This is a genomic window from Salmonirosea aquatica (genome assembly GCF_009296315.1).
Lineage (GTDB): Bacteria > Bacteroidota > Bacteroidia > Cytophagales > Spirosomataceae > Salmonirosea > Salmonirosea aquatica.
The window spans coordinates 2,072,837-2,130,507 of record NZ_WHLY01000002.1 but is presented as its reverse complement, the minus strand read 5'-3'; the positions used below and the strand labels follow the sequence as shown (position 1 = coordinate 2,130,507).

Genomic DNA, 57,671 nt, shown 5'->3' with positions numbered 1-57,671 from the left:
CCGATAGTTTCGGTACGGGTTTCGAAAATGCCTCCTGGGGCGATGCGGCCACGGTATCCACCAAAGAGAGCAAGGATGGTAGTGCTTCGCTGGCCAAAACCTACCAGAAAGGCAACTGGCACTTGGCCGGACTGTCCAACTGGTCGCAGGCCATTGCCTACTCGCCCGACTACACCTACATCACCGGCTGGATCAAAGGTGCCTCGGCGGATTACACGCTGTACGTGACCACTGATGCCGGCAAGGCCGGGTTCGGCGACTTCGTGGATGCCAACCGGATCAATGTGAAGGCCGGGGTATGGAACTACTTCAAAATCAAGCTTTCCGATATGGATTTCTGGCTGCCCGGCAAGAAGCTGACGCAAGTTGGTTTCCGAATTCAGGGACCCGACAAGCAGGATGAAACGTTTTATTTCGATGATATTCTCTTAGTCAAATAAAGGTACCTATTTATCCCCACAGTCGTCCAACGGGAAGGCTGTGGGGATTTTTTCTAAAGAGCAATCTTAGTTTTACCGGATTACGGTCCATCCTTTTGCATGAACAGGCTTTCTTTATTCATCACCTCGCTGAGTCTGGCATTCAATTTACTATCCGTTCCAGCAATAGCAACGACGCGCTCCCGATTGATTGATTCCAAAGCTACCCCCGAAACCAAAGCCCTGTACCATAATCTTGGCAAGCTTGCCCGCAAGCATATTCTTTTCGGACACCAGCACGCCACCGAGTACGGCCACGGTTGGTACGGAGAAGCTGCCCGCTCCGATGTCAAGTCCGTGACGGGCTCGCATCCGGCGGTGGTTGGGGTCGATTTCAGTGGCTTGTCGGGCCGCCCGCCCGAAGCGATTGAGCGCGCCAAAGAGTCGCTGCGCCGACAGATTGCCGATACCTATGATCGGGGTGGGGTAACGACCGTAGCCTGGCATTTTTCCAATCCGGTGACGCCCCAAACGGGCTTTTACTGGAAAGATTCCCTTTCGGCTCCGGCGGTGGCCAATCTCATTCCGGGCGGCTCGCACCATGAGGAATACAAAAACATTTTACAAACGATTGGCAGTCTGGCTAATTCAATTCGGGGCAACGATGGCAAGCAGGTACCCCTGCTCTTCCGTCCCTACCACGAACTGGACGGCGGCTGGTTCTGGTGGGGAAAGCCGCACTGTACCGCCGAGGAATTTACGTCACTTTGGCGGTTCACCGTCTCCTATTTGCGGGATAGCCTGGACGTGCATAATTTCATTTATGTATTTTCACCGGATGCGCTTTTCAAAACCGAAGCCGAGTACCTGGAAAGGTACCCCGGTGATGCCTGGGTGGATATGGTAGGGATGGACGACTACGCTGACTTTGGCCGCAATGGCCGCTACAATCTGCCAGCTGGAATTGCCAAGTTGAAAATCGTTTCGGACTACGCCCGCAAGGCCGGAAAACTGGCGGCATTTACCGAAACGGGCCTGGAATCGATCCCCGATACAACTTGGTGGACGGGCTCCTTGCTCAAAGCCCTGAAAGCGGAGAAAATGAAACTCGCCTACGTGCTGGTATGGCGCAACGATGCGCGCAGCGCCACGCACTTCTACGCCCCCTACCCGGGACATACCAGTGTTCCCGACTTTTTGGATTTTTACAAAGATCCTTATACGGTTTTTGAAGCCGATCTGCCCCGCCTGTACCAGCGCCGGAAATTCCTGTTTTTTTGAAACTTCACCCGGTCGATACTTGATTCATACAGTAGCAACCCTGAGAAATTTGCTTATCTGATACCAGGACTTGTTGCCTGGTCTATCAATCAAAATAACTCGGTTTATTCAATTATTACTTATGATGAAATTTCTGAAAATAAAGCGGTTAGCCTGGGTAGCTAGTTTAGCTTTTGCTATTCCTTTCACGGCGCTGGCACAAAAAACGGATCTGGGTATTTTTACCGGACACGGCGATATCGGGGACGTTCTGAAACCCGGTTCGGCAACCTACAATTCCCAGAAACGGCAGTACGAAATGGCCGGGTCAGGCTACAACGTGTGGTTCGACCACGACGAGTTCCATTATTTGTGGAAGCAGATGAAGGGCGATTTCATCCTCTACACCCGCGCGGCACTGGTGGGCGAAGGCGTCGATCCGCACCGCAAGGTAGGTTGGATGGTTCGGAGTAGCCTGGATGGCAAATCGGCCCATATCAATGCCGTGGTGCACGGCGACGGCCTCACCTCGCTGCAATTCCGGCGCACTACTGGTGCGAATACCGAAGAGATCAAGGCTAAAATGACCCACGCCGACGTGATCCAGCTCGAACGTAAAGGCAACACCTACACCATGCGGGTCGCCAAATTCGGCGAACCTTTCGTGACCGAGCAGGTGGCTGATCTGGATTTGGGCGAAGAGGTATATGTGGGCCTGTTCATTGGCTCGCATAACAAGGACGTACTGGAGCGGGGTACCTTCCGCGATGTCCGCATCAGCGTGCCCGCGCCCGAAAGCCTGGTACCCTACCGCCAGTACCTGGCCAGTAACCTGGAAATTCTGGACGTAACGACGGGCGACCGCAAGGTCGTTTTTACGCATCCCAAATCCATTCAGGCCCCTAACTGGACGCCCGATGGCAAAACTTTATTGTACAACAGCGACGGACTGATGTACACCTTCGACCTGGCCAAAGGTCAGACTTCGGTGCTGAATACGGGCGAGATAAAAAACAACAATAATGACCACGTACTTTCTTTTGACGGAAAAATGCTGGGCCTGAGCAGCGGCGTGAAAGAACTGGGCGGCTCCATTATTTACACCGTACCAGCCAAAGGAGGTACCCCCAAACAGATTACGCCCCGGGGGCCGTCGTACCTGCACGGCTGGTCGCCGGACAAGAAGACGCTGGTGTTTACGGGACAGCGCGATGGCGATTTTGATATCTATGGGGTACCCTCGGCCGGTGGTCCCGAAGTGCGGCTAACCGAAGCCAAAGGGCTGGATGACGGCCCCGAGTACACGCCTGATGGAAAGTACATCTATTTCAACTCCGCCCGCGACGGAAATATGCGCCTCTACCGCATGAAGCCCGACGGTAGCGAGCAGGTACCTCTGACGGATGATAAATTTTACGACTGGTTTCCGCACATCTCCCCCGATGGCAAGTGGATCGTGTTCATTTCGTTCCTGAAAGAGGAAGTGAAAGCTGACGACCATCCTTTCTACAAGCATGTGTACCTGCGGCTGTTGCCCATTTCGGGCGAAGGCGAACCCAAGGTAATTGCCTACATTTATGGCGGGCAGGGTACCATCAACACGCCCTCCTGGTCGCCGGATAGCAAGAAGGTAGCTTTTGTCAGTAACACGATGGAGGAAAGCCTGAGCCCGGTGGAGAAGTAGCGATTGAAAACAATCCACGCTGCATCTTCTCATAATTCATATCTCATAACTCATATCTTAATGCGTTTCCTTACTTCACTCGGTAGCTTGCTGATCGTCTTGTTCCTCACGGGATGGCATCCCCGCGAGAACGCCGGGGTATTGATTTTTTTCAAAAATACCACCGATCAGCCTGCCGCCTCGCTCGCCGCCAGCCAACTTCTGAGCCTTGTCGGGCAGAACGGCATGGATGCCGACACCACGAGCAACTCGGCCTACATCACCGAAGATTCGCTCAAAAAATACAGTGCTCTCATTTTTCTGCAAACCTCGTCCGATGTGCTGGAAACAGCCCAACAGAACGATGTGGAGCGATTCGTGCAGGCGGGGGGTACCCTGGGGGTGGTGAATGCCGCAGGTTTTACGACGTATCAATGGCCCTGGTACAATGACCTGCTGGCGGGGGGCGACAAACCGGCTAACCCGAACAAATCCGTTTATTGGACGAAGACCTACGACGGAGGACGCGCTTTCTACGCCGCCACCGGCAACCTGGCCGACCAGACGCTGGCGAAGCAGATTATGGATGGGATCAAAACGAACCTGGGGAATCCGGCCCTGAATTACCGTGAGGCTCACACCGCCCGCGCTCCTCAGGAAAATCGCTTTACGACCACCGTACTCGACTCCTACATGGAAGAGCCCATCGAGATGGAAATCATGGCCGACAACCGGGTTATTTTTATCGAGCGCCGGGGCAACGTCAAACTTTACGATCCGGCTACGAAATCCACCAAAGTCATCAATAAACTACCCGTTCACCTGACCGGAAACTACGAGGATGGTTTGTTGGGTATGGAGCTGGACCCCAAATTCGAGACCAACCACTATGTGTACCTCTACTATTCGCCCGTGGGCGACAAGGCGGTGCAGAACCTATCGCGGTTTGTGTTCACGGGCGACAGCCTGCAAATGAGTTCGGAAAAAATTGTGATGCAGGTACCCGTGCAGCGTGAAACCTGCTGCCACTCGGCGGGCAATGTGTACTTCGGTCCCGACGGGCTGCTGTACCTCTCCACCGGCGACAATACCAGCTCCAAGGAATCCGACGGTTTCTCACCCCTCGACGAGCGGCCGGGCCGGAGTCCTTTTGATTCTCAGAAATCGTCCGGTAACACGCATGACCTGCGTGGTAAAATTCTGCGGGTAGCTTTACAGGATGATGGGACTTATACAATTCCTGACGGCAACCTGTTTCCCAAAGATGGCTCGGCGGGGCGTCCAGAAATCTACGTGATGGGCGCGCGCAATCCTTATCGTATTACGGTAGACAAGCGAGGGTACCTCTACTGGGGCGACGTGGGGCCCGACGGTGGCGTGGCCAACGAACGCGGCCCCAAGAGTCAGGACGAATGGAATCAGGCCCGTAAGGCGGGTAATTACGGCTGGCCCTACTTCGTGGGCGACAACAAAGCCTACGCCGATTTTGACTTTGAAACCAACAAGGTAGGTACCCGCTTCGACCCCGAACGCCCGGTCAACGAGTCGCCCAATAACTATGGCTCCAAGGTACTCCCTCCGGCGCAGAAGGCTATGATCTGGTACGACTACGGCCAGTCGGCCGAGTTTCCGATGCTGGGTGTCGGCTCGCGCTCGGCCATGGGCGGGCCCTTTTATTACCGCGACGACTATAAGAAATCGGACGTCCGGTTTCCGGCTTATTACGATAAAAAAATGTTCATCTACGAATGGGCACGCAGCTGGATTAAGGTACTGACCTTCAACGAGGCGGGCGATTTACAGAAAATCGAGCCTTTCCTACCCACTACCTTTTTCTCCAAGCCCATCGACATGAAGTTTGGCCCGGATGGAGCCATGTATGTGTTGGCTTACGGGGCCAACTACTTCGCCCGCAACCCCGACTCGCAGTTGGTGCGTATCGAGTTTTCGGAAGGAAACCGCAGACCCGTGGCCAAAATCACCGCCAGCAAAACCGTCGGGGCAGCACCCTTGATAACCCAGCTTTCGGCGGGAGAATCATTCGATTATGACCGGGGAGATAAGATTTCGTACGCCTGGGAATCGGGTAATGGGAAAAAATCGAACGACGTGACCCCTACCTTCACCTACAACAAAGCAGGTACCTACCGTCCCAAACTCACTGTGACGGATGCCGAAGGCCAAACCGCCACCACCGAACTGGAAATCAAGGTAGGGAATGAAACGCCGCAGGTGGACATCGCCCTGCGCGGCAACAAAACGTTCTACTTCGACAAGGTACCCCTGAATTATGCCGTGAGCGTCCGTGATAAAGAGGATGGTACCCTGAACAAGGGCATTGCTCCCAAGCAGGTGAAATTTGCCATCGACTACCTCGCCGAAGGGAAAGACCTGGCCTTGCTGACCAATCCCGAAAGCATGGGCGATGTGGGAGCCAGGTACATGCAGGGCAAAACGTTAGTGACCAAAAGCGACTGTGGATCGTGCCACGCGATGAACACCAAATCCATCGGTCCCAGCCTGACGGAAGTGGCCAAACGCTACGCTCCGGCCGGGGAAGCGGCCGTGCCGATGCTGGCCAAAAAAATCATTGCGGGCGGAAATGGTAACTGGGGCAAAAACGTGATGTCGGCGCACCCGCAGCATTCTGAAGCCGAAGCGGGCGAAATGGTGCGGTACATTCTGTCGCTGGAAGGGGAAAGCAACGTCCTGCCCTTGCAGGGATCTTATACTTTCAACCCATCGGCGGGTAGCAATGAAATGGGCAACTACGTCCTATCGGCCAGCTACACGGATAAGGGTAGCCCGGTGACGGGCCCGCTAACGGGGCGTAAGCTTATCATTCTGCGCAATCCGCGCGTCGAGGCCGAAACCTTTGCGATGTCGGCCAATGTAGATCGCAAGCACCAGGATGGTAGTAATCAAACCTGGGTGGGTGACATCAAGGACGGCTCCTATATCGGCTTCCGGGATATTGACTTAACGGGGGTTAACCGACTGAACTTCAACGCAGCGGCCATGCCCGATCGGGGCGGACGGATTGATATACTTAGCGGATCGCCCAGCGGCGAGCTACTGGGTACGGTTACGGTGCCACGCCCGGCGGCTACTCATTCAGGTGAACAAAAAGGTCCCAAATGGCAAACCGTTTCGGCTCCGCTCACAAACGCAAACGGTCCGACCGATCTGTACTTTGTGTTCCGAAACGATGAAGTGAAGGATAAAAATCTGATGATCCTGGATTGGATCCAATTTTCGAAGTAGGGGATTTCCTGAACAAATTTTTGGATGGGCTAACTTGTAGATAACAAGTTAGCCCATTTCTTTTTAGCGCACCCGTTCATCGTCTTTATAGTACCCTGCTTCGCGGGCACCGTTGGCACGGGTTAGTACGCCGTAACCTTCGCGGACGCCCTTCCTGAAGGTACCCGAGAAGCGTTCGCCATCGGCATAGTAGTAGGTACCCTTGCCCTGAGGAACATTGTTCAGGAAGTACCCCACATACTTATCACCATTGGTGAAATAGTAGGTACCCTGTCCCGAGCGCTGGTCTTCGCGGAAATCGCCTTTGTAGCGCACTGCGCCACCAGGATAGAACTGCACCCCAAAGCCGTGTTTTTTGCCATTCATAAAATTCCCTTCGTACCGCTCCTGGTTTTCACGAATCAGGATACCCGGGCCATTCAGGCAGTCGCCGGAAGCGCAACCGTCGGGAGCATGGTAGGTAATATCTGTTTCGATCGTTTCCTCCCGAGGGGCGGGTTTTACGGCGGGACGTCGCTCGGCGGGCCGGTACACGCTACCCTCGTTGCGAGGGGCAGAATCCGTAACGACCGGGGCGGGACCGGGTGAGCCATTTTTATTCCACAAGGGGTACATTTTTTCGGCCTCGTTCCATCCCCGGCTGATCCAGTCGACGCGGATCTGCCGTCCCGGATGCGAGTCGGTGTTTTCTTCGCTGGAAAGGGTACGGATTGCAATCAGGGACTCAGGCAGCGAAGCGCCCAACTGGTGCAGCACAAAACCCGAAAAACGGTCGGCTTCCAGTTCCTTCTCGGGACGGCTGCCCATGCCGTCGATGGTGTGGCCCTGCAAATGGTGACCGATCTCGTGCGCCACGATGCTGATCGCCGACCAGTCGGTATTGGTCAGGTTCTCGACCTGCTTTATGAAATTGCCATCGTAAATGATAAACCGCTTGCCATCGACGACCGTAGCAAAGCAGTTTTCGGTATTGGGGCACTCCACGACCACAAAATTCCGCTGCAAACCCACGGGTTGCAGGATGCGCTCCACTACGCGCTCAGCGTGGCGATTGGAAGTGAAAGACAGGTAATTGCAAATTTCCTGCGGCGAGCTGAGCCGGCCATTGCTGACGTAGTTGCACACAAAAGTTTCGGCATTGGCATCGGTAGACTGCGCGAGGGTAGGGGTATACAGGGCAAATCCAAGGCACAGCATCGAACCGAAAATCTTCAGGCTGGGAGAGTTCATGGGCTAAGAGCAAATAGAAGAAAGGCTGTCGTATTCGTATTTCGTAAATAATAACGGGAAAAGGCCTGATGTCTTGCGTAGGATTTTCGCAAAAATAAAATTCTTCGGGATGTTACCATTTTCGGGGGTAGGTGCGACTAAGGGAGAAATGTCAACCTTAACCTTATTGCAAATGAAAGTCAATGGTCATCACGGGATGCACAGTTTCCCCGGTAAAAATGTACTGAATACGCTGGAATCGTTCGAGCAGGAAAGCTACGGACGGTTCGGAAGGATGTTTCGGGAGCACCCAACTCTGGCTCCTCTGTACACGAATCCACTGGAGCTGGCCAAACTAGGTGCCATAAATGGCCCGATGGATGGGGGTACCACGCCTGAGTTTACCAATGCGGTTCCATTGGGGATGATCTTTTTTGGACAATTCATCGACCACGACCTTACTCTGGATGCCTCCACTAACTTCACATCGATCAACAATCCGACCGATGTGGAGAACGTACGTACGGCGAGCCTGGATCTGGATTGTGTATTCGGGGGGGACCGGAGGATGAGCCTTTTCTGTACGACAAGCCAGCGCGTGGCCTCTATTTGTTAACGGGCAAATCGAATAACAACCAGGGGACAGGTACCACGCTGGAAAAACATGACCTACCCCGAACCGGCCCCGGCACGGCTATCATCGGCGATCCGCGCAACGACGAAAACCGGGTGCTTTCGCAATTACAGCTAGCGTTTATCCGGTTCTACAATGCTTTGTACCAGGACTTGAAAACAAAATATGAGGCCGCTGGTATCGCCAAAATACCCGCTGAACTTTACGAGGAAGCCCGCCGGCTCACCACCTGGCACTACCAGTGGATCGTGGTCAACGAGTTCCTGCCTTTGCTGTGTGGTCGTAAAGTAGTGCAGAATATTATGGGCAACGGTCGTCAGTTCTATAAGCCGTGCATCCGGCCCTACATCCCCGTAGAGTTTTCGGTAGCGGCATACCGCTTCGGCCATTCCATGATCGCCCAGAAGGTGAAACTACAAACGGGCGGCACCGAGCACTCGATCTTTTCATCACAATTCGGGCAGGGCTTTGCCAAAATAACCAGCCAAAATCAAATCGTAGATTGGGACGTGTTTTTCGATTTCGACGGTACCTACCAGCGGGCTGAGACGTTGAACACCAAGCTGGCCAGTGTCTTGCTGGAACTTCCTTTTGTGAATTCTACCAATCCCGGCGATAAGTCGCTGGCTACCCGCAATCTGCGACGTGCCCAAAGCTTCCTGCTGCCCTCCGGCGAAAACGTAGCCCGCTGCATGGGAAGAAGCGACAGCGAAATGACGACCGTTACCGACCTGATCCATAATTTGGCCTCAACCAACTCCGTCGATTTGTCGGCAGGTACCCCCTTGTGGTTTTATATTCTGGCCGAGGCCGAAGCCATTGGCCGTATGGAAGACGATGGGAGCAGTAAGCCCGGCGAAGGACTGGGACCCGTAGGGGCCACAATTGTGGCTGAGGTAATCATCGGGCTGCTGGAACTGGACGTGCATTCCTTCTTGGGCAGCAACCGCGACTGGACCCCTGCCCTAGGTACGGCAGGTGCTTTTACCATGAAAGATTTGCTCCAGAAATCGTTGACGGCGATTGAGTTGTAAAAACATACCTCACTGGTTTAAACCCTGCCCGGCGATATTTCGGGTGGGGTTTTTTGTGAGCTTTGGAAATTGCTTGCCCGAATTGTTTCTTATATTTACCCAGAGTTGTTTTTTCAAAAAGTGTTTATTTACACCGACCTGCAGTACTTTATGCGTATCCATACTCTTTTTTTATATACCGGATTGCTGACGGTTTTTCTTTTCGCCCGGTCATCGGCATGCGCTCAAACGCCCGAACTAAAAGGATTTATAAATGGGCTGGGTAACACACCCATTGTATTTAGTTATGAATTCAATGGCGAGCGGCGAAGCGACACGGTCTATGCTACCAACGACCGTTTCATCTACCAGCCGCAACCTAGTGATGATGGAAGAATCAGTCTCAGGATTGCTAGGCCCAGCTATACTTCTTTCTGGTACCAGCCGGGTCATCTTGATGTTTCGGGCTCAATGGAAAAGCCCCATCAACTCGTTTTCAAGGGAGGAGAGGAAAATGAGCTGAACACGGAATACGAACAGACTATCAACTGGGCTTTTGATGATAGGATGCAGGGGAAATCAGCAACTGAAAGGCAGTCGCTTGAAAAAGAGAAACAAAAAGAAACGCTACAATTTATTGGAAAGCATCCAGGTAATCAAACCAGTGCCTACCTCCTATACTGGCAAGCGTTAACTAACGAAGCCGCTACCGAAGCTCACGAAACACTATGGACCAAACTTTCTCCCGAAGTGCGGGGTAGCTTTTGTGGTAAAAAAGCAGGCGAACGCATTGAGATTATCAAAAATCAACCCAGGCCGGGGTTACTCTCTCCTAACTTTGTAATTCCCGACACAGCGGGCCTTGCTGTAGCCCTCGCCGAGTATCGGGGAAGGTACGTGCTGCTGGACTTTTGGGGGCACTGGTGCGCCCCCTGCATCAAGGCCATACCCAAGCTTAAAGTACTTCGGGAAACTTATGGTGATAAGCTGGCGATTATAGGGATCGCGGCGGAGTTCGCATCCGATAAGGAAATTTGGCGGCAAACTATCGATAAGTATAGCATGGATTGGATCCAGCTTTCTGAACTGACAGGCGATCGAGGTACCGTAATTGACCGCTACAACGTAACTGCCTTTCCCACCTACCTTTTAATGGATAAGCAGGGGATGATTTTGGAACGCACCTCAGAACTGGGTGGAATTGAGAAACGGTTGAGTACTTTGGGAGAGTTATAAGTCAGGCTGCTTTTTCTTGATTTTCCTATACAACTCCTTGCATTTTTCACGTTTTGGAGACAAATTTGCGGCCCAATCCCAGAACAATAGCTGACTTGAAAGCCAATACCCAACCTACCACCAAGATAATCAGCAGTTTACTGGCAGCTTTGATGTTGCTGGTGGCTGTGGCGGGTAAGTCGTGGTCGGTGGCTGCACTGCCCGTCGAGAAGGATAAGTCGGAGCAATCATCTAAAAAAGCCGCCGATGGGTCGTCAGCGGATGACACCACAACGGTAAGCGAACTCTCGCTCCACGCGGTAGTCACGCCCGCCCTGTCATTTGACTTCACGCAGTCGCTATTTGTATTGCCGCACGCTTTCCTGTATCATTTTCAGGAAAAAGCAGCCATTCCTCTGGCAGCGCGCACTTCCTTTTACTATTTCTCCTATTTCCGTCACGTTTTCGGGCATCATATTGCGCCCAACGGGCCCTAGTCTTCAATTGGGAAAAGGTGAATTGTGACTGAGTGAATATTTTCTTCAAACTGAGCCATTCACTATTCTTTTCCTAGGAAAAATCCTGCTGTTTTTTTAAACGATCGCTGTTTTGACTACAAAATAGTCATTCGTGATACTCATTCATGAGGCTGGCACTTCGCCGGACGGCATGCACTCAATTACTCATTTAAAATTTATAATTAATACTCATGCGTAACAAAAGCGGAATAATCGCCTTATCGATTGTAATAGGGTTGATCAGCATCTATTACTTATCGTTCACGTTTGTGGCGCGGAAGTACAAATCCGACGCCGAAGCCTACGCCACCGATGCCAAGGGCAAGGTGGACTATACCAAAAAACAAAGCTACATCGATTCGCTCTGGCGTGAGGATGTCTACATTGGCCACACCCTACAGGAAGTAATGGAGCGCGAACTCAGCCTGGGCCTTGACTTGCAGGGCGGTATGCACGTGGTGCTGGAAGTGGCTCCCGCCGACATCATCAAAGGCTTAGCAGGTGGCAATGCCCGCAGCGCGCAGTTTCAGCAAGCCATAAAAAATGCTAATGAAGCTCAGAAAAGCAGCCAAAGCAGCTATGTAAGCCTATTTGTGAATGCCTACAAGGGGCTGGCACCCAATACGAGTCTGGCGAGTGTATTTGCCAATAGCGCCAACCGCAGCAAGATCAATAGTACCTCCTCCGACACGGAGGTCATTCGTCTGTTGAACGAGGAAGTGGAAAACGCCATCGACCGGGCCTACAAGATCATTCAGGCGCGGGTAGACAAATTTGGGGTAACCAATCCTAACCTGCAGCGCCTGCCTGGCAAGAACCAGATTTTGGTCGAGCTGCCCGGCGTCGACAACCCCGAGCGGGTACGCCGCCTGTTGTCGGGTGCAGCCAAGCTGGAATTTGCCGAAGTCTACAATATCAATGAAATCAATGCCGGGCTGGATCAGTTAGGCCAGTACCTTACCCGCGAGGAGGCCGCCGCCAAAGCTGCGCGCCCTGCCACCAGCACTACTGCAACCGATACGACCAAGAAATCGACGTCAAGCAATCTGGAAGATCTTCTGGCCCAGCGTGGCGACTCGGCAGCCGCCGATACTTCGGCGCTGGCGGCCCAAACCGCGGCTTTGACTAATCTTTTTGTGCCGCTGCCGCAAGGATTGGGTGTGTACATGAAAGACACGGGTCGTGCCGGAGAAATCCTCCGCCGCCCCGAGGTACGCTCGTTCTTCCCCTCTGACCTTGTTTTCATGTGGGATCGTCAGGGCATCGACGCTACGAACGGACAGCAGATTCTGCCGCTGTATTTTATCAAGAAGCCCAACGGACAGGCTCCGCTGGAAGGGGATGTGATCGTGGACGCTACCAATGACTACGACGAGCGGGGCCGCCCCGAGGTGAGCATGCGCATGAACGGCGAAGGTGCTCGTAAATGGCGTACGCTGACTGCCAACAACGTAGGTCGCCAGGTGGCCATTATTCTGGACAACCAGGTATATACCGCCCCTAATGTCAACGGCGAAATTCCCAACGGAAATTCCAGTATCTCGGGTAGCTTCACCGTAGACGAAACCAAGGATATGGCCAACGTACTGAAAGCCGGTAAACTGCCCGCTCCTACCAATATCGTGGAAGAGGCCGTGGTAGGTTCCACGCTGGGTTCCGAGGCCGTTACGGCGGGGGTACTGTCCTCACTGGTAGGTTTGATCGTGGTACTCGTGTTCATGGTAGCTTACTACAGCCGCGCGGGCTGGATCGCCGACGTGGCACTGTTTGTCAACTTGTTCTTCCTGATGGGCGTGATGGCCTCACTCGGCGCAGTACTGACACTGTCGGGTATTGCGGGTATCGTACTGACCATCGGTATGTCGGTGGATGCGAACGTACTTATTTACGAGGGAATCAAGATAGAACTGGAAAATGGGAAACCATTCGCCGTCGCCGTACGGGATGGTTTCAAAAGCGCACTTTCGGCCATTATCGACTCCAACGTCACGACCCTGCTGACGGGTGTAATCCTGTTCATCTTCGGTACGGGACTGGTACTGGGTTTTGCTACGACGCTGGTGATTGGTTTGATTACGTCGCTATTCGCGGCCATTTTCATCACACGATTATTGCTGGAAGCGACCATCAAGCAGGGTAAGACACTCAAATTTTACTCCGGCCTGACTAAAAACTGGTTCAAGGACACTAACTTCGATTTTGTGACCCAACGCAAGCGATTCTACTATGTTTCTTCGGCCATTATCATCATCGGTATAGCGTCGTTTATCTTCAAAGGGTTTGGTCTGGGAATCGACTTCAAGGGAGGACGTTCCTACACCGTACGTTTTGAGAAAAACGTGGGTACCGATGAGGTACGTAAGGCCATGACCGAAGCTTTGGGTACTTCGCCCGAAGTAAAAACCTTCGGTGGTTTCGACCAGGTCAAGATTACGACTGCTTATTTGATCGACGACACTTCACCCGAAGCAGACAAAAACGCCGAGGCCAAGATCATGGAGGGTGTATCGAAAGTACCTGGCAACAGCAAGGCTGAAATCGTGAGTTCAGCTAAGGTAGGTCCGACGATCGCTTATGACACTATGATTTCGGCCATCTGGGCCATTCTGCTGGCCGTGGCTGTCAACTTTGGCTATATCTTCATCCGATTCCGGCGGCTGGCATTCAGCTATGGTGCGGTAGCGGCCCTCTTCCACGACGTAATCGTGCTACTGGCCATCTTCTCGCTGTTCAACGGCTGGCTGCCTTTCTCGCTGGACATCGATCAGGCCTTTATCGGTTCGGTACTGACGATCATGGGCTATTCCATGAACGATACGGTGGTAATCTTCGACCGTATTAGAGAGTACCTCAACGACAAGAACACCCGTAAGGAGAGTATTCCTTCCATTATTAACAATGCTCTCAACAGTACCCTAAGCCGTACGGCCGTAACGGGTATCTCCACCATACTGGTATTGGTGGTGTTGCTGATTTTTGGCGGAGAGGTGATCCGGGGATTCACTTTCTCGATGTTGATCGGAGTAATCGTAGGTACCTATTCTTCGCTCTTCGTGGCTGCGCCGATTGTGGTAGACACCCTACAGCGCGATTTGTTGAAACATCCTATTGCCGATGAACCCGCTCCTGTAGTGAAAAAGACCAGAGCAGCGAAAGCCTGATGTTACCGTATGAAAAAGGGGGAAGGTCACTGGCTTTCCCCCTTTTTCTTTGGCAAATTTTCCATTATAGCCAAATTTAGTTTAGTTTCGCAAACCGACGTCAACCCTCATTATACATACCTACCCTACCTATGGCTAACCAACTTTGGATTACCAAGCCCTTAGATAAGCTAATGGCAGAATCAAGCGGCGAAGGCAACCAGCTGAAACGTACCCTAAGTGCGACCAGTCTGGTAGCGCTGGGCATCGGCGCTATTATTGGCGCGGGGCTTTTTTCCCTGACCGGTATTGCCGCTGCCGAACACGCGGGGCCTGCTGTAACGATATCCTTCGTGCTGGCGGCCTTTGGTTGTGCCTTTGCGGGGCTCTGTTACGCCGAGTTTGCTTCCATGATTCCTATTGCGGGCAGTGCTTACACGTATTCCTACGCCACGATGGGCGAGTTTGCCGCCTGGATTATCGGTTGGGATTTGGTATTGGAATATGCCTTGGGAGCGGCTACCGTGGCCGTAAGCTGGTCGAGGTACCTGCTCGAATTCCTGGGCGGATTTGGTATCCACCTTCCGGTCGAGCTGGTATGTTCGCCCTTTGAGGAAGTGATGTTAAGCGATGGTACCCTCGTTACAGGTGGACTTATCAACCTACCTGCCATCCTGGTGGTGTGCCTGCTTTCGCTGCTGCTGATCCGGGGTACGGAAGGTTCGGCCCTGATGAATAATATTCTGGTATCGCTGAAACTGCTGGTGGTGGTCATGTTCATTGCCCTGGGCTGGAGCCACATCGATCCGGCCAATTATACCCCCTACATTCCCGCCAATACAGGTGAATACGACCATTTCGGCTGGACGGGCATTGCTACTGGAGCGGCCGTGGTATTCTTTGCCTTCATTGGCTTCGACGCCGTCTCCACGGCGGCGCAGGAAGCCAAGAATCCGCAACGCGATATGCCGATCGGGATTCTGGGTTCGCTGATAATTTGTACAATCCTGTACGTACTCTTCGCCCACGTAATGACGGGGCTGGTCAACTATACCGTATTCGAGGGAGATGCCAAGCCCGCGGCCACGGCTTTTGCCGTGACGGGCTATGATTTTTTACAAAATGCGCTGATTCTGGCTATTCTGGCGGGTTATACGTCGGTGATGCTGGTGATGCTTTTGGGGCAGAGCCGGGTATTCTACACCATGAGTAAGGATGGGCTGCTCCCGCCGTTTTTCAGCAGTGTGCATAAGAAATTCCAAACGCCCTGGAAAACCAATCTGTTCTTCATGGTTTTCGTGAGCCTCTTTGCGGGTTTTGTCCCTGTAAGCGATCTGGGTCATATGGTGAGCATAGGTACCCTGTTTGCATTCTGCCTGGTGTGCGCCGGCGTATGGCTGATGCGGGTCAGGATGCCGCATATTCACCGGGCTTTCAAGACACCCCTCGTCCCTTTTGTGCCAATTATGGGCATTGTGGTGTGTCTATATCTGATGTATTCCCTACCCATCGAAAGCTGGTACCGGTTGGCAATCTGGCTAATCATCGGCCTGGCCATTTATTTCTTCTACGGCCAGAAACACAGTGGCATGAATCCCGATAATTCCGAGGAGTAGCCTTGCGAGGGTTTTCTACAGAGTCCGTGCGTTTTACACACACGGACTCTTTTTGTTTATTTGTGAAATTTTATAGTAGTTTAGCATTTTACAGCCAAAGATTATTTTATCAAAAGTATGTAGCCCCATTTTCATCAGATCCTTTTTATGAAAAAACGTTATTTCCTTCTTACCCTGCTTTCTATGGTGCTGGCCAGCGCACCGCTCTTTGCCCAAAATACTGAAGAAGGTCTGGACCAAAAGATCAACGCCTGGGTGCAGCCCGCTACCGACTTCATCAGTAGCATCGTTTTTTATCCGATTCAGCTGGGTGCGGAGGCTACCACAAGTATGCCATTGGTAGTCATCTTTCTGCTTTTTTCGGCTCTTTTCTTTACCATTTTTTTCAAATTTATCAACATACGGGGTTTTGGTACGGCCATCAAAACCGTACGTGGTACCTACAGCGACCCTAATGATGCGGGTGAGGTATCCCACTTTCAGGCGTTGACGGCCGCGGTATCCGGCACGGTGGGACTTGGCAATATCGCCGGGGTGGCCATCGCTATTTCGCTGGGCGGACCGGGCGCTACCTTATGGATGATTCTGGCGGGTTTGTTGGGTATGTCGTCCAAATTTGTGGAGTGTACGCTCGGCGTTCGCTATCGCGAAATTGGCTCGGATGGGAAAGTGTATGGTGGGCCCATGTACTACCTTACCAAGGGGTTGGCAGATAAAGGTATGGTAGGGACTGGTAAGGTACTGGCCGTTTTTTTCGCCATTATGTGCGTAGGGGGTTCATTCGGGGAGGCAATATGTTCCAGGCCAATCAGGCCGCCAAGCAATTTCTGGATATGACAGGGGCTACCTCTACCTCGGCAGGTACCATTTTCGGTGTGTTTATGGCCAGCATGGTGGCGCTGGTCATCATCGGGGGATTAAGCGGATTGGCGCCGTAACGGAACGGATCGTTCCGTTCATGTGCGGTATTTATATCCTGGCCGCTTTGGTTGTCATCATCGTTCATGCAGCCAGTCTGCCCGAAACGATTGGAAAGATATTTGGTGAGGCCTTCAACCCGATTGCCGTGGCTGGAGGTTTTGTAGGGGTACTGGTGCAGGGATTCCGCCGGGCGGCTTTCTCCAATGAAGCAGGGGTAGGTTCGGCGGCCATTGCGCACTCTGCCGTGCGGACTGATTATCCGGCCAGTGAGGGAATCGTAGCGCTTTTAGAGCCTTTTATTGATACGGTGGTAATCTGTACGATGACGGCCATCGTGGTTGTCATTACAGGCGACTACGATAACGCCGGGGCTATGGGTGGCGTCGAGATGACCTCCCAGTCGTTTGCTACGGTACTGCCGTGGTTTCCTTACGTTCTGACCGTTACGGTAGTACTCTTTGCCTTTTCAACTATGATTTCCTGGTCTTACTATGGGTTGCAGGCATGGCTGTTTTTATTCGGCAAAACCAAACTCAATGACATTCTGTATAAAGTCCTGTTCTGCTGTTTTGTAGTAGTGGGAGCGGCGGCCAGTCTGGGAGCGGTAACTGATTTTTCCGACGCCATGATCTTTGCCATGTCGGTACCCAACCTCATCGGGCTATTCTTCCTGCTTCCAGTGGTCAAGAAAGAGGTCGAGAAATACTACGCCTACATCAAAGGGGGTGAGTGGAGACAGTACCATCCCGGTACGAAGGAATAAGACAGGATTTCATCAGGGGCCGAATGGAGCCCCTGATGAAATATGTATAGAATTAACAAAAGCAGACCTCAGGCTTTCGCCCACAGGCTGTCCGTAAAGAAATGTTGGCTGTCGAAGAAATTCTTTTCGACAAGAAAGCCACTTTCAGCGGCTAGTCCGGTAATCTCATCCAAGGTATATTTCTTGGAAAGTTCAGTACGGATGAGTTCATTTTCCCGAAAGTGAAAAGTCGCATCCAAAGCTTTGATGGAAACCTGCTGCTCTTCCAAACTCACCAGCATACTCCTTACTTCGCCGTTGTAGGGATTATAGAAGCTGTAAAAATCAAATTGTTCTAGCACAAAATCGGCGTCCAGTTCACGGTTCATGCGGGTAAGCAGGTTCATGTTGAAACTACGGGTGGTACCCTGGGCATCGTCATAAGCCTGGCTGATGACCCGGGGATTTTTACGCAAATCAAACCCTGTTAATAACCGACCGTTCGGCTGCATGATACCTTCCAGCATGCGGAGCAACTCGATGGCCCCCTCTTTTTCGTAATTCCCGATGTTACCGCCCATGAACAGGTAGAGGTTGGGCCTGCCTTCGGAGTTGAGCGCACTCAACACCTTAAAATAATCACCGATCAGCGGCCTCACATCCAGATCGGGCAGGCTTTCCGCCAGCTTTTTTTCGAGTTGCTGCATGGCCTCGCCGGAAATGTCGATGGGCATGTAGGTAAAATCGACCGCTTTCTGAACCAGAAATTTTAGTAATTCCTTGGTTTTCAGCCCATCGCCTGCTCCTAACTCAATGATGTTGAAGGGCTCCCGGTAGGGGAGAGCGGCCGCAATGGCAGCGGGCTGACTGGTCATGATTTCCATTTCGGCGCGCGTGAGGTAGTACTCCGGCAGCTGCATGATTTCCTGGAAAATCCGGCTTCCTTCGTCGTCGTAGAAATACTTGGAGGATAGCGTTTTCTGTTCGGCCGAAAGCCCTGACAGCACATCTTCGGCGAAAGGAGTCAGTATGGTAGGAAGTGAAAGGCGTAAAGTGGACAAGGTATGGCAGATGTTAGATGTTGAATGGTTGACTTTTGAATGGAGCGGTTTTTCGTCGTGCCTGAGCTTCTTGGCTCCTAGTTCACTAGCCGCAGGCCCGTACACTGCCATTGCAGATGCGGATGAAAAAAATTGCGGTAGGTAGGCCGGCTGTGGCCCGGCGACGTAGCGGTGGAGCCACCGCGCAGCACCATTTGATTGATCATGAATTTACCGTTGTATTCGCCGATGGCACCCGGTGCTTTGCTGAAGCGTGGGTAGGGTAGGTAGGCACTGTGCGTCCATTCCCAGCGCTGTCCCCACGAAAACTGCGGCGAAGCCGCTTCCCACTCAAATTCAGTGGGCAGACGCATGCCTTTCCAGGCGGCAAAGGCGGCAGCTTCGTAGAAATTGATGTGACACAGTACCGAGTCGGGATTTACCCGTTGTAAGCCACCCAGCGTATACTGATGCCAGGTACCCTCGATCTGGTGCCAATAAAGGGGGGCCTGGGCGGCGTACTGTTGCACCCACTGCCAGCCTTCATCCAGCCACAGGTCGAAATCACCATAGCCACCCGCCTCAATGAATTCGATATATTCACCGTTCGTGACGAGTGATTTACTGATTTCAAAAGCCTCAAGGTACACCTGATGCCGACCCAGCTCGTTGTCGTAGCAAAAGTCGCCTTTCTCGAACCCGATGCCGTAAATTCCAGCTTCTACGGAGGCCCAGCCTGACTCTGTATTGGCTACCTCGGTCAGGGAAAAACCTTCCTGATATACTGGAAAGATAGGATTGTGGCCAAAAATGTACTTCAGATCCGTGATCAGCAATTCCTGATGCTGCTGCTCGTGGTTGAGACCCAGAATGATCAGCTCTTCCAGCTCGGCGGAGGTACCTTCGGCCAGTAGTTGCCGCATGGCTTCATTGACATAGCTCCGATACCGGTACACTTCTTCCACACCAGGCCGGGTGATATTACCCCGGTCAGTGCGTACCACGCGGCTACCCATGTGGTTGTAATAGCTATTGAACAAATAGCTGAAATCCGGGTGATAACGCTCGTAATCCGGGCGGAATTTCACCAGAATAAATTCCTCGAAAAACCAGCTGGTGTGGGCCAGATGCCACTTGGGCGGACTCACGAAATCGACGGGCTGCGGAATGTAGTCTTCCAGTTGCAGGGGGGCGCACAGGTCTTCGGTATATTGGCGTACTACTTCGTAGCTGGCGGCCAGGTCGTGGTGTTGGGTAGTTTCGGGAAAAGGAAGCAGGGTATCGGTATGCATAGGGTCCGGAAAATGAATTTGATCAACCAGGCAGGGTAACAAATCCGTGCCAGTTCATTAAAACCATTTTGGGCCGCAAGTGGTTCGAAAAAAGGCACTCCCTTGGCGGTGAAAGGGCCGTCGTCCGGAAGGTACCCTACCGCAGCTTTAGCGTGACCAAAGCCATGATGGCGAGCATGATGCCGACGATCCAGAAGCGGGTGACGATCTTGGATTCGTGATATCCTTTTTTCTGGAAGTGATGGTGCAGCGGCGACATCAACAAGATGCGCTGACCCTCGCCGTAGCGTTTTTTGGTGTATTTGAAATAACTAACCTGCATAATGACCGAGACCAGTTCGGCCAGAAAAACCCCGCACAGAATAGGAATCAGCAGCTCTTTCCGAATGGCCAGTGAAATGACCGCAATCACGCCACCCAGCATCAGGCTACCCGTGTCGCCCATGAATACCTGCGCCGGGTAGGCATTGTACCACAGAAACCCCACGCAGGCTCCCACGAAGGCCGCACAGAAGACCACCAGCTCGCCCGAATTGGGAATGTACATGATGTTGAGGTACTGCGCGAACTTGACGTTACCCGACAGGTAGGCCAAAACCCCCAGCGTGAGGGCGATGATCCCCGAGGTACCCGCGGCGAGGCCATCGATTCCGTCGGTGATATTGGCGCCATTGGATACGGCCGTGATGATAAAAATAGCGAGCAGCGTATACACAATCCAGGTATACTCCTCGGGTAACCAGCCAAACAACAACGCGCTGTAATCGAACTCATTGTTTTTCAGGAAAGGTACCGTGGTGATGGTGGGATTGATAAAATCGCGGTAGCGCTGCACCTCGCCGAGGGTGGAGCTCAGGAGGGGTTGATCGTAAATCCGGATTTTAACGTGCTGGTTGAACGAAAGGGTCAATCCCACGATCAGACCCAGACCTACCTGCCCGATCACCTTGAACCGACCGTGCAGACCCTCCTTGTTCTTTTTGAATTTCTTGATGTAATCATCCACAAAGCCGATCATCCCCGTCCAGATTACCGTAATGATGAGCAGCACGATGTACACATTGGTCAGATTGGCGAAAAGCAGTACCGGAATGAGCAGCGAGGCGATGATAATGAAGCCGCCCATAGTAGGGGTACCCGCCTTTTCCATCTGGCCTTCCAGACCCAGATCCCGGATGCTCTCGCCTACCTGTTTATAACGAAGCAAATCGATGATTTTTCGGCCATATACCGCAGCAATCACAAGGGACAAAATGGTGCAGCTGAGGGCCCGAAAAGACAGGTACTGGAATACACCGGCACCGGGAAAATCAAATTGCTTGTCAAGATATTCGAACAAATAGTAAAGCATAGGTGGGGGAACTGATGAACGTGCCGCTAAAAGTAGCGTAAAATTGCTGGTTTTTTTAAGAAGGAAAAAAGCGGATGCAGGGGTAATCCCGAAATTATTTCCCCATAGCTGCAAAAGCTTCGCGCAACACCGCCCGATCGTCGAAGTCGAATTTTACGCCCTTGATTTCCTGATAAGTCTCGTGGCCTTTGCCCGCGATCAGCACGATGTCGCCCGGCTGGGCTTCGGCGCAAGCCTGATAAATGGCCTCCCGCCGGTTGGCCACCACGGCTACGCGCTTATGGTCGACCAGGGGTACCCCCGCCAACATTTGATCCAAAATAACCTGGGGTTCCTCAAAACGGGGATTGTCGGAAGTGAGGATCACGCGGTCGCTGAGTTTACTGGCGATCGCCGCCATCTTGGGGCGCTTTTCGGCGTCGCGGTTGCCCCCACAGCCTACCACCGTGATGATTTGCTCATTGCCCTGCCGCAGATGGGTGATCGTTTCCAGGACATTCAGCAGCGCGTCGGGGGTATGGGCGTAGTCCACGATACCCACCACCTTTTGCGCCGAAGGTACCTGCTCGAAACGTCCGGGCGGGCTTTGCAACTCCGATAGCACCGCCAGGGCTTCTTCGGAGGCTTCGCCCAATAGGACGGCGGCACCGTAGACCGCCAGCAGATTGTAAGCGTTGAACCGGCCGATCAACCGGAACCACACTTCCTGTCCATTGAGCTCCATATGCATGCCGTAGAGCGTTTCGGAGAGTAGCTTGCCTTTGAAGGTAGCCATCGTTTGCAGCGAGTAAGTCTCTACTTGGGCGGCGGTGTTCTGCACCATCACTGCACCACGCCGGTCGTCGATATTGACCAGCGCGAAAGCCTTTTTGGGCAGCTGGTCGAAAAACCCTTTCTTGGCCTTGATATAGTTGTCGAAAGTCCCGTGGAAATCGAGGTGATCGTGGGTAATATTGGTAAAGATGCCTCCACAAAACGTCAGCCCGGCCACGCGCTGCTGCGCCACGGCGTGCGAGCTCACTTCCATAAATACGTGCGAGCATTTCTGTCTCTGCATATCGGCCAGCAGAGCATTGAGCGTGATCGCATCGGGGGTAGTATGAGCGGTAGGAATTACTTCCTCCTCAATCTGATTCTGCACCGTAGAAATCAGCCCGCAGCGGTAGCCCAGCGCCCGGAACATCCGGAAGAGCAAGGTAGCCACGGAAGTTTTGCCATTGGTACCTGTAACGCCGATGAGGTTGAATGCCCGGGAAGGGTACCCATAGAAAGCCGAAGCCAGCAGCCCCATGGCCCTCGCCGAATCAGGTACCTGTATGTAGGTCACCTCGGGAGTGAGTTGGGCAGGCAGTGTTTCACAAAGAATCACATTCGCGCCGAGGGCAATTGCTTTTTCAATAAACGAATGGCCATCGGCCTGGGTACCCCGCACGGCCACGAACAGGGTATCTTCCTGTGCTTTCCGCGAATCGAGGGTAATGTCTGCTACCGGCCGGCTCGTTAAGCCGATCACATGGGCTTCAGGAATTTCTGATAATAGACTATCTAATTGCTTAGGGGGATGCGTCGATTCCATTTTTTACTGTAAACTGAGCATAATATTTTTCGGTCCCGCAACCTTCGACCCCGGTTCCAGGGACTGCGTCACTACCTTGCCCGCTCCTTTGAAACTTACCCGGAATCCTTTGTTTTCCATGATAAAAAGGGCATCGCGCAGCGGCATGCCGCGCAGGTCGGGTACATCCGATTTGTCGATAGAGCGGGCTTGCCATGTCGTTTTTCCTTTAGCGCCCGTGCTTCCCTGCACCCATTCGGTACCTTCGGGTACCTTTTCGGTGGGTGAGCCGAGGTTGAGCGCCGTGGCCACGACCTGCACCTCGCTGGCTCTACCCGCCCACTGCACCTGTACCGCACCACTGTCGGAAGGCGGCGGCGTCGGGGCGTGGAGGCTCATGTCGTAGGCGTAGATACGATCAGCCACCTGCTTGAACACCGGGGCGGCCACGGTACCGGCATAGAGGTCCGATCCTCCCCCTAACGAATTATCGACCAGTACAATACAGCTGTACTTAGGCCGATCGGCGGGGAAGAACCCTACGAAAGAGGTACGCAAGCCCTTGCTTTTCTGGTAGGTACCATTCACGATTTTCTGGGCGGTGCCCGTTTTTCCGGCTACGCGGTAGGGGCTTTTTTTCAGAAGGGGAGCGGTACCACGCTGCACGACGCCTTCCAGCATATCTTTCAGTAGGCGGGCGGTACGCTCCGAACAAATCGGCTGAGGGTCCACATAGGGTTCGTAGTTGTCCACAATCTCACTGGAGCTGCGCACCTGGTCCACAATCATGGGCCGCACCCAATAGCCACCGTTGGCTACGGCATTATAAAGCGTCAGGATCTGGATGGGGGTCAGGCGCATTTCGTAGCCGTACGACATGTAGGTGATGGAGGTTTTACTCCATTGCTTGGCATGGCTGTCGCGAATGAGCGGGGCCGCTTCTCCGTCCATGTGCACGCCCGTACGACTTTTCAGCCGGAATTTATCGAGGTAGCTCAGGTACTTATCGGGCTTGCTGTAAAAATATTTCTGCATGAGCAGGTGGGTACCTATATTCGACGATTTCTCCAGCACCTGGCTAGCCGTCAGCCGGCCGAAGCCGCCCCGGTGGGCATCCACGATGGTCATGCTGCGGTACCTCAGGCGACCGGTACCCGTGTCGACCCATACCTTATCAGGGTCGATGCCGGTTTCTTCTAATATCGCCATCATGGTAGCCAGCTTAAAGGTAGAGCCGGGGTCGGCTCCCATGGTGAGGGCATAATTTTGATCGTCCAAAAACTGGTTGGGGCCCTTACGGGTCAGGTTGGAGAGGGCCTTGATTTTGCCCGTAGCTACTTCCATGACAATCACGCAACCAAAATTGGCCTTGAATTCTTCCAGAGATTGCTTGAGAGCTGATTCAGCCACATCCTGAAAGTTAATGTCCAAAGTCGTATGAATGTCCGAACCCGCCTCAGGCCGGATATTGACCTCATCGCCCACGGGAATCCGGATGTTCCCGGGCAGTACCTCCACCCAGCTCAGGCCGTTGGTGCCGGCCAACTGCTTGTCGAAACTGGCTTCCAGCCCAACCCGGCCCCGACCCGTGGCCCGATCCAGGGTACCTACGGTTCGGTCGGCCATGGGTGAGAAAGGCCGGTAGCGGCGGTACTCGGGATCGAATTTGCCGCCGGCCCGCTTTCGTTTCTGGAAAAACGGCCATTCTTCGATTTGTTCCCTTTCTAGATAACTGATGGCCCGGCCCAGCAGCGGCACGTACCAGCGTCGGTCGCGCCGGGCATTCCTGATGCGTTCGATGTAGTAGCTTTTGGAGTGCTCTCTGAAATGCGTGGCGAACTTGCCCGCCAGTTCTTCCAGATTCTTTGCAAAGTAGGCGCTGTCGGCCACATTGGGATCAATACCGACGCGGTAAAAGGGCAGAGACGTAGCCAGTAAGCTGCCGTCGCTGGAGAAAATATTACCCCGCATGGCCTGAATCGTGTCCAGTTTCTGATCGTTGAGGGCAGCGTGCTTAGCCCATGATTTTCCTTTGTAGGTTTCGTAATACTGTACCCGGATCAGCTTGACTATCACACCAATGGCTAGCACTACGAGCAGAATGGCCACGCCGTAGGCACGCTGAATCAAAGCCTGTTTTTCGTTCGGTTTGGGCGGTTGAGTGCGTTTCATGATTGATTGGAGTTAGTATTCAGTGTGTGTTTCTGAAAAAGCAGGATTGGATAAAAGACAAAACTACTTCTCTCGCTCGGCGGTGGTTGAAACGATTTTTCGGGGCGGAGTCAGGTTTTCTTCCAGACCCATTCCCTCCACTTTTTTGATCACTACCGACTGCTTCCCGCTTTTCATGTAGTCGGCTTTGATGGTAGTGTACTCAGCACGGAGATCTTCTACTTCCCTTTTGAGCGTGAGGCTCTGTCGGACGTACTTTTCCGAAGCATAACCCAACCATTCATACGCCACCAGCAGGGCTACGATCCACAAAAAATAGTTGAAATACCGGATCGGAATCAGATCCTGATTGCGTTCGGATTTTTCTCCAAAGACTTTTTCTAAGGGCAAAAACCGATTGAACCATTGGAAAAGCGAATAAGTACGCTTACGCCGGGGTTTGGGTGGGGGCGGTTGCGAACGATTGATACGTCGGTTTTGGGCCATTGTAATTTTGACAGGGTCCGGTACGCCGGATCAACCCGTGCGATAAGATAATGAGTAATTGAGTGAATAAAAGTCGGTTAGCCCCTTAATCTTCTTTCTTTTCTGCGATCCGCAGCTTGGCGCTGCGGGCGCGGGGGTTGCGTTCTATTTCGTCGGCAGTGGCTTCAAGGGGTTTGCGGGTCACCGAGCGCAGGGGTTTGAGCTCGTTACCGTAAAAATCTTTTTCCACTTCACCTTCCAGTTTACCTTTATTGATGTAATTCTTGACCAGCCGGTCCTCCAGCGAATGGTACGACATCACTACCAGCCGCCCGCCAGGGGCCAGTACCTCCGGAGTCTGGAGCAGAAATTCTTCCAGCACCGCCATTTCTTCGTTTACTTCGATGCGTAGGGCCTGAAAGATTTGGGCGAAGTACTTGTGCTCGCGGTGCCGGGGCGCATAGCGCTCTACCACGGCTTTCAGATCGTTTACCGTATTGATGGGGGCGCTGTGGCGGGCCGCAAAGATGGCTTCGGCCACGGTGCGGGCATTATGTACCTCGCCGTAGCGACCCAGCACGCTCTGCAACTCCGCAGCGCTGTACTCGTTCAGGATCTGGCGGGCGTTGCGTTCGCCCTGCTGGTTCATGCGCATATCCAGTTGAGCCTCGAAACGGGTAGAAAACCCTCGTTCGGCGGTATCGAACTGATGTGACGATACGCCCAGATCAGCCAGAATACCATCTAATTTTTCAGCCTTATATAGTTTGAGGTAGCGCCGCAGATGCCGAAAGTTGGCCGCAATGAAGGTAAACCGGGCGTCGCTTTTCAGCGGGGCGGCGTTGGCAGCGGCATCGGCATCCTGGTCAAAAACCAGTAGCCTTCCCGTAGTCAGTTGTTCCAGAATGGCCCGCGCGTGGCCACCACCGCCAAAGGTCACATCCACGTAGGTACCCTCGGGCCGGATGGCAAGGCCGTCCAGGCATTCAGCTAGCATAACCGGGGCGTGGTAGTGAGTCGTTGATTCCATTACATAAATAGCAACGCCATCAGGAACTTATTCTTACGGGGCGTCCGTTACAAACTTACTAATTTTCCGGGGGAAGGCCGGCCCCTTTTTTTTGATTTTATTTCGATACTTACCTCTGCTTACTATATTAAAAAACTGAATATGAAGCAACTGTCCTCTTGCTTTTTAATCATTCTGGGCCTGTATCTGGCCAGCTGCACCACCTCTTCTACCTCCACAATTGTCAAATCGGGAACCTGGCGCGCTACCCTCACCCGCGACGGCCACCAGCTCCCCTTTCAACTCGAACTAGAAGCCAATTCAGACGCAAGCACCTATTCGGCCTATGCCGTCAATGGGTCCGAGCGGTTTAAAATGGATACGGCTTATGTCCAAAACGATTCGTTGCATATCCCCATGAGCTTGTACGACTCTGAGCTCGTTGGAAAAGTAGGAGATGACCGTCTGACGGGCGTATGGCGGGTGCGACGCGTGGACAAGGTAGGGGGCGAGTTACCTTTTGAAGCAGTTTTGGGCGAAGAGTATCGCTTTTTCAATACTTCCGAAACTTCGGATCCCGCTGCGTTTGCGGGTAAGTGGACGGTACAATTCCAGGGTGAAGATCCCGAGGATTCTTATCCGGCGGTTGGGGTTTTTGAGCAAAAAGGCTCTACGCTGACAGGTACCTTCCTGACTTCTACGGGCGATTACCGCTATCTGGCCGGCAATGTGAAGGGCGACAGTTTGTTCCTATCCTGTTTCGATGGTTCCCACGCTTTTCTGTTTACCGCGGCGCGGCAGGGCGATGGTACCTTGCAGGGAAAAGCCTGGTACGGCCTTACGGGCTACGAAACCTGGACTGCCAAGCCTGATCCGAACGCCCAACTCCCCGACGCTAACACCCTGACCTACCTCAAGCCAGGCTACGAAACCTTTGATTTCAAATTCCCGAATGCCGACGGCAAAATGGTCTCTTTGCAAGACCCTGCTTTCAAAGATAAAGTGACGGTAGTACAAATCATGGGTTCGTGGTGCCCCAACTGCATGGACGAAACCCGGTTCCTGGCGCCCTGGTACAAGAAAAACCGTGACCGGGGTGTCGAAATCGTAGGGTTGGCCTTCGAACGCTCGAAGAAGTTGGAAGATTCTGCGCCCAAACTACGCAAGATGGCAGAGCGCTACGATGTGTATTATCCGATCGTACTGGCGGGCCTTAGCAACAAAGATTCGGCGGACACGGCCTTGCCGATGCTGAATCATGTGATGTCGTTTCCGACCACGATCATACTGGATAAAAACCACAAGGTACGTACCATTCATACGGGGTTTTCGGGCCCAGGTACCGGCAAGTACTACGACGAATTTGTCGCCGACTTCAATCGCTTGATCGACAAGCTGGTAGCGGAGAAATAGGGAGAAAAGTGAGCAAGTGCAGGCGTGAAAAAGTACAGAAGTGCCTGAGTACAGGAGTACCTCAGTACAAAAGTAAGCTAGACACTTCTGCACATCTGTATTATCTGAACTTTTCTACTCGTAAACTTCTGTACTTGGTACTGTTGTGCTTAAAAACTCACAAACTCTGTCTTCCCGAACTCGTGTACTTCTGTACTCATTAACCATCAAACTCTTCCATTGACTAAGCAAGAAAAGATTCTTCTCTTTGTCCTGGCGTGTATCAACTTTACCCATATCGTTGATTTCATGATCATGATGCCGCTGGGACCGCAACTGATGCGGCACTTTGCCATCGGACCGCAGGCGTTCGGCTTCATTGTGTCGTCGTACAGCCTGAGTGCGGGCATTTCGGGCTTTCTGGCAGCTTTTGTGGTCGATCGCTATCCGCGCAATCAGGTGGTCATGCTGGCCTACGCGGGTTTTGTCATAGGTACCCTGGCCTGTGGGCTTGCTCCTACTTATCAGCTTCTGATCGCGGCCCGAATTCTGGCGGGTGTTTTCGGCGGGGTACTGGGGGCACAGGTGCTTTCCATTGTGGGTGATGTGTTCGCCTACGAGCGCCGGGCACAAGCCATGTCCATTGTCATGACGGCTTTCTCGGCGGCTTCGGTCGTGGGGGTACCTTTCGGGCTTTACATTGCTACGGAATTCAGCTGGCATGCCCCTTTTCTGGCGGTTGGGTTTCTGGGTATTGGCGTTCTGGCACTGATCTGGCGCTTTATTCCCCGGCTGGATTCGCACCTGGTGAGTAAGCATCTGCGCCCTAATCCTATCGCGGTACTGACCACCATCGTACGAAACCCGAATCAGCTGCGCGCCCTGTGGCTTACGACCACGATCATGCTGGGGCATTTCAGTATCATTCCCTACCTGTCGCCGTATCTGGTTTCCAATGTCGGGTTTAGTGAATCCAATATTTACCTGATCTACCTGGTAGGTGGCGCACTGACGATTTTCTCGGCTCCGATGGTAGGCAAACTGGCCGATCGGCGGGGGAAGTTTCCAATTTTTGTCGTGTTCGCGCTTCTCTCGCTTATTCCTATTTACCTCATCACGCACATGAATCCAGCGCCGCTGGCCTATGTGCTGTTCGTGGCCGGATTGTTCTTTATTTTCTCCAACGGTCGTCTGGTACCTACCCAAGCCATGACGACTTCGGTAGTGCTGCCGCAAAACCGAGGTGGATTCATGGCCATCAATTCTTCAGTACAGCTCTTGGCGCAGGCCTTGGCTACCTACGGCGCGGGATCGATCATTGGCAAAACCGCCATGGGGCAACTCACGCACTACGGTACGGTAGGTTTCTTGGCGATGGCGGCCATTTTTAGTAGCATTTTCATTGCCCGCTATATCAAGCCCGTGGATGCGGCACCACAGGTGACGCCTGAACCCGAGGAGCCGGTTTTGGCGGAGTGAGTGAGGTCTTGAGATGGGTTTTTAATAAGAATACAGAGTAACTATCTACCTCTTATTATAAGGTCCTAAAAACTTATCACCATTGAAATGAATCAAGTGATCAGAGTTGTCAGCTATCCAAACTTCGGTTTCCCAAGCTATGTCAGCTACAAATTGCCGAAACTTCTGTCTGTTTAGGAATGCTGTTACATAAATTATTTCAGCTGTACATTTCTCAGTAAGTTGATGTAGTTGTAACAATCGAATTTCGCTTATTGGTCCTGAGGAATGAACTGCTTCAATTAAGTACAACCAGTTTTTGTCCTTGGAGTAGGCAATTACGTCAGGGAGCTCATCGTGAGAAATTTCAAAGAAGTTCAATTCTTTGAGCCTCTCTGCCTCCAAGTAAAGATACTTATCGGACGTGTCGCCCACGTAAAGAACTTCTGCACCATATCCGTACCTTGGTAGAAATTCTTCGATGATTGCTTTTTGTAAATCATTGTGCTCACCCGCTGAAAAAGAAAGTTCTCCGCCTGATGGAAGCGTTACTATGACTTTACGAATGGTTCTTTCGCGTTTCAGCTTTCTGGACAGCGGCTCACTATTTTTTAAGCGCTCCGAAACCATTGTTTCCCAATTGGTGATACCGTAACTTCTGATTAATTCGGCATACGTAGGATTTATTGAGTAGCCACGAGTAGAGTCATTAGTTGCCGAATTTGGGCTTGATTGTAATACAATTTCTGCAATAGTGAGTAGTTTGAGATCTTTCCTTCGTATATCATCGTACGAGCCGGAGCTTATTTTTTCATAAAAATGCTTGTTCACGTAATTGATTATTTCACGAGTTTTAAGCGCGTAGCCTGAATTTAAATCCCTGACTTTTGAAAAGTCATTCTTATCTTTTATGTCGCCACAGGCCAGAAATGCAAGAGCCATTCTTTCCAATCTTCTGGGTGTGCCTTCTGTTGGAATTCCAAAGCTTTCGAGAATTGATAAGGTTATATTAATAAGCTGCTGGACGTCATTTGGTTTTTCGGCAAATGTCTTCGACTCATCTAGATTGATATATTGCTTCACTGCCGAATAAATTAAGTTGTTCGTTCTCTGACGTATGATGCCGACTTTCTTGCTTCTCTAACAGATGATTCTTAATATTTAGAGCAAGATGATAGGCAAAATACGGAGCAACAGCATTTCCGATTTGGTTGTACTGGTTGGTTTCACTGCCTGTAAACTCAAACCAATCCGGGAAGCTTTGTAGTCTAGCGGCCTCTCGAACGGTTATTCTCCTTCTTCTCCCGTCATGTAGCTTTACGCGGTGCATGTCACCGGTAGAGCCCGCCAAATTCCGGCACGTCAAAGTGCGAGCAGGACGGTCAAGGTATAAGTCACGGGGATTGACACATTTTGAGGCTTTCTCATAGTTGGCGACATATCGATCCATCGATTCATTAAGAAACTTGGAATCGTCTTGGAATTGATAAGCCATTGCTCCAAGAGCTTGTCCCGCAGTTATCTTCCGATTTACTTTCCGGGGTAAATTGATTTTTCGTTTTGAACCTATTACAATGACTCTCTCTCTATTTTGGGGAACTTCATAGTCCAGAGCGTTCAGTAAGGAGTAATTTATAAAATAACCTAGACCTTCTAACTCTTCGATCACCTCCCGGAGATACCACTTGTTTTTATAAAGCATCCCTCGGACGTTTTCAAAAAGTAATACTTCAGGATCAAGCGATTTTACCGCCTCCAAGAAAATTGGGAACCCATCACGGGAATCTTTCAGCCCGAGTTGCTTGCCACCCACACTAAACGGCTGGCACGGAGGACCGCCGATAATAATGTCCGCTTTAGGGTAATGGGAATCTGTCGTCAGTTTTTCAGCAAAGCAATTTCCCAGAAGGTTTTTGTTATAAGTATTGGCAGCGTTTACATCCATTTCGTAACCTATAGTTTTAAAACCATTGGCTTCGAAACCCAGTGAAAGTCCTCCACAACCAGCAAAAAGATCAAGTACCGTTTTATTCAGGTCGGTGTCCACCCAAGGTCGCAACCTTTCATTTATTTCTTCCCAATATTCCATGTTTTAAAGGTAAGGGTTTTCCCTTTACAATTAGAGTGAACGAGATTTGACAACTTTTAAAAAGTTGTCAAATCTGCCAAATTCTTACCGCAACGCCTCCAACTCGTCCCGCACAAAATTCATCAACTCCGTAATGTGCGCTTTGGAAAAATCAAAGGGTACCCGGGCGGCTTCGTAAATTTTGCCGATGGGCGCCGTGTAGCCCAGTTTCAGGGCATCAAGGTACCCCTGTAATCCCTGCGCGGGATTTTCGCGGTAGTTTTTCCAGACTCCGATCGCGCCGAGTTGCGCAATGCCGTATTCGATATAATAGAAGGGTACCTCATACAAGTGCAATTGCCGCTGCCAGAGGTACGCCCGGTATTTTTCCAAATCCGTCCAATCCGTCACCGAGTCGTTGAATTGCCGATAAATATGCGTCCAGGCCACGGAGCGATGTTCCGCCGTATGGTCGGGATGCTCGTACATCCGGTGCTGGAACTTGTCAATAGTAGCCACCCACGGCAACGTTTCGATGATGGATTCCAGATGCTCGATTTTGGCCCGGCGCAGGTCTTCCTCATTGTCAAAGAACTCATCCCAATAATCCATCGTCAGTAATTCCATCGACATGGAAGCCAGCTCGGCTACCTCGGCGGGGGTATGCTTGAAACTATTGAGCGTCAGATCACGCGTGACGAGCGAATGCACGGCGTGTCCGCCTTCGTGCAGCAGCGTCACCATGTCGCGCAGGTTGGAAGTGGCATTCATAAAAATGAAGGGTACCCCGATCTCATCCAGCGGATAATTATAGCCGCCCGGTGCTTTCCCCTTCCGCGATTCCAGGTCCAGGTGTCCCATGCTTTTCATGATCCGCAGGCAGTCGCCCAGGAAAGGGTCGAGGCGGGTGAAGCACCGGATCGTTTTTTCCAGGAGTTCCTGTCCGCTGGCAAAAGGCTTGAGTGGCAGGCGTCCCTGCGGATCTACCTTATTATCCCAAGGGCGCAGCGCGTCTACCTGTAGGGTGTCTTTACGGGCCTGTGCCATCTGGTTCAGCATAGGTACTACGGCTTCGTGCACCGCTTCGTGGAAATCGAAACAATCCTGTGGCGTGTAGTCGAAGCGTCCCATAGCGGCAAACATGTAGTCGCGGTAGTTGGCAAAGCCAGCATTGCGGCCTACCTGGTCACGGAGTCTGACGAGCGTATTCATCAGTTCGTCCAGCTTTTCGTGATCCTGATAACGGCGCTCCATAATGGCCCGCCAGGCTTCCTCGCGCACGGCGCGGTCGGCACTTTGCAGGCGGTCACCGGCTTTTTGCAGGGTCATTTCTTCCCCGTCGAGCGTCACGGTCATGGCGCCGGCGATGGCTCCGTACTTGCGCTCTTCGGTCTGGAGTTGGGTTTGGAGGGGTACATTCTCCTCGCGGAAAATCTCGATGGCCTTCAACATGCTGCGGATCGTGATGTCGAAGCCCTGATCGGTCAGTTCCTGAAGAAAGGTACTTTCGGTCGCTTTTTTGTCCAGATCATTACTATATACGGCCAGTTTGGGCTGAATCTCGCTGATAAAGAATTGCAGCGCCTGAATCAACTCCTCATTGGCCGTGTCGCAGGTTTGGCGGATGTAGCGCCAGGCAAAATTCTCGGAAAGGTAGGACTCCAGCTCGCTGCGATCGAGGAACCACTGCCGCAGTTCGGCGGCAGTGGTGATCTCACGGTTTTTGAGATTTTCGTAGAAAGGCAGGACATCCTCCCAACTAGTAAGTTGTATTTCTTCGCCTATGAACGGGCGGGCGTGGCGTTGGGGTAGGGTAGGGGTTTCTTCTTGAATCATGTGTAAATAGTATTGTTGAATTTGGTTTACCTAACGTGGTATTTGGGTTTCAAGTTGAAAGGTCGTGAAGCCTTCCTCCATAGTATATAGCCAGTTGCGGCGTACTACTATTCGACAAACAGGCAGGATGCAGAAACATCTATTCGACCGTATTGCAAACCTACTTCGTCAGAATCGTGAACTCTACCCGACGGTTGGCGGCCTGGCCCTCGGGCGTGTCGTTGGTGGCGATGGGGCGGGCTTCGCCGTAGCCTTTGCTAGCCACGCGGTCGGGCTCGATGCCTTTGCCGATGAGGTACTCGCGGACGGTATCGGCGCGATCCTGCGAAAGTTTGAGGTTGGCAGCATCGGTACCCACATTGTCGGTATGGCCTCCCAATTCGATTGACAACTTCGCGTTTTCGGTCATGGTGAGCGCAATGCGGTCAAGTTCAGGGAATGATTCGGGGCGCAGGGTAGCTTTGGCAAACTCAAACGAAATGTTGTTCAGCCGCACGATCTGTCCCGCTTCGATGGGTATCAGTTTTAGCGACTTATTGGCAATGGTCCGGAAACCCTTTCCCTGCAAAGCCGTCACCGAATCGGTCAGATCCACGTTTTCGCCCTCAGCGATGAAATTGGGGGCCACGGCCCGCATGCTGTACTTTTTGCCGTAAGGTACCACAATCTTATACTCGCCGGTCAGCGGATTGGTCGTGGCAGTACCCGCCTCTTCGCCGTTGGCCATATCTTCGTAGATGATTGTCGCTACCACAGGTTTGCCGGTTTTTGAGTCAATCACTTTGCCGCTGATGATCACCACCGGATCGGGCGCGGGCGCCACGGGTTGCGTGGCATTGGTGGTATCCTTGCCTTCGCCACCGCTATCTAGCTTGATGCGTACTACGTCGCCCTTGCCGATGGTTTCTTTAAAAGAAGTCATGTAGGCGTAATCGCCCAAAGCCGACACTGTGTAGTAGGCATCATAGCCATCGGTATTGACCGCCGGGCCGAGATTGACGGGCCGCGACCAGCGCTTCCAGGATTTGTCGATGCGTTTGCTATAATAAATGTCGTTGCTACCCTGCCCGCCGGGGCGGTCGCTGGAAAAATAGATCGTATAACCATCGGCCGCCAGGAACGGGGTGGTTTCGGTAAAATCATCGGTGTTGATTTCCGGCCCCAGGTTTTCAGGCTTGGTCCACGAGCCATTTTTCTGCTTGAAACTCACGTAGATGTCGTCTTGCTTGCTGTTTTTCTTTTCGCTAAACGACATGACCAGAACCTTGCCATCGTTGGAAAGTACCCCACAGTCAAACTGCCCCTTGCTCATTTTCTCGTAGCCCGGAATATCCAGCTTCTGTGGCGGCGACCAGCCCCGGGCTAGCCGCTGACTCGTGGAAAAGCCCCGCGTTTCGTAGCGCCCGTTGGCGTAGGCACCTTTGATCAGAATGGTGTTGCCATCAGGCGTGATGCTGTACAGGCTGTTGTATTCTTCCTTGTTAATGGGAGCAGGCAGGCGGCGCGCCATGCCCCACATGTTATTGACACTCTCGGCAAACCAGATGTCCTGACTTCCTTTTTCGCCAAATGAATTCTGGGGATGGCTGATCCGCGAAAAGTAGAGAGTCTGCCCGTCGGGCGAAATGACGGGGGCAATCTCGTTGTATTCTGTGTTGATGGCCTTGCCCAGATTTTCGATTTTCCCAGTCTGGGCGTAGGGATGACTGGCGATTGCAATCAGCAAAAAAAGGGTGGCTAGTAAGTTTCGGATCAAAATCTTATCATTCATAATTCATAACCGCTCGAGCGGCCCCGTCATGATTTCGATACATACAACGTATGGTCGAGTGGCTTATTTTCTGAGTTTTGCCGAAAGAACTCCTCCATTTTCTCTAGCAATTCCTCTCCGGTTTCAGCTACCAGCATCAAAGCGCGGTTTTCGGGACGCAGAAAACCTTCTTCTGTCATCTTATCCGCGTGCGCAATCAGGTGGTCATAGAAACCATTGACATTAAGTACCCCCACCGGGCCGTGGAAGAGCCGCAATTGCGACCACGCCAGAATCTCAAACAGCTCGTCCAGGGTACCGTAGCCACCGGGCAGCACAAGTACCCCGTCCGACAGTGCCACCATGCGGGCCTTGCGCTCGTGCATGGTATCCACGAATTCCAGGTCGGTGAGAGTCTTGTGGGCTACCTCGAGTTTTGCCAGGAAATTGGGGATAATGCCGATCACGTCGCCGCCGTTCTCGAGTGCTCCGTCGGCTACCCTACCCATCAGGCCCAGATTACCACCGCCATACACAACCTTGATCTGCCGTTCGGCCAGTTGTTTTCCCAGCGCGTAGGCTACTTCCTGATAGATGGTTTTTTTGCCAGGGTTCGACCCGCAGTACACGACAATGGATTTCATGTTTGAGTTGGTGAGTAGTGAGGTGTTTATTAATAAGTACAGGAGTACAAAAGTACCTGAGTACAGAAGCATTTAAGTGTAGGGAATTTGAATACTGTATTTGCTGATGTTAGGGGATAGTTAAGTGGTTGGTAACCAGAAAAATGTACGTTATTGTCCTAAGGCTCCTGCACCTAGGCACTATTGAACTTTTGTACTCCTAAACTCCTGTACTATTTCCTCCCTAAACTAACTCCTGCGCCAGTGCTTTCAGATCAAGCCCGCCGAAGGTACCTGAGCTCATCATCAGCAGGTTGGTATTGGCCCAGTTCTGCGCTTTCAGGTAGGAGTGTAGTACCAGCGGTTCGGTAAAAATGAGCAGATCGTTTCGTTTGAAAGCCGCCCGGATATCGTCCTCCGAGATGGGTTCCAGACGTTTGTGCTCCACGGTTTCGGGGCTATAAAATACCACGGCCACGTCGGCAGCTTCCAGCTTATGGCGGTACTGCTTCAGGAACGTCTTATTCAGGCTGCTGAACGTGTGGAGTTCGGTGCAGGCAATCAACCTGCGTTTCGGAAACTGTTCCTTCACGGCCTGCGTAGTGGCCTCTACTTTGGAGGGGGCATGGGCAAAATCGCGGTAGGCGTTGGTAGTAGGACCTTTGGCTAAAAGTTCCAGCCGTTTGGCGGCACCTTTAAAGGTCTGGATGGCGCGGTAAAATTCTTCATCCGATACGCCCAGGCGTTCGCAAACCGCTCTGGCCCCGCTGATGTTCTTCATATTATGCTCCCCAAATACGTACAAAGGTACCTCGCCCTGGGTCTTGGTAATCAGGTAGGTATGCCCGTTGACTACCTTGTAGCGATGTGCTTCGTAAGGAATTTTGGTTACGTCAGTAATTTCCTTTTGGCCGATGACATCCAGCATATTGTCGGTTTCGTCAAAAACCATCACGCCCGCCCGGGGCAGCGAATCGGCCAGAAGCTCGAACTGCTTCACGTACGATTCCCAGGTCGGGTACACATTGAAATGATCCCAGGCGATGCCGCTCACCAGCGCGATGTGCGGCTGGTAATGGAGGAATTTGGGGGTCGGGTCTTCGGGCGAAGTAAAATACTCGTCGCCTTCGATGATGATCATCGGGGCGTCGGCGTCCAGCCGTACCATGGTGTCGAAGCCATCGAGTTGCGCGCCCACCAGGTAGTTGAACACGCGCTGACTATGCCGCAGCACGTGCAGGATCATGGAGGTAATGGTGGTTTTGCCATGACTGCCCGCAATCACCACGCGTTGCTTGTCGATGCTTTGCTCAAAAATGAATTCGGGGTAGGAATAAATATTCAGTCCCAGTTCGCGAGCCCGCAAGAGCTCGGGATTATCAGCGCGGGCGTGCATCCCCAGAATCACCGAATCCAGGTCCGCCGTGATTTTCTCAGGGAACCAGCCCATCTCCGCGGGTAGCAAATCCCGCTCGGCCAGCCGGCTGCGCGATGGTTCGTAGATTTCGTCATCAGAACCGCTTACTAAGAAACCCTTACGCTGGAGTTCGAGGGCCAGATTGTGCATCACGCTGCCGCCGATGGAAATGAAATGTATTTTTTGTTGACTCATGCTTTTAATTGGGAAGGCATTACGCAAACGGATTCCTCATTCAAAATTTTTCAGTGCCGAAGTTAGGAAGTTTTTTTTAGACGGCCTTCAATCCCACGGCATAGGATTCGGACAGGCAGAATGATTAATTTTGAGGGATACACCGCTTTGTATCTTTAAATCAAATACAAAAGAGCACATCATGGGAAAGAAACTAACGGCCTCGCTACTTCTTGTTTTCCTCACCGTTACCTTGGCGTCGGCCCAACTGAAAGTGGCGCGCATCTTCGGCGACCACATGGTACTCCAGCGCGAAAAACCCGTGCAGGTATGGGGCTGGGCAACCAAAGGCGATAAAGTAGACCTGACCTTCAACCAGCAAAAGGTATCTGCCAAGGCCGATGCCAACGGCAAATGGATGGCCCAGCTACCCGCCATGCCCGCCGGAGGACCGTACGAGCTGGTGATAAAATCGAAAAAAGAAGAGGTAAAACTGACTGATATTCTGGTTGGCGAGGTGTGGCTACTCTCGGGTCAGTCGAACATGGAGTGGCGGGTGAAGAATGCCGATAGTGCCAAAATCGAAATGGCGCGGGCCAACTACCCCACCATCCGGCACTTTGAAGTAGCACACGAACTGGCCTTTGAACCGCAGAAGGATTTGAATGCGGGCGACTGGAAAATCGCTTCCCCGACTACGGTGGGCGATTTCTCGGCGGTAGGGTACTTTTTTGCGCGGGATATTGTCCAGGAACTGGGGGTACCCGTGGGCCTGATCCATTCGTCCTGGGGAGGCTCGCAGGTGGAAGGCTGGATCAGCGAAAAAGCCATGAGCGAATCGGAAGTACTCAACTACTACCCCAAAACGATGGCCCGCTCGTGGGATGAAGACGGCCAGAAACAGGAAAAGAAACTCATCGACCAGGCCTACGGATCGGCTGATTTTGATATAAAATCCATAGACGAAAGCAAGTACCTGGTTCTGGGCTTTGACTATGGCTCGTGGAAACTGAAAGTAAATCCACAAGGCCAATGGATGTGGCAGGGCGTTGGTGGGTACCGGGGTACCGCCTACGTGCAACGCACGGTGGAGGTACCTGCGGAACTGGCGAATGTGGAAACGACCCTGAATTTTGGTCGAAACACCGGCGATCTGGATTTCTATGTCAACGATAAAAAGGTGTTCGAAGGTACCTTCAACGACCCGATCGAACTAAAACTCCCCGCGGGTACCTGGAAGCCGGGCGAAAACTCGCTGCTCATCAAACTCGGCCCCAATCGCGAGCCTGCCTGGTTTGGCATGGGGTTCATGGGTACCCCCGCCGATTTTTCGGTCAAGGGCGCGGGCCGCAGTATTCCGCTGGTGGATGCTCCGTGGCGCATGATGCCTTCCTGGCAGTCGCCGCGTACCTACGATCATTTCATGAACAACGTAGGTACCACCATTTACAACGCCATGATCGCTCCGCTGGTACCCTACACCATCGCCGGTGCGCTCTGGTACCAGGGCGAGAGCAACGCCGGGCGGGCCTACCAGTACCGTAAGTCGTTCCCGCTGCTGATCGAGAGCTGGCGCAAGGACTGGGGCTATGAGTTTCCTTTCCTGTTCGTGCAGTTGGCTACCTACGGACCTTTCCAGAACAGTAACCAGGGCAGCGATTGGGCCGAACTCCGCGAAGCCCAGACTATGACCCTCAGCCTACCCAAAACCGGCATGGCCGTCACAACCGACATCGGCAATCCCAATGATATTCACCCTACCAACAAGCAGGATGTAGGCCACCGCCTGGCGCTGTCGGCGCTGAAAGTGGCCTATGGGAAAGACGATGTGGTAGCCAGCGGACCTACGGTTAAGGATGTGGAGTTCAAAGATGGTAAGGCGATTGTTACCTTCGATCATATTGAGCACGGCATCACCATTCGTGACAAGTACGGCTACATCAAGGGCTTCGAGATAGCCGGACCGAGTAAAAACTTCGTATACGCCAGAGCCTATGTACAGGATGGCAAAGTGATCGTTTCGAGTGCGATGGTACCTGATCCCGTAGCCGTACGCTTCGGCTGGGCTAACTCGCCCCTAGACAATAACCTGTTTAATGCCGACGGCCTACCCGCCGTACCCTTTCGGACGGATGATTGGGTAGGTGTGACGGAGGGAGGGAAGTTTCAGTAGGAAGATATTGGTAACTGATTGATAGCAATGTTTTTAGCTCAATAACTGATTTAGAATTTCAAGAGATGAAGATTAGAGACTGGGCTAAAAATACATTCTCATTAGATTCGAAAATAGCTTGGCCATGTCCCAACTGCCAAAATTCATCTTTGGAAATAATAAAGGATAAATTTTTCTTTGACGAAAGTGCTGAGTCGAAAACGGATCATGATCACGAAGCTTGGGAAATAGAATAGGTAAGACTGACTTTTAGCGGCGTATTAAATTGCAAAAGCTGTCATGAATTTGTAGCCATATCAGGAACAGGTACCATTGAAGATTTTGAATATTATGATCAATTCACTGGGGAGTACGATCGTGAGCGATTTGAAATATTTACGCCCGCTTTCTTTTATCCTCCACTCCCTATCTTTAAAATTCCCGAAAAATGTCCACCGCTTATCAAGGACGAAATTATCCTTTCTTTCGCCCTTTTCTGGGTGGATTTATCCTCCTGTGCAAACAAAATCCGTACGGCGATCGAAATACTTCTAACCCAAGAAAAGGTAAAAAGGAGCGTTATAAAAAACAAAAAGAGGAGAAGACTGAACTTGCACGATAGAATTGTTGAGTATCAGAAGAAAAATAGCCAGATAGCTGAATACCTGTTAGCTATAAAGTGGATTGGAAATACGGGTAGCCATGTAGGCACGTTGAGTCAAACAGATATACTTGATGCTTATGAATTACTTGATTTTTCATTGCGTAAGTTGTACGACAACAATGAACAGACGTTAAATAAAATGATAAAAGAGATCAACAAGCGAAAAGGGACTAGAAAAAAATAGCACACTCTTAGGTTTATGCGTCACAAATTTTTGTTGATTTTGCAAGTACATATCCAGTCTGTGTAACAATCTGACAATATCATAAGCGAATGACTTCCAAGGAATACATATTAAAGATCCTAAAATCGAACAAACCCAAACTTGTAAATTCAGGTATCAGGGATGTTGGGTTATTTGGATCGTACGTGCGCAGCGAGCAAAAGTACGACAGTGATATTGATATTTTGCTGGACTTTGAGCCGGGCAAAGAAAACTTTGATAACTATATGGAGGCGTGTGAACTGCTCGAAAATCTTTTTAAGAATGAAAAAATTGAGGTAGTTACTAAGAATGGGTTGAGCCCTTACATTGGTCCTGCCGTACTGAAGGAAGTGGTATATGCTTAAATGATTAATCAGAAGCTTGAAACATATTGCAGATTTATCTATAAAAAATTTCCCTCACTTTTACACCCCTCATGAAAAGAAAAGACTTCCTCGCGCTCTCGGCCATAGCCGCCGGAACAGGTACCCTGGCCGGATTGAATGCCTGCGCCTCCACCCAAAAAGAGCAGGACGCCAACACGGTGCTGGATAACCTCCAGCCCATGACCGAAGGCGTGCAGCCCATTACCGTGGCAGAGCGGGAAGAGCGAATCAAAAAAGCCCAGCGACTATTGAAAGAAGCCGGAATGGCCGCGTTGGTGCTGGACTCAGGTACCACCATGAATTACTTCACGGGCATTCGCTGGGGGCGCAGTGAACGTACCATGGTCGCCGTGATTCCGGCGCAGGGCGAGGTGAGCTATGTGTGTCCTGGCTTCGAAGAAGGTAGGATGCGGGAGCTGATCAAGATCGGAAAGCAAGTGTACGTGTGGCAGGAAGATGAAAATCCTTCATTACAAATCATAAAAGCGATCAATGAGGCGGGGGTACCTCGGGAAAGATCGGGATCGAGGAATCGGTGCGGTTTTTTATTGTGGATGGCCTGCGCAAAGTAGCTCCGCAGTTCGAGTACGTCAGCGGCGACCCGGTGACGGTACCCTGCCGACTGATCAAATCGGCCACCGAACTGGCTTTGATGCAGAAAGCCACCGATATCACCGTGGCGGCCATGAAAATTGGGATTAGTAGTTTGAAGGAAGGGATGGCGCCGTCGGAATTTTCGGAAATTGTGGCCACCGCGCATCGGAAACTCGGGGCGGTGAATGATTTTGCGATGGCCAATTTCGCCGAAGCTTCGGCGTTTCCGCACGGCAGCACCCAGCCCCAAAAACTAAAAAAAGGCGATGTGGTCCTCATGGATTGCGGCTGCCTGGTACAAGGGTACGCCTCCGACATCAGCCGTACCATCGTGTTTGGTGCGGAACCTACTGCCCGACAGCTTGAGATCTGGAATCTGGAAAAAAAGGCGCAGTTGGCCGGGTTTGCCGCCGCACAGCTGGGCGCTCCCTGTGAAAGTGTCGATGCCGCCGCGCGCAAGGTACTGACTGATGCCGGCTTTGGACCGGGCTATAAATTGCCCGGTTTGCCCCACCGCACCGGCCACGGCATCGGGATGGAGGGCCACGAGTGGGGGTACATCGTGAAAGGCAATCAGCTACCCCTGCAACCCGGCATGTGCTTCAGCATCGAGCCGAACATTTCGATTGTGGGTGAGTTCGGCGTGCGCCACGAGGACTGTGTGCACATGACCGAAGCGGGCCCCCAATGGTTTTCGCAACCTTCGGTATCCATCAGTCAACCCTTTGTGTAAAAGCAGATTTTCTAGCCTTGATCCAGTGCCGGGGATGTCAGTCTTAGACTGACATCCCCGGCACTGTTTTTTTAAGCAAATTGGTGGTCATAGATGACCTAAGGTACCCCATCATTTACCCTATGAAAGTATATATTTTCCATGTTTCAAGAACCTGCCCCGCACACCACACTTTTCATCTGGCATAGCCCTGAGCCGAAGACTTCCAACCCCGAAGGACGCATCGTGTTTGCTGTGCCGGCCAAGGATGAAGAAGACCACATCGCGGCCTGCCTGAATGCCTTTGCACAACAAGTCGATGCGGAAGGTCAACCCCTGAACACTTCGCTTTTTGAGGTACTCTTATTAGTAAATAACACGACGGACGATACCATAGGCCGCGCGCTGGCTGCGCGGCGGCATCCGGGTATCCACATCGTTTCGGTCAACCTACCCCCACACTATGCCCACATTGGCTGGGCCCGACGGCTGGCGATGGAATGGTGTAGTCAGCGGCTGGTGCAGAATGGCCATCCCGAGGGAATCATCGTATCCACCGATGCCGACAGTCAGCTGGCACCGGATTTCGTGAGTGAGCTCACGCGGACTTTTGCTGCCCCCACCGTTCACGCGGCGGGGGCAATGTTACTGGTTAAGGAAGAAATCGAGGGCACTGTTTTTACCAATCTGCGTACCTATTTTTCGCTGGAAAAGCAACTCCGGCAACGGGCGCAGGAGGAGGTCGCTTTTGATCTGGTGCATACGCACTTTTCAGGAGCGGGATTCGCGGTACGTCAGCACATGTACGCTGCGGTAGGAGGCTTGTCGCCTTTGCCCTACAACGAAGACAAGTACTTTTACCAAAAACTCCTCCAGCGCGATGCCTGCATCAAGATGAACGACCGCCTGATTATATATACATCTAGCCGCGTAGCGGGGCGCACCGAATGGGGTATGGCGGCGCAGTTGATGAAATGGAAGAAAGCCGAGGAAGATGGCGAGTATGTGTTTGTTTCGTCAGCCCGCGCCCAGTGGCTTTGCTTTCAATTGCAAAGAGCCCTGTATGCGTATTGGCTGGTTCAAAATGCCGAGAATCTGGATACAGTGTGCCGGTATCTGACAGAGTACACGCTGCCCAATCCACTGCTATTCCTAAACAAAATCACCAGACCTGCCTACTTCGGACAGTATTGGTATTGTGTGTGGGAACACCCCAAGTTAGTCGAAGCCCGACAAGCTTCGTTCCTAAGCATACCTCTGGACGAGGGAATCGCGCAGTTGGATGCTTTGCTTACTACCCTGGAAAATCACTTTGGGACACCCGCGCTGGCTTCGCTTCGGGCCTAAGCCTTGCGAAACACATCGAGTCGGTAGGTAGCCTCCCGCTTGCCTTCAAGATGCTGAAGCGTGGAAGTGTGCTGGGAAAACCGAATAAAACGATCGTGCACTTCGTCGCCTGTGAGCGGGTAGTCGTCCACGAAGGGGGTCCAGTGCACCAGCACCAGGTCGCCACCCGGCTCCAGCAGGGTCAGTACCTGGTCGCGGGCCTGATCGAATTCAGTATCTCCCCAATAGTAAGCCACTTCGGAAAGCAGAATAAGATCGAACGTTTGTTCGGGTTTATGACGGGGAAACTGCATGTTTCTGAAAGTAATAGTGGGCTTGTCCGCATTGCGCCGGCGGGCCTGGGCGAGGGCCTTCTCGCTCACATCCACCGAAAGCAGCCGATCAACGCGGGGTGCCAGCATACCCGAAAGTACCCCAATGGAGCAGCCCGGCTCGAAGGCCGAGGCGTAATGCTTGCGGGGTAAGTGCATCAGCGTATCGAAGTACTTATGTAGTTCGTATTCCCGGCTGGCAAAACCCCAGGGGTCGTCGGACTTGGCGTAGATTTCTTCAAAGTAGTCGGGTTCCAGCGATTCTTTTTTCATAGGGTGCGGTAGTAATATTCAGTAGGGGTTGTGAAATGGGCAAGCACTTCCGGTTGCAGGGAAAAAGCCTCGGGGTCGTCGTGGATGAGCTGACCCAGCTGCGAACGGTGCGTTTCAATCGCGGACTTCTTTTTCCACTGCCAGTCCTCCTTTAGCGTGAAGGTAAATACTTCTACTTCACTCGGATGCGGGGCGTCGCCGGGTCGGGCCAGTTCGTACAGCCAGATCGGATACTCATACAACTCGCCGGGCCAGTAGGATTCTTCAATGGCCTTCAGAATGAGGGCCGTGGTAGCCTGATGATCGCAGTGCGGATCGCGCCGCCAAGGCGTGAAAATGGTTTTGGGATTCAGTTTTTTTAAATGCCGGCAAAACTGCCCGACGGCGGTCGCAAACTCGTCGGTGCCAGGTAGGGGTACCTTGGTGTCCGGAAAGCGGAAAAAACGTAACTGCTTGCCGGTCACACCCAGCTGCATGCAAGCCTGCCGGAATTCAGACTCCCGTAGGGCACACCGCCGGTCGGCGGGAAAAGCCTGTGAGTTGGGGTGCGACATGGTACCATCGCTCACCAGCCACACGTAGACAGGTACCTTCTGCTCGCGCAAAGCGGCGATAAGGCCACCGCAGCCCAAGCTTTCATCATCGGCATGGGGTGCCAGCACCAACACCGGTCCGGCCAGGTGGGAAGTCCGAAGTGTGCGGCTAACGGTGGTGTTAAAAACGTTATTCATGGTTGGTTTCTTTATTCCACAAATCAGCCACGGATTGATCGGCTACTCCCACGTACCTACCCACCGAAGCCAGCGCTCCATCCGGATTGGGCTGGCAGAGGTAGGTCTGCAGGTCGCGGATGATCTGCTCCACCGGATTGGGTTTCATGCAACTCTGCACGCCGATGGAGGCCAGTGTAAGCTGCATTACTTCCTGGCAGATTCCGCTAATGGCCGTCCTGACCATATTGGCGTACTCGATGACCTGCTCGGCTGAATTGTAGGCATACAGCGCGTGGCCCGCCGCACCCGCCAGCCACTGGTTGCCTCCTTCTACCGCAATCGCCATTCGACCCAGCCTGTGCAATTGATAAGGCTGATCGAGCCGGTCGCGCTGCCGGAGCTGACGGCGGGTGTGCTCAAGCAGGGCTTCGGCTCCGCCCAGATGTACCGCCGCAAAACGCACGGCGCCTCCGCTGAAGGCGGGCTGAAGGTGGTAGTCGTCGGGCCCGCCCAGCAGGTCGGATGCTTGCAGTCGGATGCCCGTAAAATCTACTTTATAACTGGCCGAAGCTTCCATGCCCATCGGGTGCCAGAAACTGGGGTCGATGCGTTTTTGGCTCATTCTTTCCAAAGGTACCACCACCATTTGCCAGCCCTGGTTTTCGGTACCGTGCATCCGATGACCCGTAATGATCATGTGATCTACCTCGCCCGCGCCCGAGCAGAACGTTTTGCTGCCCGCCAACTCGTATTCGTCGTCGGAAATACGATGAATCGATACGCCATCCTGAAACTCGGTGTTCCAGATGCCGAACAAGTGCTGACGTTCCTTTGCGCACGCTGCCCAATAGGTTTGCTGAGCCGCTGTACCGTACAGTTCAATAAGATGCAAGGCATTGATGTGCCCTTCGTAGATACGCCCGGCGGGCAGGCTACCCCGCCCGATGGTTTTGAGCAGGCGCAGCTGTCGGTGGAAGGCTACCCGTGCTTCCCCGAAGTCGGCCGCCTGCAAGGGATCGAACGCCGCCTGTAAGGGTAGGGCCAGTAGTCCCTCGCGCCGAATGATGGCGAAGTCCGTAGTGGGGAATTCAGGATCGGCAGGGCCAACTACGAAATTGGAAAATTGTGGAATCAATTCCTCCACTTCTGCCAGGCCTGTAGACGTTGTGATCATTTTATGAAATTTCTGGTTAGTTCTAGGTACCCCTTCACCGCCAGGATGCTCTGATCCAGCACCGGCAGGCCGTAGAATACCCACCTGTTTTTCCGGTTTGGCTTTACTCATGCCTTTTACTATAAAATAGAATGCCATCCCGATATCAGTACTGAAAATATGAGGTAGGTGTAACCAAAAAGAGGCCCACACGTTGCGTGCGAACCTCTTTTCTTGATTAGATAAAGATTACCTTTCCTCGTTTCTCCCTACACGCTTTCCGGCATAGTGAATGGTGCGCGGTACTTGCGGCTTAGCAGGGCATTAGCCTCTTTGTCGTTGACAAATTTCTCCGCCTTCGGATCGAACGTCAGTGCGCGGCCGGTGCGGTAGGCGATGTTTCCCAGGTGGGCCAATCCTGAGGATAGATGCACCGTTTCAACGGGGCCATTCTGGATGGAGGTATCGCGGGCTACCACGGCGTCGATAAAGTTCTTGAAGTGATCGCCGCCCGCCTTCCGCGTTGGGCCGGGCTTGCGGTCGCGACCCAGGAAGGTTTCGTAAAAGTCGTACCCTTTTACCACCATGTACCCCTCGCTGCCGTAGAAGATATTGCCGATGCCCGTACCGCCTTCTTCGTTGGTCATCCAGGGACGTACCTCGAACTCGATAATTTTTTTCTCTTTGGGATAAATATAGGTCGACGAAAGTACCTCGGGCGTTTCCTGGCAGTCGTCCCAGAGAAACTTGCCGCCACCGGATGTGATTTTTTCGGGGAATGTATCCACGCCCAGCCCCCACATGCACAGGTCGGTTTCGTGAATACCCTGGTTACCAATATCGCCGTTGCCGTAGTTCCAGTGCCAGTGCCAGTTGTAGTGCACATAGTTGCGCGAGAAAGGCTTCATTTCGGCGGGGCCCGTCCACAAGTCATAGTTCAGGCCTTCGGGTACGGGTTCGGTACCCTTGTCGCCCACGCTGGGCCGCCACTTGAACACCAGTCCACGCGCCATGTACACGTCACCGATCAGACCGTCGCGCAGGTGCTTCACGGCTTCTTTCATGGCTTCCGAGCTGCGGAGCTGCACGCCATGCTGCACGATGCGCTTGTACTTTTTGGCGGCTTCGATGATTTTTTGCCCTTCGTTGAAGTTATGCGAGCCCGGCTTCTCTACGTATACATCCTTACCCGCCTGGCAGGCCCAGATCGTCGCCAGTGCGTGCCAGTGGTTGGGCATGGCAATGCTGACGACATCGATGGATTTATCATCGAATACTTTCCGCAGATCCTGCTCGGTACCTACCTTTTTACCCGATTTCTTTTCGTACTCCTGGGCGCGTTTCTGCAACACCACATTGTCGGGATCACATAGGGTAGCCAGTTCGACATTGCTCAGGTTCGAGAAACCGGAGATGTGGCTTTGGCCCCGTCCATTCACACCCAGCACGGCTACGCGCACCCGGTCGTTCGACCCGAAGGCACTGGCGGGAATAATGGTAGGAAGCGACAGGGCCACCGCCACGCCGGCTGAGTTTTTGATAAACTTCCGTCGGGAAAATTGGTTTTGGTTTTCCATAGTAGTAAGGGTTTGGAGAATACGCGCACGTAATGAGTTTGGTAATAGTACCTTATAAGACGCCAAGTGGGCCATCCTTACCCTAAGGGAATTAAAAAATTGATTCAAGCGCCGATTGCACCTGTTTGCGCCGCCGTCGCGCGATGGGAAGTGCCAGACCATTACGGAGAATAACCTGCCGGCTATCGTAGTGCGCGATGTAATCCAGGTTCACCACGGCCGAACGGCTGATGCGTAGAAAGCCCTGCTCGCCAAGTCGTTCGTGCAGAACCCTCATCGTCACCGACAGCGTGAGTTTGGGACGGCGGACAAAGTGCACATGGGTGTAGTTGCGGTCGCCTTCGCAATAGACGATTTCTGTGATCTGCACGCGGGTATGGGCGCCGATGTGCACGCCAGGGTGCTGGGAAAGTGAGAAGTGATTCATACGTGCTGGATTGTTACAGGAAAATGTCTTTCCCTAATGACTGGTCGTTTCCGTATGAATCAAATGAAAAGGAGAAAGGTAAGTCGGAAGCGAGATGCCCTTACTATTTTGAATAAGCGAAAACCCCGATAACTTACTACCGGGGTTTTCTGGAAATAGAGGAGGTTTCAAGAGTGGTGTGGCCAGGATATAGCCGGAAAGCCGGAGCTTGCCACAGGGCAGGGTACCCTACTGCATGGCGATCAATGTGCGGGCGGGTGTTTCGACCACTTTTGCGGTGGAGAGCGTGACGGTTTTGTGCTGGACTTCGTCTCCGTTGACCACCTCGATGGTGTAGCTGCCATCCTTACTCGTGGAGAAGTCGAAGTTGCAGCCGTACACTTTCGTTTGCCGGCCCACCACCTCCTGGTGCAGGACCTGGCCCTGCTGATTGAGCAGCCGCACGAGCACTTTTTCGCCCGCTTTTTTCTCCAGGGTCAGGCGCATGGTCATCGATTCCCGCACCCGGTAGAGGCCGATACCGAAGGTTTTGCTTTCGGGGCTGGTGGCGGAGGTGGGAAGGACGGGAGCTGCTATGTAGGCATGTTTCACGGAGGCTACCGGTTCGGGGGTAGCTTTGGCTAAGATTTCGGATTGGGCCAGCAGGGTAGCGGAAGTCAACAGGGCTAGCATCAGGGTCATGGCGGAAGTTTGGAGCGTTTTCATGATCTTGTTATTTAAAGTGTTTATGATAGAATGAGTGATTGAAAGTGTCCGCGCATTGACCAGCAGCGAACAATACAAAGGTCGCGGGTTACGACCAACCCGACTTGGCGTATTGTCCCAGAAGCTTGGTGTATTGTTTAAAAAGTTAGTCTATTGTTGCACGGAGCCTTTTTCTGCCTAAAAACCGCGCAAAACGCGAAGAAAACACGCAAAATGAAGCCTGGGAAGAGGAACCGGGGTACCCGTGTGGCAATAGGCTGGCGTGCACAATACCGAAATCGTAGCGGGTCACGGGTTGGGACAGATTGACTCAGCAGCAGTGCGTACCGCCCTATCAAGTAAGCAGTATCGTCATGCCCAGTGATGAATATTCGCCCCCTAACAAAAGGAACGAGTGGCTAAGGCGGCCACTCGTTCCTTTTACATACCAACAAATTCCGCCAGATTTTGCGCGGCCACCGTTCAGAAGTGGCTTGATTGGCCCGGAGACGCAACCCATTAAGCTACTTCTTCCACGACTTCGTAATAGTCCACCGTGGGCGATCCGGCGAAGTACTGCTTCATGTTGGCCAGTGTATTTTCCAGAAGCCCGTCGTTTTCGGACTTTGCCCGGGCTTCCTCGGATTCCCAGAGCGTGACAAACAGACACTTTCCGTTGGCCGAGTCGATCAGGAAACGGCTGTTTTTGAAGCCTTCCTGTTGCTTAAAAGCGGGGCCAACCGAATTGCGGTAGTAGTCGGTAGCGTCGGTGGCCGATTCGGCCCGAATCGGAACCTGAACAATTCTTGCGTACATCGTGATGGTTGGTTTAGTGAAAAAAGAAAAAAACGCATCAAGGATCTACACATGAATCAGTTGCGCCATCCGCTCCATGAGCTCGGTGGCCGTGTCGAGCGTCCGGCGGCCCAGTCCGCACGAGCAAGCCACGTCTACGGCCTGTACACGAGCGGCTTCGATGCTTTGCAGAATGTGCCGGTTCTCGGCGAGCGTCCGCTTTTCGTGGACAAATCCCGCCACAAAACGGGTGTCGCCCGGCAGGTCGATGTGCTTCAACGGCGCGTAATAGCCCGCTGCGGTCGATGGCGGCACCAGACCCTCCGCAAAGGGGTAATGCACGTAATCCAGCGTGTGTTGGGTAGGCCAGGCGGCTACTAATTTGTTGGAGAATGCCACCATCTTGCCCAGCGTTTTGGGGTGTACCAGCGCTTCATTGTGGAAGTCGCCCAGGCACAAGTGCATCCCGATGCGGGCACCGGGCGTGATTTTGCCCAACAAATCCAGAATCGGGCGCAGGGCCAGGCCCATCAGAGGAGCGGGTAGTTTGTAGGCAGCATACAACTCCGGAGGTACCTCAATCTGGACCACCACGTCGTGACCCGCTTCGGCCAGCACGGCGTTGACCTCGCGGGCGATCACTGTATTGAAGGCGTAGGTATAGCGCAGCCAGGTGATGGGACTGGCAAAGGCAAAGCCCATCGCAAAGCCTGTAGGTACCCCCATCTGGAATTTCAGGGCGGGCAGATCGTGTCGCTGGCGCAAGTGCCGGAATATGGGGTAGCTGCGGCGAAAGAAGTCGTCGTAGCCCAGCCGCACGTGCTCGGGCATATCGGCGGGTGAATGGCGAGGCTTAAGTTTCTGGAAATCGTCGTAGGTGGCGGCCATGCCGTCGGCTCCCCGAATGGGGTGTTTCACAATTTTCCAGCTTTTCTCATCTTCGGTTAGCTTCTCGATGGCATACACGACCCAGGCGATGCGGTTGCCTTGGGGGAAGGCGGGTGTCTTGTCGCCGATTTCGCCGTCGGGCAGACAACGCAAATCGGGGCCCAGTAGGTCGAGGGCGCGTTCCATGCAGGTAGCCTCGTCGGCGAAGGGCATACTACCCACTAGCAAAGCTTTTCGCCTGGTCGGTAGGGTTGTTTTTTCAGGAATAGAGGAGAGTTCTTTTTTCATGGAAAGGGGAATTGAAGGTAGTGGAAAAGGTAAGCGTCCGAAAGGGCCAGCGGGGAGAAATCCCCGCTGGCCAGCGTGTGTATAAAAGATAGCCGAAGACTTTTCTCTACTGCTTACTGATTCTCAGTACCCCCTGCCGATTCATCGCGTCCACGGCCCGAATGAGGTAGATGCCCGCTGGCAAACTCCCCAGCCTAAACTCCACCTCGTTGTGCCCTTCGGTAAGTTCCTGCTGGCGTACCTGCCGCGCACGCCCCGCCACGTCCAGCAGCTCGAAGGTGGCCATCCCCGCCACCGGAGCCAGTACCTCCACCGTTAGGGCGTCCTGTGTGGGATTGGGGTAAGCCTTCAGCGACAGGCTCAGGGGTACCTCCTGTGCCTGCTCGTAGCCGATGCGGGCGGGGGTGCTGCTGTTGCAGCCGCCGAGCGTGTAGCCGAAGCGCAGGTAGGTGGGCACCAGGTACTGCGCCACGCAGGTTTCCCGGCCACCCTGGCACATCTTCACACCCCCATAGCCGCAGCGCACGTCGTTGACCGTCACGGTAATGATTTTGGTGGCCGAGCAGCCCGCTGCGTCGGTGGCCGTGACGGTGTAGGTCGTCGTCTGGGTGGGGCAGACTTGGGTCGAGTTGCCCGTGGCTCCGTTGCTCCACGCCAGGCGCAGGGTACCCGTGCCGCCGGTGGCGCTGGCCGTCAGGGTGGTGCAGCTGCTGCCGTAGCCGTAGACGACCGAGGTGTTGGGCGAGGTGGTCAGGTTGATGGGCGGGCGCACGGTGACGTTCTGGCTGCTGGTGCTGGTGCAGCCGTCGACGGTCACGGTGTAAGTGATCGTGCCGCCGCTGCCGGCGTTGGCCGGGGTGAAGGTATTATCCGCGACGCCAGGCCCGGAGAAGGTACCCCCCGGCGTGGTGGGCGTGAGGGTGATGGCGGCCGCATCGGCGCAGTAGGAGCTGGCCAGGCCGGAGAAGCTGGTATTGGGCAGCGGTTTGACCGTCACGTTCTGGCTGCTGGTGCTGGTGCAGCCGTCGACCGTCACGGTGTAGGTGATCGTGCCGCCGCTGCCGGCGTTGGCGGGGGCGAAGGTGTTGCCCGACATGCCGGGCCCGGAGAAGGTACCCCCCGGTGTGGTGGGCAATAGGGTGACGGGGCTAGCATTGGCGCAGTAGGGTCCGGCCAGGCCGGCGAAGCTGGCGTTGGGCAATGGATTGACCGTCACGTTCTGGCTGCTGGTGCTGGTACAGCCGTCGACCGTCACTGTGTAGGTGATCGTGCCGCCGCTGCCGGCGTTGGCGGGGGTGAAGGTGGTGCCCGCGACGCCCGGCCCGGAGAAGGTACCCCCCGGCGTGGCGGGGTTCAGGGTGATGGAGGCCGCATCGGCGCAGTAGGGTCCGGCCAGGCCGGTGAAGCTGGCGTTGGGCAGCGGCTTGATTTCTACGCTCTGCTCGGTAAAAACCGTGCAGCTGTTCTCGGTGACGGTGTAACGGACCGTGTGGTTGCCAGCCGAAAGACTGGCTGGGTCAAGCTGAGTAGCGGCCTGGTTGTCGATGGTGAAGCCGCCGCCCGAGGGGGTACCCATCAGCGTGACGGCTGCGGCGTCCTTACAATAGAATGCGGCCAGCCCGCTGATGGCGGGCGATTGAAATTCATAAGACCCAGCATCGGGTAAGCCTACGCGGGGCTGGTTATTTGCATCGGTCGTTGGTAACGTGATGCCGGATTGCGTGGTTGAACTGATCCCGGCATTCACGGCCGGACTACACGCACCGAGGGCAAAGGTACGGACGAGCCCGCCGCTATTTTGTTGTAGCTCCCCCAACACGATGACCTGGTTGTTCTTATCACTGCTCTGATCAAACACATAACCGCCGTTGTAATTGGTTACGTTGCCGCCCAGCGAAGTAGTGTTGCCCCCACCGAAAGTTGCCCCGATAAATAATGAGTTGATTATACGGTAGGGACTAAAGAAACTAAAAAGATTGACGTCTGGGTTATTTCTGAAGGTACATCCAATTACATCAGCATTTCCAGTATATCCATAAATATCACCACCATAACCGGTATTTGCATCGAATGTACAATTGGTGAAATTTACGGCTCCTGCAGAAAAAACGCCTCCCCCCCGCTCAGCGGAATTGCCTACGAATGTGCAACGTAAAAACGTAACATCATCTGGGTTTCCGCTACTGTTATCCCCAATATTAACAGCCCCTCCCCTAGTGTCTGGTATATTAATGGGCGCACCATTGTTTTGGAATTCACAGTCGATAAACGTGCCTCTGCCTTCTACTACTTGTACTCCCCCGCCGTGGCGATTCTGGGGTATAAGGCAGTTCCGTACGACACAGCGGACCATCATTAGCGCTACGCCGTTATCGGTCAATACACCTCCACCACCCTGTTTATTCTCTCCTTCGTTGCCTACTCCATTTTGCAGAACGATATCGGTCAGCGTAAGTTCTTTGTCCGGGGTAATGGCTTTGAAAAGTCGAAAATCCGGTACCCCGGGAGCAGTACTACGCTCAATAACAGTTCCACCTGTGGTGGTCGCAGGAGTAAGTGAGGTCACCCCTGTGATCGTGCAGGATTGGGTAATATCCGGCAAAACGCTTGTCAGACTGATCGGACCAGCTGTTTGGAGACTGATTGTATAGTCCGTCCCGGTAGCGTTGCCGGCTGCGATAGCGGCCCGTAAACTTCCTGCTCCATCATTGTTGTTGTTCGTGACGTTAAATTGCGCTACGCCCTGATGGCTTTGAATAAAGAGGCTGCCGAGCAGAATCAACCAAGTAAAGCAGGGGACGGCCCCGTAACGGCCGCGCTGGATTGGTAGATGTTGTGATTTCATAGAAGGATTGCCTGGATTAATGGGTTTAAGGAAGATAGGCTGTTATGTCGCTTTGACAAGCCCAAAACAAGCCCAACCTCTCCCAAATGCCTATTTTTAGGCATATACAAACGTATCTACAAAAAAATAGAGAATTTGAAAATCAGCTGGTTACGGAATCTTCCGCAGACTCACCGAGAAATTCAGAGAGAAGTTCATGCGCCTCGGCCCCGATTTTCTTGCGCAGTCGGTAACGGGTCATGCGGATGGAATGGGGCGAGATGCCCAGCATCCGGCTCATCTGCCGGGTGTCGAGGTGAAGCCGGGAGAGGGCCAATAGCCGCTCTTCGGCGGGGCTGATGTCGGAGAAGTACGTTTTTAGTTGCCAGAAAAAACCCGGATGCACCCGCTCGAATCGCCGACGGAACTCGTCCCAGTCGTCGTTGGTCAGCAGGCTCGAATCAATCAGATTTTGTCGGGTAGCCAGCAGGGAGCGTGATTCATTGGTTTCAACAGACGCTGGGGTGAGACGCTCCAGCTGAGCAGTGATGGAGTCGATCAGGGCTTCTTTCTGGCGCAGGTTTTCTATATAGCCCGACAGGTCGGCCTGGGCTCGTTGAAGTTCCGTTTCCACGATTTGCTTTTCCAGCCGCAGCGATTTCTCCTTTTCAGCCCCAATAACTCGCTCCTGCCGGCGGCGGAGACGGCTCAGGTAGTACAACCGTATAAACAGCCCGGCCAGCAGGGCCAGCAGGATCGCCACGATCCAGAACTGCCTTTGCTGGGCTTGCTGTCTGGCTTCGAGCCCTTCTACTTCCGACTGGTGCTTCTGAATCAGTAATTTCTTCTGCACCATCGAAATCTGGTCGGTTTTCTGGCGCTTGCTGATGCGCTTCTCCACAACCGACAGGCTGTCGAAGTAGGCATACGCCTGGCGCGCATCGCCGATGGCCCAATAGTACCTACGGGCTGCATCGTAGTAATTTTTCTGAAAATACTCATTTTCAAAGCGATTGCCACTGCCGGGAACCAGTCGTGTCAGGATCAGTGAACGCCGCAGGTAGTGCAGGCAGCTATCGGGTCGGCCAAGCCGGAGGTACAGGCCGGCAATGCTGATAGCCTCGCTACTGGGAGAAAAACTCTGCCCGCCGAATTTTAGTCCGATCCGGTAGCTGGTGAGGTAGGATTGCAGGGCTTTGGCCCATTGGTGCTGATTTTCGTACACATTGGCCAGGTTTCCGGTGGCGATACCCACCCAGAGCGAGTCACCGTAATATCCGGCTACTTGCCGGGCTCGCTGGTAACTGCGTTCAGCCTGTACATAGAGGGCCGAATCCCGGGTAGCGGCCAGCCAGGTATAGGCCATGCCCAGGGTATTACGCGTCTGAATGGCCGTTTTGGCATTATAAGACGGGTAGCGGGAGGCTTCTTTCAGCAGTTGGATAGCCTTTTCATATTCGTTGAAATGGTAGTAGTCGGAAGCCAGCTCATACAGGTACCGGCCAATGGGCGGTACCCGACTATAGCCGATTTTCCTGAAAGCCTTATTGGCCGCCAGCAAGTACTCAAAGGCCTTTCCATATTCTCCGGTTTCGAAGAGCATTTGACCGGCGGTGTGCCGGGCGATGGCGGCAGTCTGTTCGTCTCCTTCATCCGTAGCCCGTCGTGCCAGGGTGAGCAGGAAATCCACGCGGTGAGCTTCGGGAATGCTGTCCCATTGGCGCGCTTCGTCCAGGTACCGCGCGTATTGGAGCAGCCGTTCATCGTGTTTCCGTTCTCCGATTTCATTGACCCGCCGCAGTATCCCGATGGCATAGGCGGAGTGGTCGCGGAAAGCCCGGCAGGTGTCGTAGTAGTGGAGTAAGTGCAGGACGCGGTCGTCGGGAGCCGCGGTATCGATTTGCTGGAGAAAGGCCTGAGCCATTCCACCTGACGAGAGCAGCAGACTGGCTAGTGTGGTCAAAAGAATAATCCTGTACCTTATCATAGCAACCGAAGTTCGGTGCAAGTGTGTGTTATAGCCAGGAAGAAGAAGCCGGGGATCAGGCTTACAACTACAAATCCAGAGAAAGCCGCATCCCGGTAAGTCGTACCTCCACCGCTATCATTTCCTGGACAGTCCGTACGATACCTTCGGTGTCAAAGCCACACTCGTGATGCAGTTCGTGGGGTTCACCGTGCTCAATGACACGGTCGGGGATGCCAAGCCTCTTGATACGGGCGGTATAGCCATGGTCGACCATGAATTCAAGGATGGCACTACCCACACCACCTTGCAGGCAGCCATCTTCCACGGTCAGGATGCGGTCATACTTTTGAAATACTTCGTGCAACATAGCCTCATCGAGCGGCTTGGCAAAGCGCAGGTCGTAATGGGCGGCAGAAATATCTTGTTTCAGTAAGGTTTCACAGGCCTCTACAGCATAGTTGCCTACATGGCCCAGCGTTAGAATGGCTATCTCGCTGCCATCCCGGATTTTACGGCCTTTGCCTACTTCGATCTCTTCCAGGGATGTGCGCCATTCGGGCATCACACCCTGTCCACGCGGGTAGCGGATCGTAAAGGCGTGGGTACCTTGCTGGATTTTAGGTAGCTGGGCTGTATACATCAGATTTCGTAGTTCCTGCTCGTTCATGGGAGCCGACACGATCATGTTGGGAACACAGCGCATGTAGGCGATGTCGTAGGCGCCATGATGGGTAGGCCCATCGGCTCCGGCGATGCCCGCCCGGTCGAGACAGAAAATGACGGGCAGGCCCTGGATGCACACATCGTGCACGACCTGATCGTAAGCCCGCTGCATGAAGGTGGAGTAAATATTGCAGTACACCACACTGCCACGCGTGGCCATTCCCGCCGAGAACGTCACGGCATGTTGCTCGGCAATACCGACATCGAAGGCCCGGTCGGGCATGGCCTTCATCATGATATTGAGCGATGATCCTGAAGGCATGGCGGGTGTAATACCTACGATTTTCGGATTCTTCTCAGCCAATTCCACAATCGTGTGCCCGAACACATCCTGGTACTTGGGTGCTTGGGGCGTGTCGTAGATTTTCTTCTTGATTTCGCCCGTTACTTTATCGAACAGGCCGGGCGCGTGCCACTTGGTCTGGTCTTTTTCAGCGGGGCCGTACCCTTTGCCTTTTACGGTCAGACAATGGAGAAGTTTGGGGCCGGGAATATTTTTGAGGTCGTTGAGCACGTCCGTCACATGCTCAATATCATTGCCATCGATGGGACCGAAGTACCTTAGGCCCAGGGATTCGAAAAGATTACTTTGCTCCAAGAGACCTACCTTAAGCGTATTCTCGACCTTGGAAACGATCTCCTGCGCACTTTTGCCGAACTTACTCATTTTTCCCAGCAGATTCCAAACCTCGTCGCGTACCTTGTTGTAGGTGTGGGAGGTAGTAATATCCGTAAGGTACGCCTTCAATGCCCCCACGTTGGGGTCGATGGCCATGCAATTATCGTTCAGGACAATCAGCAGATTGGTGTCGGCCGTACCGGCATGATTCATTCCCTCAAAAGCCAGCCCGGCGGTCATGGCACCATCGCCAATCACGGCAATGTGCTGCCGTTGCCGGTTGCCCTGCAGGGTAGAAGCTACAGCCATCCCCAGAGCGGCCGAAATGGAAGTGGAAGAATGGCCGACGCCAAAGGCATCAAAATCACTCTCGGCCCGCTTCGGGAAGCCCGAAAGGCCCTTATAGAAGCGGTTGGTGGAAAACGTATCGCGCCGTCCGGTCAGGATCTTATGGCCGTACGCCTGGTGGCCTACATCCCATACTAGCTGGTCATCGGGGGTATTGAAGACATAATGCAGCGCAACGGTAAGCTCAACTACCCCCAGGCTGGCTCCAAAATGTCCGCCGTAAACCGACACATTGTCAATGATAAATTGGCGTAGTTCATTACAAACTTGCGGAAGTAGCGCACGGTCCAGCTTGCGCAAATCTTCGGGGGTATCGATGCCAGCCAGTAATTTTCCGGGAGTAATCAGCATAGTTATTGAGTTGACAGTTGATAGCGGACAGCGACTGTTCGCACTACGGAGCAACTGATGGTAATTCCGCTTGCCGGGATTTTTATTACAAAAGTAGCAAGTTCTTAGTAAACCGACCCCGGGCTATTATGTTTAACCTTTCGGATTAAAAAAACAGCCGTGAAAGCAAAACAAAACGGTCCACGGTGCATCATCCATTCTAGCTATTTCTGCTGGCTGGCTTTAAACAATTTCTGCTTTTCTTCCCTTGTCAGGCTTTCATAGCCTGACTTGGAGATTTTATCCAGAATCGAGTCGATTTCATCCTGGTCGGGCATCTCGACGGAGGTAGGCGAAGGCGTGGCCGAATAGAGCGTGGTACTGCGATGTACTTCTTTTTGCCGGTGAGTCACACGCATGGGGGGCGTTTCTTGAACAGCTGGCTCCAGATGTCCATGATGATGTAAAGCGGC

The 57,671-nt window shown here is 53.0% G+C and carries 46 protein-coding genes and 2 pseudogenes (2 of these 48 running past the window's edge); 22 read left to right on the top strand and 26 right to left on the bottom strand.

Annotated elements, in window-relative coordinates; all coding sequences use genetic code 11:
* The 4 genes from GBK04_RS09925 to GBK04_RS09910 form a co-directional block, all read left to right on the top strand.
* Positions 1–440, top strand: partial view of an IPT/TIG domain-containing protein gene (locus tag GBK04_RS09925; RefSeq protein ID WP_152759161.1) — the end only. The gene continues 652 nt to the left of window position 1, outside the view; only the last 440 of its 1,092 coding nucleotides appear in the window; the start codon falls outside the window, past its left edge; the stop codon is at positions 438–440.
* Positions 441–539: 99 nt separating this feature from the next.
* Entirely contained in the window at positions 540–1,700 is a 1,161-nt protein-coding gene (locus GBK04_RS09920) for a glycoside hydrolase family 26 protein (protein ID WP_152759158.1), read from the top strand.
* 124 nt (positions 1,701–1,824) lie between these two features.
* On the top strand, positions 1,825–3,363 hold the full coding sequence (locus GBK04_RS09915) for a TolB family protein (protein ID WP_152766004.1): 1,539 nt from the start codon (positions 1,825–1,827) through the stop codon (positions 3,361–3,363).
* A gap of 60 nt (positions 3,364–3,423) precedes the next feature.
* Positions 3,424–6,606 carry a PQQ-dependent sugar dehydrogenase gene (locus tag GBK04_RS09910; RefSeq protein ID WP_152759155.1) on the top strand — a complete coding sequence of 1,061 codons (3,183 nt, stop codon included), beginning with the start codon at positions 3,424–3,426 and terminating at the stop codon, positions 6,604–6,606.
* A gap of 63 nt (positions 6,607–6,669) precedes the next feature.
* Here the strand turns inward: GBK04_RS09910 and GBK04_RS09905 are convergent, their stop codons facing one another.
* Positions 6,670–7,836, bottom strand: a complete 1,167-nt coding sequence (locus tag GBK04_RS09905) for a M48 family metalloprotease (RefSeq protein WP_152759152.1) — start codon at positions 7,834–7,836, stop codon at positions 6,670–6,672.
* Positions 7,837–8,008: 172 nt separating this feature from the next.
* On the opposite strand from GBK04_RS09905, the gene GBK04_RS09900 reads away from it, so the two are divergent.
* The 8 genes from GBK04_RS09900 to GBK04_RS30485 all read left to right on the top strand — a co-directional run bounded on the left by GBK04_RS09900 (position 8,009) and on the right by GBK04_RS30485 (position 17,635).
* Complete coding sequence (locus tag GBK04_RS09900; RefSeq protein ID WP_152759149.1) at positions 8,009–8,431, top strand: hypothetical protein; 423 nt, start codon at positions 8,009–8,011, stop codon at positions 8,429–8,431.
* A complete protein-coding gene (locus GBK04_RS09895) occupies positions 8,425–9,483 on the top strand; it encodes a peroxidase family protein (RefSeq protein ID WP_373330869.1) in 1,059 nt (352 codons plus the stop codon). The genes GBK04_RS09900 and GBK04_RS09895 overlap by 7 nt, the downstream gene beginning before the upstream one ends.
* Before the next feature lie 150 nt (positions 9,484–9,633).
* On the top strand, positions 9,634–10,698 hold the full coding sequence (locus GBK04_RS09890; RefSeq protein ID WP_152759144.1) for a TlpA family protein disulfide reductase: 1,065 nt from the start codon (positions 9,634–9,636) through the stop codon (positions 10,696–10,698).
* A 95-nt stretch (positions 10,699–10,793) separates the two neighbouring features.
* The gene (locus GBK04_RS09885) at positions 10,794–11,174 is read left to right on the top strand and encodes a hypothetical protein (RefSeq protein ID WP_152759142.1); all 381 of its coding nucleotides are present in this window, start codon (positions 10,794–10,796) and stop codon (positions 11,172–11,174) included.
* A 212-nt stretch (positions 11,175–11,386) separates the two neighbouring features.
* Positions 11,387–14,356 carry a protein translocase subunit SecDF gene (secDF, locus tag GBK04_RS09880; protein WP_152759139.1) on the top strand — a complete coding sequence of 990 codons (2,970 nt, stop codon included), beginning with the start codon at positions 11,387–11,389 and terminating at the stop codon, positions 14,354–14,356.
* Positions 14,357–14,487: 131 nt separating this feature from the next.
* Positions 14,488–15,951, top strand: coding sequence for an amino acid permease (locus tag GBK04_RS09875; protein WP_152759137.1), 1,464 nt, complete (start codon positions 14,488–14,490; stop codon positions 15,949–15,951).
* Positions 15,952–16,098: 147 nt separating this feature from the next.
* Complete coding sequence (locus GBK04_RS30490) at positions 16,099–16,788, top strand: alanine:cation symporter family protein (protein WP_373330868.1); 690 nt, start codon at positions 16,099–16,101, stop codon at positions 16,786–16,788.
* Positions 16,789–16,909: 121 nt separating this feature from the next.
* On the top strand, positions 16,910–17,635 hold the full coding sequence (locus tag GBK04_RS30485) for an alanine/glycine:cation symporter family protein (RefSeq protein ID WP_373330867.1): 726 nt from the start codon (positions 16,910–16,912) through the stop codon (positions 17,633–17,635).
* Positions 17,636–17,703: 68 nt separating this feature from the next.
* Here the strand turns inward: GBK04_RS30485 and egtD are convergent, their stop codons facing one another.
* The 7 genes from egtD to rsmH form a co-directional block, all read right to left on the bottom strand.
* Positions 17,704–18,675, bottom strand: coding sequence for an L-histidine N(alpha)-methyltransferase (gene egtD, locus GBK04_RS09865; RefSeq protein WP_373330866.1), 972 nt, complete (start codon positions 18,673–18,675; stop codon positions 17,704–17,706).
* 77 nt (positions 18,676–18,752) lie between these two features.
* Positions 18,753–19,946 carry an ergothioneine biosynthesis protein EgtB gene (gene egtB / locus GBK04_RS09860; protein WP_152759133.1) on the bottom strand — a complete coding sequence of 398 codons (1,194 nt, stop codon included), beginning with the start codon at positions 19,944–19,946 and terminating at the stop codon, positions 18,753–18,755.
* Between the two features lie 136 nt (positions 19,947–20,082).
* Positions 20,083–21,297: a phospho-N-acetylmuramoyl-pentapeptide-transferase gene (mraY, locus tag GBK04_RS09855; protein WP_152759130.1), complete on the bottom strand. Its 1,215-nt coding sequence runs from the start codon at positions 21,295–21,297 to the stop codon at positions 20,083–20,085.
* 94 nt (positions 21,298–21,391) lie between these two features.
* Entirely contained in the window at positions 21,392–22,873 is a 1,482-nt protein-coding gene (locus tag GBK04_RS09850; protein WP_152759127.1) for a UDP-N-acetylmuramoyl-L-alanyl-D-glutamate--2,6-diaminopimelate ligase, read from the bottom strand.
* Between the two features lie 3 nt (positions 22,874–22,876).
* On the bottom strand, positions 22,877–25,024 hold the full coding sequence (locus GBK04_RS09845; protein WP_152759124.1) for a PASTA domain-containing penicillin-binding protein: 2,148 nt from the start codon (positions 25,022–25,024) through the stop codon (positions 22,877–22,879).
* Between the two features lie 63 nt (positions 25,025–25,087).
* Positions 25,088–25,510 carry an FtsL-like putative cell division protein gene (locus tag GBK04_RS09840; protein WP_152759122.1) on the bottom strand — a complete coding sequence of 141 codons (423 nt, stop codon included), beginning with the start codon at positions 25,508–25,510 and terminating at the stop codon, positions 25,088–25,090.
* 85 nt (positions 25,511–25,595) lie between these two features.
* Positions 25,596–26,519, bottom strand: coding sequence for a 16S rRNA (cytosine(1402)-N(4))-methyltransferase RsmH (rsmH, locus tag GBK04_RS09835; RefSeq protein ID WP_152759119.1), 924 nt, complete (start codon positions 26,517–26,519; stop codon positions 25,596–25,598).
* Positions 26,520–26,660: 141 nt separating this feature from the next.
* Here rsmH and GBK04_RS09830 point away from each other — a divergent pair, with 141 nt between their 5' ends.
* Positions 26,661–27,911, top strand: coding sequence for a peroxiredoxin family protein (locus GBK04_RS09830; RefSeq protein WP_152759117.1), 1,251 nt, complete (start codon positions 26,661–26,663; stop codon positions 27,909–27,911).
* Positions 27,912–28,130: 219 nt separating this feature from the next.
* Complete coding sequence (locus GBK04_RS09825; RefSeq protein WP_152759114.1) at positions 28,131–29,369, top strand: MFS transporter; 1,239 nt, start codon at positions 28,131–28,133, stop codon at positions 29,367–29,369.
* Between the two features lie 45 nt (positions 29,370–29,414).
* On the opposite strand, the gene GBK04_RS09820 is transcribed toward GBK04_RS09825, so the two are convergent.
* From GBK04_RS09820 to GBK04_RS09795, 6 genes are all read right to left on the bottom strand, one after another.
* Complete coding sequence (locus GBK04_RS09820) at positions 29,415–30,431, bottom strand: BsuBI/PstI family type II restriction endonuclease (protein ID WP_373330865.1); 1,017 nt, start codon at positions 30,429–30,431, stop codon at positions 29,415–29,417.
* A complete protein-coding gene (locus GBK04_RS09815; RefSeq protein ID WP_152759111.1) occupies positions 30,406–31,437 on the bottom strand; it encodes a DNA cytosine methyltransferase in 1,032 nt (343 codons plus the stop codon). The genes GBK04_RS09820 and GBK04_RS09815 overlap by 26 nt, the downstream gene beginning before the upstream one ends.
* A gap of 84 nt (positions 31,438–31,521) precedes the next feature.
* A complete protein-coding gene (locus tag GBK04_RS09810) occupies positions 31,522–33,252 on the bottom strand; it encodes a M3 family oligoendopeptidase (protein ID WP_152759108.1) in 1,731 nt (576 codons plus the stop codon).
* A 160-nt stretch (positions 33,253–33,412) separates the two neighbouring features.
* Positions 33,413–35,023, bottom strand: coding sequence for an OmpA family protein (locus GBK04_RS09805; protein WP_152759105.1), 1,611 nt, complete (start codon positions 35,021–35,023; stop codon positions 33,413–33,415).
* Between the two features lie 26 nt (positions 35,024–35,049).
* Entirely contained in the window at positions 35,050–35,646 is a 597-nt protein-coding gene (locus GBK04_RS09800; RefSeq protein WP_152759102.1) for an LOG family protein, read from the bottom strand.
* A gap of 223 nt (positions 35,647–35,869) precedes the next feature.
* Positions 35,870–37,237: a UDP-N-acetylmuramate--L-alanine ligase gene (locus tag GBK04_RS09795; protein ID WP_152759099.1), complete on the bottom strand. Its 1,368-nt coding sequence runs from the start codon at positions 37,235–37,237 to the stop codon at positions 35,870–35,872.
* A 181-nt stretch (positions 37,238–37,418) separates the two neighbouring features.
* Between GBK04_RS09795 and GBK04_RS09790 the strand changes: the two genes are divergently transcribed.
* The 8 genes and pseudogenes from GBK04_RS09790 to GBK04_RS09770 all read left to right on the top strand — a co-directional run bounded on the left by GBK04_RS09790 (position 37,419) and on the right by GBK04_RS09770 (position 43,276).
* Complete coding sequence (locus GBK04_RS09790) at positions 37,419–39,389, top strand: sialate O-acetylesterase (RefSeq protein ID WP_152759096.1); 1,971 nt, start codon at positions 37,419–37,421, stop codon at positions 39,387–39,389.
* A gap of 65 nt (positions 39,390–39,454) precedes the next feature.
* Positions 39,455–39,769, top strand: a pseudogene (locus tag GBK04_RS31590) (DUF8608 domain-containing protein); the annotation flags it as partial.
* 47 nt (positions 39,770–39,816) lie between these two features.
* Entirely contained in the window at positions 39,817–39,990 is a 174-nt protein-coding gene (locus GBK04_RS30480) for a hypothetical protein (RefSeq protein WP_373331493.1), read from the top strand.
* Positions 39,908–40,216 (top strand): DUF4145 domain-containing protein, encoded by a 309-nt coding sequence (locus GBK04_RS30475; RefSeq protein ID WP_373331448.1) that lies wholly within the window; start codon positions 39,908–39,910, stop codon positions 40,214–40,216. The genes GBK04_RS30480 and GBK04_RS30475 overlap by 83 nt, the downstream gene beginning before the upstream one ends.
* 89 nt (positions 40,217–40,305) lie before the next feature.
* Positions 40,306–40,602, top strand: coding sequence for a nucleotidyltransferase family protein (locus GBK04_RS09780; protein WP_152759093.1), 297 nt, complete (start codon positions 40,306–40,308; stop codon positions 40,600–40,602).
* A gap of 71 nt (positions 40,603–40,673) precedes the next feature.
* Positions 40,674–41,195, top strand: coding sequence for an aminopeptidase P family N-terminal domain-containing protein (locus tag GBK04_RS30470; protein WP_373330864.1), 522 nt, complete (start codon positions 40,674–40,676; stop codon positions 41,193–41,195).
* Entirely contained in the window at positions 41,159–41,950 is a 792-nt protein-coding gene (locus GBK04_RS09775) for a M24 family metallopeptidase (RefSeq protein WP_373330863.1), read from the top strand. Before GBK04_RS30470 ends, GBK04_RS09775 begins: the two co-directional genes overlap by 37 nt.
* 141 nt (positions 41,951–42,091) lie before the next feature.
* Positions 42,092–43,276, top strand: a complete 1,185-nt coding sequence (locus tag GBK04_RS09770; RefSeq protein WP_152759091.1) for a glycosyltransferase family 2 protein — start codon at positions 42,092–42,094, stop codon at positions 43,274–43,276.
* On the opposite strand, the gene GBK04_RS09765 is transcribed toward GBK04_RS09770, so the two are convergent.
* From GBK04_RS09765 to GBK04_RS09710, 12 genes and pseudogenes are all read right to left on the bottom strand, one after another.
* Positions 43,273–43,860: a class I SAM-dependent DNA methyltransferase gene (locus tag GBK04_RS09765; protein ID WP_152759088.1), complete on the bottom strand. Its 588-nt coding sequence runs from the start codon at positions 43,858–43,860 to the stop codon at positions 43,273–43,275. The genes GBK04_RS09770 and GBK04_RS09765 overlap by 4 nt on opposite strands.
* On the bottom strand, positions 43,857–44,591 hold the full coding sequence (locus tag GBK04_RS09760; RefSeq protein ID WP_152759085.1) for a PIG-L deacetylase family protein: 735 nt from the start codon (positions 44,589–44,591) through the stop codon (positions 43,857–43,859). The genes GBK04_RS09765 and GBK04_RS09760 overlap by 4 nt, the downstream gene beginning before the upstream one ends.
* Positions 44,584–45,747, bottom strand: a complete 1,164-nt coding sequence (locus GBK04_RS09755) for an acyl-CoA dehydrogenase family protein (RefSeq protein ID WP_373330862.1) — start codon at positions 45,745–45,747, stop codon at positions 44,584–44,586. Before GBK04_RS09755 ends, GBK04_RS09760 begins: the two co-directional genes overlap by 8 nt.
* A 248-nt stretch (positions 45,748–45,995) precedes the next feature.
* On the bottom strand, positions 45,996–47,303 hold the full coding sequence (locus GBK04_RS09750; protein WP_152759079.1) for a Gfo/Idh/MocA family protein: 1,308 nt from the start codon (positions 47,301–47,303) through the stop codon (positions 45,996–45,998).
* A gap of 91 nt (positions 47,304–47,394) precedes the next feature.
* The gene (locus tag GBK04_RS09745) at positions 47,395–47,730 is read right to left on the bottom strand and encodes a LytR/AlgR family response regulator transcription factor (RefSeq protein WP_152759076.1); all 336 of its coding nucleotides are present in this window, start codon (positions 47,728–47,730) and stop codon (positions 47,395–47,397) included.
* Positions 47,731–47,958: 228 nt separating this feature from the next.
* On the bottom strand, positions 47,959–48,435 hold the full coding sequence (locus GBK04_RS09740) for a hypothetical protein (RefSeq protein ID WP_152759074.1): 477 nt from the start codon (positions 48,433–48,435) through the stop codon (positions 47,959–47,961).
* 498 nt (positions 48,436–48,933) lie between these two features.
* Positions 48,934–49,230 carry an antibiotic biosynthesis monooxygenase family protein gene (locus GBK04_RS09735; protein WP_152759071.1) on the bottom strand — a complete coding sequence of 99 codons (297 nt, stop codon included), beginning with the start codon at positions 49,228–49,230 and terminating at the stop codon, positions 48,934–48,936.
* 45 nt (positions 49,231–49,275) lie between these two features.
* Positions 49,276–50,385, bottom strand: a complete 1,110-nt coding sequence (locus GBK04_RS09730; protein ID WP_152759068.1) for a hypothetical protein — start codon at positions 50,383–50,385, stop codon at positions 49,276–49,278.
* 106 nt (positions 50,386–50,491) lie between these two features.
* On the bottom strand, positions 50,492–53,230 hold the full coding sequence (locus tag GBK04_RS09725) for a choice-of-anchor Q domain-containing protein (protein ID WP_152759065.1): 2,739 nt from the start codon (positions 53,228–53,230) through the stop codon (positions 50,492–50,494).
* Positions 53,231–53,372: 142 nt separating this feature from the next.
* The gene (locus GBK04_RS09720; protein WP_152759062.1) at positions 53,373–55,196 is read right to left on the bottom strand and encodes a tetratricopeptide repeat protein; all 1,824 of its coding nucleotides are present in this window, start codon (positions 55,194–55,196) and stop codon (positions 53,373–53,375) included.
* Between the two features lie 67 nt (positions 55,197–55,263).
* The gene (gene dxs / locus GBK04_RS09715) at positions 55,264–57,219 is read right to left on the bottom strand and encodes a 1-deoxy-D-xylulose-5-phosphate synthase (protein WP_152759060.1); all 1,956 of its coding nucleotides are present in this window, start codon (positions 57,217–57,219) and stop codon (positions 55,264–55,266) included.
* Between the two features lie 203 nt (positions 57,220–57,422).
* A pseudogene (locus GBK04_RS09710) lies at positions 57,423–57,671 on the bottom strand (rhomboid family intramembrane serine protease) (it continues 668 nt past the right edge of the window).

What these genes read in the sequence shown, in the direction of transcription:
- GBK04_RS09755 (WP_373330862.1), bottom strand. Translation starts at nt 45,747, where the DNA reads ATGATCACAACGTCTACAGGCCTGGCAGAAGTGGAGGAATTGATTCCA.
- rsmH (WP_152759119.1), bottom strand. Translation starts at nt 26,519, where the DNA reads ATGGAATCAACGACTCACTACCACGCCCCGGTTATGCTAGCTGAATGC.
- GBK04_RS09735 (WP_152759071.1), bottom strand. Translation starts at nt 49,230, where the DNA reads ATGTACGCAAGAATTGTTCAGGTTCCGATTCGGGCCGAATCGGCCACC.
- GBK04_RS09845 (WP_152759124.1), bottom strand. Translation starts at nt 25,024, where the DNA reads ATGAAACGCACTCAACCGCCCAAACCGAACGAAAAACAGGCTTTGATT.
- GBK04_RS09795 (WP_152759099.1), bottom strand. Translation starts at nt 37,237, where the DNA reads ATGAGTCAACAAAAAATACATTTCATTTCCATCGGCGGCAGCGTGATG.
- GBK04_RS09810 (WP_152759108.1), bottom strand. Translation starts at nt 33,252, where the DNA reads ATGATTCAAGAAGAAACCCCTACCCTACCCCAACGCCACGCCCGCCCG.
- GBK04_RS09750 (WP_152759079.1), bottom strand. Translation starts at nt 47,303, where the DNA reads ATGGAAAACCAAAACCAATTTTCCCGACGGAAGTTTATCAAAAACTCA.
- GBK04_RS09800 (WP_152759102.1), bottom strand. Translation starts at nt 35,646, where the DNA reads ATGAAATCCATTGTCGTGTACTGCGGGTCGAACCCTGGCAAAAAAACC.
- secDF (WP_152759139.1), top strand. Translation starts at nt 11,387, where the DNA reads ATGCGTAACAAAAGCGGAATAATCGCCTTATCGATTGTAATAGGGTTG.
- GBK04_RS30485 (WP_373330867.1), top strand. Translation starts at nt 16,910, where the DNA reads ATGTGCGGTATTTATATCCTGGCCGCTTTGGTTGTCATCATCGTTCAT.
- GBK04_RS09915 (WP_152766004.1), top strand. Translation starts at nt 1,825, where the DNA reads ATGAAATTTCTGAAAATAAAGCGGTTAGCCTGGGTAGCTAGTTTAGCT.
- GBK04_RS09920 (WP_152759158.1), top strand. Translation starts at nt 540, where the DNA reads ATGAACAGGCTTTCTTTATTCATCACCTCGCTGAGTCTGGCATTCAAT.
- GBK04_RS09765 (WP_152759088.1), bottom strand. Translation starts at nt 43,860, where the DNA reads ATGAAAAAAGAATCGCTGGAACCCGACTACTTTGAAGAAATCTACGCC.
- GBK04_RS09815 (WP_152759111.1), bottom strand. Translation starts at nt 31,437, where the DNA reads ATGGAATATTGGGAAGAAATAAATGAAAGGTTGCGACCTTGGGTGGAC.
- GBK04_RS30470 (WP_373330864.1), top strand. Translation starts at nt 40,674, where the DNA reads ATGAAAAGAAAAGACTTCCTCGCGCTCTCGGCCATAGCCGCCGGAACA.
- dxs (WP_152759060.1), bottom strand. Translation starts at nt 57,219, where the DNA reads ATGCTGATTACTCCCGGAAAATTACTGGCTGGCATCGATACCCCCGAA.
- GBK04_RS09730 (WP_152759068.1), bottom strand. Translation starts at nt 50,385, where the DNA reads ATGAAAAAAGAACTCTCCTCTATTCCTGAAAAAACAACCCTACCGACC.
- GBK04_RS09830 (WP_152759117.1), top strand. Translation starts at nt 26,661, where the DNA reads ATGAAGCAACTGTCCTCTTGCTTTTTAATCATTCTGGGCCTGTATCTG.
- GBK04_RS09905 (WP_152759152.1), bottom strand. Translation starts at nt 7,836, where the DNA reads ATGAACTCTCCCAGCCTGAAGATTTTCGGTTCGATGCTGTGCCTTGGA.
- GBK04_RS09790 (WP_152759096.1), top strand. Translation starts at nt 37,419, where the DNA reads ATGGGAAAGAAACTAACGGCCTCGCTACTTCTTGTTTTCCTCACCGTT.
- GBK04_RS30480 (WP_373331493.1), top strand. Translation starts at nt 39,817, where the DNA reads ATGTCCACCGCTTATCAAGGACGAAATTATCCTTTCTTTCGCCCTTTT.
- GBK04_RS09805 (WP_152759105.1), bottom strand. Translation starts at nt 35,023, where the DNA reads ATGAATGATAAGATTTTGATCCGAAACTTACTAGCCACCCTTTTTTTG.
- GBK04_RS09890 (WP_152759144.1), top strand. Translation starts at nt 9,634, where the DNA reads ATGCGTATCCATACTCTTTTTTTATATACCGGATTGCTGACGGTTTTT.
- GBK04_RS09850 (WP_152759127.1), bottom strand. Translation starts at nt 22,873, where the DNA reads ATGGAATCGACGCATCCCCCTAAGCAATTAGATAGTCTATTATCAGAA.
- GBK04_RS09875 (WP_152759137.1), top strand. Translation starts at nt 14,488, where the DNA reads ATGGCTAACCAACTTTGGATTACCAAGCCCTTAGATAAGCTAATGGCA.
- egtB (WP_152759133.1), bottom strand. Translation starts at nt 19,946, where the DNA reads ATGCATACCGATACCCTGCTTCCTTTTCCCGAAACTACCCAACACCAC.
- GBK04_RS09725 (WP_152759065.1), bottom strand. Translation starts at nt 53,230, where the DNA reads ATGAAATCACAACATCTACCAATCCAGCGCGGCCGTTACGGGGCCGTC.
- mraY (WP_152759130.1), bottom strand. Translation starts at nt 21,297, where the DNA reads ATGCTTTACTATTTGTTCGAATATCTTGACAAGCAATTTGATTTTCCC.
- GBK04_RS09840 (WP_152759122.1), bottom strand. Translation starts at nt 25,510, where the DNA reads ATGGCCCAAAACCGACGTATCAATCGTTCGCAACCGCCCCCACCCAAA.
- GBK04_RS09900 (WP_152759149.1), top strand. Translation starts at nt 8,009, where the DNA reads ATGAAAGTCAATGGTCATCACGGGATGCACAGTTTCCCCGGTAAAAAT.
- GBK04_RS09780 (WP_152759093.1), top strand. Translation starts at nt 40,306, where the DNA reads ATGACTTCCAAGGAATACATATTAAAGATCCTAAAATCGAACAAACCC.
- GBK04_RS09740 (WP_152759074.1), bottom strand. Translation starts at nt 48,435, where the DNA reads ATGAAAACGCTCCAAACTTCCGCCATGACCCTGATGCTAGCCCTGTTG.
- GBK04_RS09770 (WP_152759091.1), top strand. Translation starts at nt 42,092, where the DNA reads ATGTTTCAAGAACCTGCCCCGCACACCACACTTTTCATCTGGCATAGC.
- GBK04_RS09745 (WP_152759076.1), bottom strand. Translation starts at nt 47,730, where the DNA reads ATGAATCACTTCTCACTTTCCCAGCACCCTGGCGTGCACATCGGCGCC.
- GBK04_RS09760 (WP_152759085.1), bottom strand. Translation starts at nt 44,591, where the DNA reads ATGAATAACGTTTTTAACACCACCGTTAGCCGCACACTTCGGACTTCC.
- GBK04_RS30490 (WP_373330868.1), top strand. Translation starts at nt 16,099, where the DNA reads ATGAAAAAACGTTATTTCCTTCTTACCCTGCTTTCTATGGTGCTGGCC.
- GBK04_RS09720 (WP_152759062.1), bottom strand. Translation starts at nt 55,196, where the DNA reads ATGATAAGGTACAGGATTATTCTTTTGACCACACTAGCCAGTCTGCTG.
- GBK04_RS09910 (WP_152759155.1), top strand. Translation starts at nt 3,424, where the DNA reads ATGCGTTTCCTTACTTCACTCGGTAGCTTGCTGATCGTCTTGTTCCTC.